The 57671-nt window shown below is 52.9% G+C and carries 52 protein-coding genes and 3 tRNA genes (1 of these 55 only partly in view); 16 read left to right on the top strand and 39 right to left on the bottom strand.

Translation table 11 applies throughout. The features are described 5' to 3' along the window. The first annotated feature begins 37 nt into the window (after window positions 1-37). Window positions 38-511 carry a GNAT family N-acetyltransferase gene (locus EC840_RS10440; protein ID WP_129638389.1) on the top strand — a complete coding sequence of 158 codons (474 nt, stop codon included), beginning with the start codon at window positions 38-40 and terminating at the stop codon, window positions 509-511. 64 nt (window positions 512-575) lie between these two features. Here the strand turns inward: EC840_RS10440 and aroG are convergent, their stop codons facing one another. Next, a complete protein-coding gene (gene aroG / locus EC840_RS10435; RefSeq protein WP_112291875.1) occupies window positions 576-1628 on the bottom strand; it encodes a 3-deoxy-7-phosphoheptulonate synthase AroG in 1053 nt (350 codons plus the stop codon). A 201-nt stretch (window positions 1629-1829) separates the two neighbouring features. On the opposite strand from aroG, the gene EC840_RS10430 reads away from it, so the two are divergent. Next, window positions 1830-2159: a protein YbgS gene (locus EC840_RS10430; RefSeq protein ID WP_112291877.1), complete on the top strand. Its 330-nt coding sequence runs from the start codon at window positions 1830-1832 to the stop codon at window positions 2157-2159. Window positions 2160-2286: 127 nt separating this feature from the next. Then, entirely contained in the window at window positions 2287-3240 is a 954-nt protein-coding gene (gene zitB, locus EC840_RS10425; RefSeq protein ID WP_132965181.1) for a CDF family zinc transporter ZitB, read from the top strand. Window positions 3241-3301: 61 nt separating this feature from the next. Here zitB and pnuC read toward each other — a convergent pair whose 3' ends face one another. The 24 genes from pnuC to sdhC all read right to left on the bottom strand — a co-directional run bounded on the left by pnuC (window position 3302) and on the right by sdhC (window position 25575). Then, complete coding sequence (gene pnuC / locus EC840_RS10420) at window positions 3302-4024, bottom strand: nicotinamide riboside transporter PnuC (RefSeq protein ID WP_113877930.1); 723 nt, start codon at window positions 4022-4024, stop codon at window positions 3302-3304. Between the two features lie 40 nt (window positions 4025-4064). Next, window positions 4065-5129 carry a quinolinate synthase NadA gene (nadA, locus tag EC840_RS10415; protein ID WP_132965179.1) on the bottom strand — a complete coding sequence of 355 codons (1065 nt, stop codon included), beginning with the start codon at window positions 5127-5129 and terminating at the stop codon, window positions 4065-4067. A gap of 368 nt (window positions 5130-5497) precedes the next feature. After that, a tRNA-Lys gene (locus EC840_RS10410) sits at window positions 5498-5573 on the bottom strand. Between the two features lie 62 nt (window positions 5574-5635). Beyond that, window positions 5636-5711 (bottom strand) — tRNA-Lys (locus tag EC840_RS10405). 73 nt (window positions 5712-5784) lie between these two features. Next, window positions 5785-5860 (bottom strand) — tRNA-Lys (locus tag EC840_RS10400). Window positions 5861-6057: 197 nt separating this feature from the next. After that, window positions 6058-6849: a cell division protein CpoB gene (cpoB, locus tag EC840_RS10395; RefSeq protein WP_112289188.1), complete on the bottom strand. Its 792-nt coding sequence runs from the start codon at window positions 6847-6849 to the stop codon at window positions 6058-6060. 9 nt (window positions 6850-6858) lie between these two features. Then, window positions 6859-7371 carry a peptidoglycan-associated lipoprotein Pal gene (gene pal / locus EC840_RS10390; protein ID WP_013576426.1) on the bottom strand — a complete coding sequence of 171 codons (513 nt, stop codon included), beginning with the start codon at window positions 7369-7371 and terminating at the stop codon, window positions 6859-6861. 47 nt (window positions 7372-7418) lie between these two features. Further along, window positions 7419-8711: a Tol-Pal system beta propeller repeat protein TolB gene (tolB, locus tag EC840_RS10385; RefSeq protein WP_112289187.1), complete on the bottom strand. Its 1293-nt coding sequence runs from the start codon at window positions 8709-8711 to the stop codon at window positions 7419-7421. 130 nt (window positions 8712-8841) lie between these two features. Then, window positions 8842-10074 carry a cell envelope integrity protein TolA gene (gene tolA / locus EC840_RS10380; RefSeq protein ID WP_120160393.1) on the bottom strand — a complete coding sequence of 411 codons (1233 nt, stop codon included), beginning with the start codon at window positions 10072-10074 and terminating at the stop codon, window positions 8842-8844. Between the two features lie 113 nt (window positions 10075-10187). Next, complete coding sequence (gene tolR / locus EC840_RS10375) at window positions 10188-10619, bottom strand: colicin uptake protein TolR (RefSeq protein ID WP_013576429.1); 432 nt, start codon at window positions 10617-10619, stop codon at window positions 10188-10190. A gap of 11 nt (window positions 10620-10630) precedes the next feature. Beyond that, the gene (gene tolQ / locus EC840_RS10370; RefSeq protein WP_056771666.1) at window positions 10631-11320 is read right to left on the bottom strand and encodes a Tol-Pal system protein TolQ; all 690 of its coding nucleotides are present in this window, start codon (window positions 11318-11320) and stop codon (window positions 10631-10633) included. Further along, window positions 11317-11721: a tol-pal system-associated acyl-CoA thioesterase gene (gene ybgC / locus EC840_RS10365; RefSeq protein WP_015698108.1), complete on the bottom strand. Its 405-nt coding sequence runs from the start codon at window positions 11719-11721 to the stop codon at window positions 11317-11319. The genes tolQ and ybgC overlap by 4 nt, the downstream gene beginning before the upstream one ends. Window positions 11722-11870: 149 nt before the next feature. Beyond that, on the bottom strand, window positions 11871-12164 hold the full coding sequence (gene ybgE, locus EC840_RS10360) for a cyd operon protein YbgE (protein WP_112289185.1): 294 nt from the start codon (window positions 12162-12164) through the stop codon (window positions 11871-11873). A gap of 2 nt (window positions 12165-12166) precedes the next feature. Beyond that, the gene (cydX, locus tag EC840_RS10355; RefSeq protein WP_013576433.1) at window positions 12167-12280 is read right to left on the bottom strand and encodes a cytochrome bd-I oxidase subunit CydX; all 114 of its coding nucleotides are present in this window, start codon (window positions 12278-12280) and stop codon (window positions 12167-12169) included. Between the two features lie 10 nt (window positions 12281-12290). Next, window positions 12291-13430, bottom strand: coding sequence for a cytochrome d ubiquinol oxidase subunit II (cydB, locus tag EC840_RS10350; protein WP_037037106.1), 1140 nt, complete (start codon window positions 13428-13430; stop codon window positions 12291-12293). Between the two features lie 14 nt (window positions 13431-13444). After that, on the bottom strand, window positions 13445-15013 hold the full coding sequence (cydA, locus tag EC840_RS10345) for a cytochrome ubiquinol oxidase subunit I (RefSeq protein ID WP_112289184.1): 1569 nt from the start codon (window positions 15011-15013) through the stop codon (window positions 13445-13447). A 699-nt stretch (window positions 15014-15712) separates the two neighbouring features. Beyond that, window positions 15713-16585 carry a succinate--CoA ligase subunit alpha gene (gene sucD, locus EC840_RS10340; protein ID WP_101077378.1) on the bottom strand — a complete coding sequence of 291 codons (873 nt, stop codon included), beginning with the start codon at window positions 16583-16585 and terminating at the stop codon, window positions 15713-15715. Next, entirely contained in the window at window positions 16585-17751 is a 1167-nt protein-coding gene (gene sucC, locus EC840_RS10335; protein WP_113876027.1) for an ADP-forming succinate--CoA ligase subunit beta, read from the bottom strand. The genes sucD and sucC overlap by 1 nt, the downstream gene beginning before the upstream one ends. 100 nt (window positions 17752-17851) lie before the next feature. After that, window positions 17852-19081: a 2-oxoglutarate dehydrogenase complex dihydrolipoyllysine-residue succinyltransferase gene (odhB, locus tag EC840_RS10330; RefSeq protein ID WP_113876028.1), complete on the bottom strand. Its 1230-nt coding sequence runs from the start codon at window positions 19079-19081 to the stop codon at window positions 17852-17854. A gap of 45 nt (window positions 19082-19126) precedes the next feature. Continuing rightward, window positions 19127-21934, bottom strand: a complete 2808-nt coding sequence (gene sucA / locus EC840_RS10325) for a 2-oxoglutarate dehydrogenase E1 component (RefSeq protein ID WP_095921204.1) — start codon at window positions 21932-21934, stop codon at window positions 19127-19129. A 404-nt stretch (window positions 21935-22338) separates the two neighbouring features. Next, a complete protein-coding gene (locus EC840_RS10320) occupies window positions 22339-23055 on the bottom strand; it encodes a succinate dehydrogenase iron-sulfur subunit (protein WP_013576440.1) in 717 nt (238 codons plus the stop codon). 19 nt (window positions 23056-23074) lie between these two features. Next, the gene (gene sdhA, locus EC840_RS10315; RefSeq protein ID WP_112289181.1) at window positions 23075-24841 is read right to left on the bottom strand and encodes a succinate dehydrogenase flavoprotein subunit; all 1767 of its coding nucleotides are present in this window, start codon (window positions 24839-24841) and stop codon (window positions 23075-23077) included. A 3-nt stretch (window positions 24842-24844) separates the two neighbouring features. Then, window positions 24845-25192 carry a succinate dehydrogenase membrane anchor subunit gene (gene sdhD, locus EC840_RS10310; protein ID WP_095921202.1) on the bottom strand — a complete coding sequence of 116 codons (348 nt, stop codon included), beginning with the start codon at window positions 25190-25192 and terminating at the stop codon, window positions 24845-24847. Continuing rightward, on the bottom strand, window positions 25186-25575 hold the full coding sequence (gene sdhC, locus EC840_RS10305) for a succinate dehydrogenase cytochrome b556 subunit (protein ID WP_015698116.1): 390 nt from the start codon (window positions 25573-25575) through the stop codon (window positions 25186-25188). Before sdhC ends, sdhD begins: the two co-directional genes overlap by 7 nt. 873 nt (window positions 25576-26448) lie before the next feature. Between sdhC and EC840_RS10300 the strand changes: the two genes are divergently transcribed. Both EC840_RS10300 and EC840_RS10295 read left to right on the top strand, forming a co-directional pair. After that, complete coding sequence (locus EC840_RS10300; protein WP_112289179.1) at window positions 26449-27732, top strand: citrate synthase; 1284 nt, start codon at window positions 26449-26451, stop codon at window positions 27730-27732. Window positions 27733-28151: 419 nt separating this feature from the next. Continuing rightward, entirely contained in the window at window positions 28152-31160 is a 3009-nt protein-coding gene (locus EC840_RS10295; RefSeq protein ID WP_243701050.1) for an autotransporter outer membrane beta-barrel domain-containing protein, read from the top strand. A 46-nt stretch (window positions 31161-31206) separates the two neighbouring features. On the opposite strand, the gene nei is transcribed toward EC840_RS10295, so the two are convergent. Genes nei through pxpB form a run of 5 tightly spaced genes read right to left on the bottom strand, consistent with a single transcriptional unit; the run spans window position 31207 to window position 34982 of the window. Beyond that, on the bottom strand, window positions 31207-32001 hold the full coding sequence (nei, locus tag EC840_RS10290; protein WP_129638384.1) for an endonuclease VIII: 795 nt from the start codon (window positions 31999-32001) through the stop codon (window positions 31207-31209). Next, a complete protein-coding gene (pcp, locus tag EC840_RS10285) occupies window positions 32001-32651 on the bottom strand; it encodes a pyroglutamyl-peptidase I (protein ID WP_132965175.1) in 651 nt (216 codons plus the stop codon). The genes nei and pcp overlap by 1 nt, the downstream gene beginning before the upstream one ends. A 15-nt stretch (window positions 32652-32666) precedes the next feature. After that, complete coding sequence (gene pxpA, locus EC840_RS10280) at window positions 32667-33404, bottom strand: 5-oxoprolinase subunit PxpA (protein WP_113876032.1); 738 nt, start codon at window positions 33402-33404, stop codon at window positions 32667-32669. Beyond that, window positions 33394-34323, bottom strand: a complete 930-nt coding sequence (gene pxpC / locus EC840_RS10275; RefSeq protein WP_113876033.1) for a 5-oxoprolinase subunit PxpC — start codon at window positions 34321-34323, stop codon at window positions 33394-33396. The genes pxpA and pxpC overlap by 11 nt, the downstream gene beginning before the upstream one ends. Next, entirely contained in the window at window positions 34317-34982 is a 666-nt protein-coding gene (gene pxpB, locus EC840_RS10270; RefSeq protein ID WP_132965172.1) for a 5-oxoprolinase subunit PxpB, read from the bottom strand. Before pxpB ends, pxpC begins: the two co-directional genes overlap by 7 nt. 225 nt (window positions 34983-35207) lie before the next feature. Here pxpB and EC840_RS10265 point away from each other — a divergent pair, with 225 nt between their 5' ends. Then, window positions 35208-36656, top strand: a complete 1449-nt coding sequence (locus tag EC840_RS10265) for an MFS transporter (protein ID WP_112289172.1) — start codon at window positions 35208-35210, stop codon at window positions 36654-36656. Between the two features lie 117 nt (window positions 36657-36773). Here the strand turns inward: EC840_RS10265 and EC840_RS10260 are convergent, their stop codons facing one another. The 5 genes from EC840_RS10260 to EC840_RS10240 form a co-directional block, all read right to left on the bottom strand. Beyond that, complete coding sequence (locus tag EC840_RS10260; protein ID WP_112289171.1) at window positions 36774-37517, bottom strand: type 2 GTP cyclohydrolase I; 744 nt, start codon at window positions 37515-37517, stop codon at window positions 36774-36776. 27 nt (window positions 37518-37544) lie between these two features. After that, window positions 37545-38528, bottom strand: a complete 984-nt coding sequence (locus tag EC840_RS10255) for an MBL fold metallo-hydrolase (protein ID WP_132965170.1) — start codon at window positions 38526-38528, stop codon at window positions 37545-37547. A 31-nt stretch (window positions 38529-38559) separates the two neighbouring features. After that, a complete protein-coding gene (gene phrB, locus EC840_RS10250; protein ID WP_132965168.1) occupies window positions 38560-39990 on the bottom strand; it encodes a deoxyribodipyrimidine photo-lyase in 1431 nt (476 codons plus the stop codon). Between the two features lie 10 nt (window positions 39991-40000). Next, the gene (locus EC840_RS10245; protein ID WP_113876038.1) at window positions 40001-40954 is read right to left on the bottom strand and encodes a DUF523 and DUF1722 domain-containing protein; all 954 of its coding nucleotides are present in this window, start codon (window positions 40952-40954) and stop codon (window positions 40001-40003) included. A gap of 287 nt (window positions 40955-41241) precedes the next feature. Then, complete coding sequence (locus tag EC840_RS10240; protein ID WP_095921190.1) at window positions 41242-41448, bottom strand: YbfA family protein; 207 nt, start codon at window positions 41446-41448, stop codon at window positions 41242-41244. A gap of 409 nt (window positions 41449-41857) precedes the next feature. On the opposite strand from EC840_RS10240, the gene EC840_RS10235 reads away from it, so the two are divergent. From EC840_RS10235 to kdpE, 6 genes are all read left to right on the top strand, one after another. After that, on the top strand, window positions 41858-41947 hold the full coding sequence (locus EC840_RS10235; RefSeq protein WP_071823630.1) for a K(+)-transporting ATPase subunit F: 90 nt from the start codon (window positions 41858-41860) through the stop codon (window positions 41945-41947). Further along, a complete protein-coding gene (gene kdpA / locus EC840_RS10230; protein WP_132965166.1) occupies window positions 41948-43636 on the top strand; it encodes a potassium-transporting ATPase subunit KdpA in 1689 nt (562 codons plus the stop codon). It begins immediately after the preceding gene. 43 nt (window positions 43637-43679) lie between these two features. Beyond that, the gene (gene kdpB / locus EC840_RS10225; RefSeq protein WP_113876040.1) at window positions 43680-45746 is read left to right on the top strand and encodes a potassium-transporting ATPase subunit KdpB; all 2067 of its coding nucleotides are present in this window, start codon (window positions 43680-43682) and stop codon (window positions 45744-45746) included. A gap of 33 nt (window positions 45747-45779) precedes the next feature. Then, window positions 45780-46358, top strand: a complete 579-nt coding sequence (kdpC, locus tag EC840_RS10220) for a potassium-transporting ATPase subunit KdpC (protein WP_181955573.1) — start codon at window positions 45780-45782, stop codon at window positions 46356-46358. A 150-nt stretch (window positions 46359-46508) separates the two neighbouring features. Continuing rightward, on the top strand, window positions 46509-49205 hold the full coding sequence (gene kdpD, locus EC840_RS10215) for a two-component system sensor histidine kinase KdpD (protein WP_132965164.1): 2697 nt from the start codon (window positions 46509-46511) through the stop codon (window positions 49203-49205). Continuing rightward, complete coding sequence (kdpE, locus tag EC840_RS10210) at window positions 49202-49891, top strand: two-component system response regulator KdpE (protein ID WP_113876042.1); 690 nt, start codon at window positions 49202-49204, stop codon at window positions 49889-49891. The genes kdpD and kdpE overlap by 4 nt, the downstream gene beginning before the upstream one ends. Here the strand turns inward: kdpE and EC840_RS10205 are convergent. From EC840_RS10205 to seqA, 3 genes are all read right to left on the bottom strand, one after another. After that, on the bottom strand, window positions 49881-50606 hold the full coding sequence (locus EC840_RS10205; RefSeq protein ID WP_132965162.1) for a PadR family transcriptional regulator: 726 nt from the start codon (window positions 50604-50606) through the stop codon (window positions 49881-49883). The two genes, kdpE and EC840_RS10205, sit on opposite strands and share 11 nt — an antisense overlap. Before the next feature lie 183 nt (window positions 50607-50789). After that, window positions 50790-52433: a phosphoglucomutase (alpha-D-glucose-1,6-bisphosphate-dependent) gene (pgm, locus tag EC840_RS10200; protein ID WP_132965160.1), complete on the bottom strand. Its 1644-nt coding sequence runs from the start codon at window positions 52431-52433 to the stop codon at window positions 50790-50792. A gap of 25 nt (window positions 52434-52458) precedes the next feature. Beyond that, on the bottom strand, window positions 52459-53013 hold the full coding sequence (gene seqA / locus EC840_RS10195; RefSeq protein ID WP_112287655.1) for a replication initiation negative regulator SeqA: 555 nt from the start codon (window positions 53011-53013) through the stop codon (window positions 52459-52461). 238 nt (window positions 53014-53251) lie between these two features. On the opposite strand from seqA, the gene ybfF reads away from it, so the two are divergent. Both ybfF and ybfE read left to right on the top strand, forming a co-directional pair. Next, window positions 53252-54034 (top strand): esterase, encoded by a 783-nt coding sequence (gene ybfF / locus EC840_RS10190; RefSeq protein ID WP_132965222.1) that lies wholly within the window; start codon window positions 53252-53254, stop codon window positions 54032-54034. Between the two features lie 262 nt (window positions 54035-54296). Continuing rightward, window positions 54297-54578, top strand: a complete 282-nt coding sequence (ybfE, locus tag EC840_RS10185; protein WP_056772022.1) for a LexA regulated protein — start codon at window positions 54297-54299, stop codon at window positions 54576-54578. A gap of 75 nt (window positions 54579-54653) precedes the next feature. Here the strand turns inward: ybfE and EC840_RS10180 are convergent, their stop codons facing one another. Next, window positions 54654-56336, bottom strand: coding sequence for a methyl-accepting chemotaxis protein (locus tag EC840_RS10180; RefSeq protein WP_113876045.1), 1683 nt, complete (start codon window positions 56334-56336; stop codon window positions 54654-54656). A gap of 408 nt (window positions 56337-56744) precedes the next feature. Here EC840_RS10180 and fldA point away from each other — a divergent pair, with 408 nt between their 5' ends. Both fldA and fur read left to right on the top strand, forming a co-directional pair. Beyond that, window positions 56745-57272 carry a flavodoxin FldA gene (fldA, locus tag EC840_RS10175; RefSeq protein ID WP_112287653.1) on the top strand — a complete coding sequence of 176 codons (528 nt, stop codon included), beginning with the start codon at window positions 56745-56747 and terminating at the stop codon, window positions 57270-57272. A 313-nt stretch (window positions 57273-57585) separates the two neighbouring features. Next, window positions 57586-57671, top strand: the beginning of a protein-coding gene (gene fur / locus EC840_RS10170; RefSeq protein WP_015698140.1) for a ferric iron uptake transcriptional regulator. It continues 370 nt past the right edge of the window; 86 of the gene's 456 nt are visible here — the first part of the coding sequence; its start codon is at window positions 57586-57588; its stop codon lies off the right edge, out of view.

Below are 57671 nucleotides of genomic sequence, written 5' to 3'. Positions count from 1 at the left end.
GCGTGCCTTTTTTGTATCTGAACCTGAGGAGAAACCGATGCCCGTCAGACTCGCCTGCCCCGATGAAGCAGAAATACTCTGGGAAATCAGAAATCAGGCTATCCGCCACGGATGTAAAAATACCTATGGCACCGACATTGTGATGGCCTGGACGCCGGATCAGATGCCGCCCGGTTACCGTAAAGCCATTGCTGAGAATCCTTTTTATGTGGCCGAAGCGCACGGTCTGGGTACACCTGCGGCAACGGGTTATCTCGACCTGAAAAATGGCAGCGTTGAGGCGATATTCACCTTGCCGGAATTCGAAGGAAAAGGACTCGCCACGCAAATTCTCAATACACTAAAAGCTGAAGCAAAATCGCGGGGGTTTAAAGAGATCATCCTGTCATCTACGCCCAATGCTTTTGAGTTTTATAAGAGGAACGGATTTAGCCTGGTAAAAGAGGGTCTGTACCGGTCAGAAATGGCGAATGCCGATTTGCGTTGCATGGAGATGCGCTGTGCACTTTGACGTATTCAGCTAATAAAAAGCCCCGCAAAAGCGGGGCTCAGAAAGATATGCTGGCGTTAAAGAATTATCCGCGACGCGCTTTAACGGCGTTCGCGAGATTACGCAGCAGCACTTCTGTGTCTTCCCAGCCGATGCAGGCATCAGTCACGCTCTGGCCGTAAACCAGCGGCTCGCCGCTATCGAGGCTCTGGTTCCCTTCCACCAGATGGCTCTCAACCATCACGCCCATAACTGCCTGTTCACCGCCAGCAATCTGCCCGCAAACGTCTTCGCAAACTTCCATCTGCTTTTTGAATTGCTTACTGCTGTTCGCATGGCTGAAGTCGATCATGATACGTGCTGGCAGACCGCCTTTTTTCAGGCCGTCTTTCACTTCGAGCACGTCCTGAGCGCTGTAGTTTGGCTTTTTGCCGCCGCGCAGAATGATATGGCAGTCGTTGTTACCGCTGGTATTCACGATGGCGGAGTGACCCCATTTGGTGACAGACAGGAAGCAATGCGGCGCGCCTGCGGCGTTAATGGCGTCGATAGCCACTTTGATGGTGCCGTCGGTACCATTTTTGAAACCGACCGGGCAGGATAAACCGGAGGAAAGCTCGCGGTGAACCTGAGATTCTGTGGTACGCGCACCGATTGCGCCCCAGCTCATTAAATCCGCCAGATATTGTGGTGTGATCATGTCCAGGAACTCGCCTGCGGCAGGCAAACCGGTGTCATTAATATCAAGTAACAATTTGCGGGCAATGCGCAAACCATCGTTAATCTGGTAGCTGTTGTTCATGTGCGGATCATTGATCAGCCCTTTCCAGCCCACCGTAGTACGCGGTTTTTCGAAATAAACGCGCATTACCACTTCCAGCTCACCCTGCAATTCTTCACGCATTTTCAGCAGGCGTGCCGCATATTCTTTGGCAGCTTTAGGATCATTGATTGAGCAAGGCCCGATAACAACCAGCAGACGATCATCGTTTCCTTTCAGGATCTTATGAATAGCATTACGAGCCTGAGAAACTGTTTTTGCCGCTTTGTCAGTGGCGGGAAATTTTTCGAGCAGGGCAACCGGAGGTAAAAGTTCTTTGATTTCTTTGATGCGTAAATCGTCGTTTTGATAATTCATAACAGTTCCATTCGGGTGTTCATAAGAGACAAAGCGAAACGCTGACCGCGTTCAATCTAGCCGTAATGGGGAGCAGTGTAAACCTGCTTTTACACTTACGATTAGTCTCATTTTGATTTAGGACATAATTTATTTAGCTAGGCTTTAAGCAGACACATGAAACACGACCACGGACCTTTCTGAAACAATGGAGATGACATTATGAAAAAGCTCGCAATCATGTTACTGACTGCCACTATGGCTCTGACAACGGGCGCGGCCTTTGCCGCCGGTGAAACCTCGGCTGGTGATAACAACGGTCAGGCCAATCAGTCCGGTTCACCTGGCTCAATTCAGAATATGGCACCTAAAAGTGTTGATAATGACCAGATTAACAACACGAACAAGCCAGCAGATGAAGTGAATACCAAAACGGATACCACCAAGCAGCATATGAGCAAGGACAAACAGCATAAGAAAGCGATGTGCAAAGATGGTCGTTGTCCTGACCAGGCACCTGGAACCACGCAATCAAAAGAAACTGGTAAATAAATACGCCGGTAGTCTCTCGCTCAGGAGGAACTTCGGTTCCTCCTTATTCCGATACTTCCCCTTCTTGCAACGTCATCTGATTACGCTATTGTGATCGTCTCTGTTCATCATCTTTGTGAATATAACTATGTCTTCTTCCCTGTTACCGCAGGATAAAAATAGCCGTCGCCTGTTACTGGCTTTCCTTGTAACCGTTGTTTTTATGGTTGCGGAAGTTATCGGCGGGCTGATTTCTGGCTCTCTGGCGTTGCTGGCAGATGCCGGTCACATGCTGACAGATGCTGCCGCGTTGCTCGTGGCGCTGATGGCCGTGCGTTTTGCAAAACGTAAGCCCAATTCCCGTCATACCTTTGGTTATCTGCGCCTGACGACAATGGCGGCTTTCGTTAACGCCGCCGCGCTGTTAGTGATTGTGGTGCTGATCGTCTGGGAAGCCATTGCCCGCTTCTTCAATCCACAGCCGGTGATGGGTACCACGATGCTGGTCATCGCTATCGCCGGGCTGTTTGCCAATATTCTGGCATTCTGGTTACTGCATCAGGGTCAGGAAAAAGCCAACATCAACGTGCGCGCTGCGGCTCTGCATGTGCTGGGTGATTTACTGGGATCGATTGGTGCGGTCGCCGCAGCACTGATCATCATGTATACCGGCTGGACGCCCATCGACCCGATTCTGTCGGTGCTTGTGTCGTGTCTGGTGCTGAACAACGCCTGGCGGCTACTGCGCGAAAGTTTTCATGAGTTGCTGGAAGGTACGCCTGAGGAAATTGATATCGATAAACTGCGCCGTGATTTGTCGCTCAGCATCCCTGAAGTTCGCAATGTCCATCACGTTCACGTCTGGCAGATTGGTGAACAGCGGCTGATGACGCTGCATGTGCAGGTGGTGCCACCGCACGATCACGATGCGCTGTTAGACCGCATTCAGCATCATTTGCTGGAGAAATGCCGTATCGGCCATGCGACGATTCAGATGGAATACGGTCGTTGTGAAACGCTGGATTGCGAGATTAATGAAATCCCGGCTGCCAGCGCAGGGCACGATCATCATGGTCACTCCCACGCACACCATCATCACTGATGTTCACCAATAGCAGAAAGCAAAACGCCTCCAGTATGGAGGCGTTTTTGTTTAAGCAGATTCAGACGGTTTGCAGTGGCTGCGAGCCATTTTGCTTCGCACTCTTGATCCACAGCCACGAACCATTGAGTGCAATCAGCGTCAGCAACACGTATTCGAGCGCCATCGCATAGACGCCCTGATAGGCAAAAATCGCCACACTTATCACGTCGATCACCACCCACAGCAACCAATTCTCGACATATTTACGCGTCATCAGCAGCATCGCCACAATCGACAGCACCATCATTGATGAATCCCAGAACGGGAAAGCATCCGGCTGCAATTCTGGCATCTGCACATTCATCCCCAGCGCCTGCATCAGATTGACCGCCACCAGAGTGAGCGCAGCAAATACGCGGTCAATGTTAAACGTCATCAGCAAAATGCCTGCGACGCACACCACGCCCCATATCAGCGCTTTCCCACGTGGCAACCAGCGGATCTGCAATTCGGCTTCCTGATCCGCTGTCTGACGGCTCCAGGCGTACCAGCCATAAATATTGGCGGCAAAGAAGAAGATTTGCAGCAGCAAACTGGCGTAGAGCTGGATCTGGAAGAAGATGATCGCAAACAAGGTGACGTTGATCAGACCGAACGCGTAATTGATCAATTTTTCTTTGCTGGCGTACCAGATACAAAGCAAACCAAAAATAGTGCCAACCGCTTCAATCCAAGACAGATCATATCCGCCTTTGCCGAGAGGAATATGAACCAGAATATTGCTGGTACTGAAAAAATCCATCATCACGTCCTTCCTTTTTCGTCAGTCACATCGCGTTTGCTTACAGGGCTTTGGCCTGTGTGCGTAATTTGAGTTGCGCGGCAAAATCCAGCATACGGTTCAGCGGAATCAATGACTTCACACGCAGCGCCTCATCCACTTCTATCGCATGTTCTGCTCCGCCGTGCTCCAGACCTTCAGCAATGGCTTTCAGGCCGTTCATCGCCATCCACGGGCAATGCGCACAGGTGCGGCAACTTGCGCCCTCACCTGCCGTTGGCGCTTCGAATAATTCTTTATCCGGGCACGCTTGCTGCATTTTGTAGAAAATCCCGCGGTCAGTAGCGACGATCAGCTGCTTCTGAGGCAAGGTTTTTGCAGCCTGAATGAGCTGACTGGTAGAACCGACCGCATCTGCCATATCCACAATCGCCTGCGGAGACTCAGGATGCACCAGAACAGCGGCGTTTGGATACAAGCCTTTCATTCGGGTCAGGGCCTGGGTTTTAAACTCGTCATGGACGATACAGGCGCCCTGCCAGCACAGCACATCAGCGCCCGTCTGCTTGCGAACATAATTGCCGAGGTGACGATCCGGTGCCCAGATTATTTTTTCGCCCAGACTATCAAGATGTTCAATCAGTTCTACCGCAATGCTCGACGTAACTACCCAGTCGGCACGGGCTTTCACCGCCGCAGAGGTATTAGCGTAGACCACAACGGTGCGATCGGGGTGCTGGTCGCAGAAATCTGAGAAAGCCTGTTCCGGGCAACCCAGATCCAGCGAGCATTCCGCATTGAGCGTCGGCATGAGCACTGTTTTTTCAGGGCTGAGAATTTTGGCCGTTTCACCCATGAAGCGTACGCCGGCCACCAGCAACGTGGAAGCCGGATGCTGACTGCCAAAGCGCGCCATTTCCAGAGAGTCTGCGACAATGCCCCCGGTTTCTTCTGCAAGCGCCTGAATTTCAGGATCAGTGTAGTAATGCGCCACCATCACGGCATCACGTTCCCTGAGCAATTTTCTGATCTTCTCTTTGTATAAAGTCTTTTCATCTGCACTCAGAACTGCGGGTTTAGGAGGAAAAGGATAAACCGTCGCATTCAGGTCCAATGTTTCGCTCATACTCGTCATCTCATTCAGTCAGGCAGCACGCCTGAAACGCCAGAAGCCGCAACAGATCCCATCCGGAAACCCGTTGGTTTTGTATGCTAAACAAAATACCGCAAAACACAGGGAAAGTCGTCCATATATTAGCCATAAAGCTAAAAATGTTTACTGCACTTAAAAGAGACGAGGATTGACAAAATTGCCGGAGAAATGGATATCGCGATGGAAGGAAGTTTCAGGCGTCAGATGCGAAAAAAGCGCCAAAAGGCGCTTTTCTCTGAATTCTGCAATTTAGATGGCTTCATAATAATGTGCGGAGCGTGCTGGAATGACTCGGTTTCACCTCATCCTGCACTGCTTCACTACATTTTCCACTTTAAAAGTGGTGGGCCGTGCTGGATTCGAACCAGCGACCAATTGATTAAAAGTCAACTGCTCTACCAACTGAGCTAACGGCCCATCTAAATGCTTTTACTATTTTACTGTTGGCTTTCAGAACTTCAGAAGGATCCACCTAAAAGTGGTGGGCCGTGCTGGATTCGAACCAGCGACCAATTGATTAAAAGTCAACTGCTCTACCAACTGAGCTAACGGCCCTTCCTGAATACTTCTGTCTGCCTGCGTGTCTTGCAGTTGGTGTGCAAGCCACATGCAATAAATGATTTAGATTTGGTGGGCCGTGCTGGATTCGAACCAGCGACCAATTGATTAAAAGTCAACTGCTCTACCAACTGAGCTAACGGCCCTTCTAAACCTACTGCATATTGCCTAAATCTCTGACAGCGTTAGCCGTTTGGAGTTGTCTGGGCAACGGCGGCATATATTACTTATTTAACTTTTCAGTGCAACTTTAATTTTCAGAAAGAGTGCTAACTGATGGCGTTTCACACACTCAAGCCCAGAAAATGCACGATATGTACATTTTCCAGACCTGAATGAGGAACTACTTTGCAGATAAACGTTTTTGAGCTTGTTTTGCCGCATCGGTATTTGGGTACTGTTTTACAACCTGCGTGAAGACGGCTTTGGCTTTATCAGCCTGACCTTTCTCCTGCATGATCACCCCAACCTTAAACATCGCGTCAGAACTTTTTGGAGACTTAGGGTAATTTTTGACCACAACTGCAAAATAATACGCAGCGTCGTCTTTTTTACCTTTGTTGTAATACAACTGTCCTAACCAGTAGTTGGCGTTAGGCTGATAAGTTGAATCAGGATATTTTTTGACGAAACTCTGAAAGGCAGCAATTGCCTCATCATACTGTTTCTTTTCCAGCGCCAGTGAAACCGCAGCATTGTAATCGCTGTTCACGTCACCGGTGCTTGCAGGCGCTTGTGCAGCACCCGCGTCCGGCGTTGCGGCAGCAGAACCGGCTGCGTCACCTGTGGCTGCTGCAGCGCCCGTACTGGCGGCTCCGGCATTGCCCTGGCTTAAGCTGTCCAGTTGATTAAAAATTTGCTTCTGGCGATCACCAAGCTGACTCAACTGATACTGGTTCTCCTGGATTTGACCACGAAGAGTATCCATATCACGTTGGGTATCAGAAAGTTGTTGCTGGAGTTGAGTTAATAGCTGGCTGTGAGCGTTAGAAATACGCTCCAGAGAGGTGACCCGATCTTCAATCGAGCCTGAGCCGACATTACTGATTGGCGCTTGGGCAGTAGCGGCCCATGGGACCGCTACGCCAACCAGTAACGACAGACTCAACAAGTGAGTTCTGAAGTTACTGCTCATACTATTCTCTTAGTATACCAGTACTGCACGACGGTTTTTAGCGTATGCCGCTTCGTCATGGCCCAGTACAGCTGGTTTTTCTTTACCGTAAGAAACGATAGAGATTTGGTCAGCAGAAACGCCTTTGCCTTGCAGGTACATTTTAACAGCAGTAGCACGACGTTCGCCCAGGGCGATGTTGTACTCTGGCGTACCACGTTCGTCAGCATGACCTTCTACAGTCACTTTGTAAGACGGGTTGCTACGCAGGAATGCTGCGTGCGCGTCTAACATCTGAGCGAATTCAGAAGACACATCGTATTTGTCCAGGCCAAAGTAAACGATGTTGTTTTTCTGCAGTTCTTGCATCTGCAGACGAGCTTGCTCTTCTGAAGACATGTTTGCGTTTTCAGTGCCTGCGCCAGAGTTCAGACCCATACCATTAGATTGGTCGTTGTCTGCGTTCTTGTGAGAACTACAAGCAGCTACAGCCAGTACAGGCAACGCCAGCATCAGCCCTTTCAGCACTTTATTCAGTTGCATCTATTCGATCCTTTTATAATTTTTTGCCATACATAGTTTTCTATGCATTACAGATACGGCGACCAGGCAGGGAATTTGACCTGTCCATCAGTTGCCGGAAGACGCGCTTTGAAGCGCCCATCAGTCGATACCAACTGCAATACGGAACCCAGGCCCTGTGAAGAGCTGTAAATTACCATGGTGCCGTTTGGTGCGAGGCTAGGCGTTTCATCCAGGAACGTGTCCGTCAATGTTTGAACGGCTCCCGTTGCCAGATCTTGTTTAGCGATGTGCTGTGTACCGCTGGCGCTGCTCACCATCACCAGGAACTTACCATCTGCACTTACGTCAGAGTCCTGGTTCTGCGAGCCTTCCCAGGTCAGACGCTGAGGCGCACCGCCATTAATATTGACTTTATAAACTTGCGGACGACCACCCTGATCCGATGTGAACGCCAGATTCTGGCTGTCCGGGAACCAGGTTGGTTCAGTGTTGTTGCTGCGTCCGTTTGTCACCTGGCTAATCTGACCAGAAGACAGATTCATTACATACAGGTTCAGGCTGCCGTCTTTAGACAGAGCGAAAGCCAGTTTGCTGCCATCAGGTGAGAACGCCGGTGCACCGTTGTGACGCGGGAATGAAGCAATCTGTTTGATCGCGCCATTAGCCAGAGTCTGAACAACCAGTGCTGAACGACCGCTTTCAAACGTGACGTACGCCAGTTTGCTGCCATCCGGCGACCAGGCCGGAGACATCAGTGGCTCTGGTGAACGGTGAACCACGAACTGGTTGTAACCGTCATAATCCGCTACGCGCAGTTCATACGGGAATTTACCGCCGTTGGTCTGCACGATATAAGCGATACGGGTACGGAATGCGCCTTTTACACCGGTCAGCTTTTCGAAAACTTCGTCACTGGCGGTATGGGCGGAATAACGTAACCACTGTTTGGTCACTTTGTACTGGTTTTGTGCCAGCACGGTACCTGGTGCGCCAGAGGTATCAACCAGCTGGTAAGACACCACGTAGCTGCCATCGGCTGCAGGCTGAACCTGACCGATAACAACCGCATCAATGCCCAGCGCAGTCCATGCAGCAGGAGTCACTTCTGCGGCAGAGGTCGGCTGTTGTGGCATACGTGATGCATCAATAGGATTGAACTTGCCGCTGTTACGTAAGTCAGCTGCAACGATACCACCCACATCTTCAGGTGGTGTACCCGGGCCAGCCCATTTGAATGGCACAACGCCAATCGGGCGAGCTGTATCTACCCCTTGGGTAATTTCAATGCGAACTTCTGCATGAACCACAGATGCCCACATCATCAAAAGGCCGAACGCTACTCGAAATGCCTGCTTCATTGTATCTCCCTTATCTGGACGTATCTGCCCGCGATAATTTAGCAGAATTTTAACAAACCAACGCATACAAAACTAGAATTACACCCTGCAATCTATCGTAAAATTCTGAAAAGAAATTATTTTCGTCTTTCTACGGTTTAAAATCTATCGGAGCATTTTTAAAGACTTCATAGACTGCTTCAGAAGGTGGTTTCGGGAACTTCGCCTGTCGGGCTGCGGCAAGCGCTGCCTGACAAAGTGCAGGATCCCCACCTTCCGCCGACACGCTGATAAGCGAGCCATCCGGGTTCATTTTAACGCGCAACGAACAAGTTTTACCCGCATACGATGACGCGTCATAGAATCTGCTCTCGATAGCTGCCTTAATCTGGCTGCCATAGTTAGCAATATCGGCACCTGATGCGCCTGCCTTTTTCTGAGTCCCCTTCCCTGCCGGAGCAGAAGCGCCGCCACCTGTTGCGCCTTTCGGTGCATTTTTGGAGTCAGCAAGACCATCAAATAAGTTATTCGCATCAGCTGCTTCTTTCGCAGCGGCGGCAGCGGCAGCTTTTTTATCGGCTGCGGCTTTCTTCGCTGCAGCTGCAGCTTCTGCTTTTTTCTCAGCGGCAGCAGCGGCTTTGGCATCAGCAGCCGCTTTCGCATCCGCTTCAGCCTGGGCTTTTGCATCTGCAGCGGCCTGCGCTTTAGCTTCTGCAGCAGCTTGTTTCTTCGCTTCTGCAGCCGCTTCTTTCTTCGCGTCAGCTTCTGCTTGTTTCTTCGCAGCGGCAGCAGCGGCGGTTGCTTCGGCCTCTGCTTTTTTCTGAGCATCAGCAGCAGCTTTTTTCTGGGCGTCTGCTTGTGCTTTAGCCGCTTCTTTCGCGGCATCCGCTTTGGCCTGTGCCGCCGCTTTTGCTGCTTCGGCTTTCGCTTGTGCAGCGGCAGCTTCAGCCTGCTTCTGTTGTTCTTTCGCCTGTTCAGCGGCTTGCTCAGCTTGTTTTTGCTGCTGAGCCTGTTCCTGAGCCTGCTGCTTCGCATCCTGCTGCGCTTGCAGACGCTCTTTTTCAAGTTCTTTCAGGCGCTGTTGTTCGGCGGCCTGTTTCTGCTGAAGCTCTTCAGCCTGTTGCTCTGATTTTTTCTGACGCGCTGCAGCAGCGCGTTGGGAATCAGCCTGTTGCTGTTGCTGACGGTTGTACTGATCGACCACGGCACTGGGATCAACCATTACGGCAGAGATATCGCTGCCGCCACCGCCACCACTCATGCTGGTATCTTCGTCCAGCGATCCCAAAATCAGCAGGCCTATAATGATGATATGCAGAACGACCGAAACAATAACGGCGCGTTTGAGCTTATCGTTTTGTTCAGTTGCAGTTGCCTTTACCAAAATAGATTTCCCAAGACAGGATTACTAAAAACCCGGTTTCCTGTATTGCCTGTCATACTTTTAACAAGCCAGAGAATGCCGGGTTTCAAATAAGTGTTACAAATTACCTATCCTCAGATAGGTTGTGTCATCAATCCGACAGACTTCACGCCAGCCTGATGCAGCATATTCAGCGCCTTAATGATCTCATCATAAGGTACATCTTTTGCGCCGCCGATCAGAAATACCGTCTTCGGATTGGCCTGGATTCGGCTGGTCGCTTCCGCGATAACCTGCTGTTCAGGCAATTGTTCCATACGCTGATGATCCACCACTATGGTGTACTGACCCACGCCGGAGACTTCCACAATCACTGGCGGGTTATCATCGCTGGATACCGTTTTGGAATCCGTCGCGTCTGGCAGATCCACTTCCACGCTCTGGGTAATGATGGGAGCTGTTGCCATAAAAATCAGTAACAGAACCAGCAGTACGTCCAGCAGCGGAACAATGTTGATCTCCGACTTACCTTCGCGACGGTTACGACGACCTCGTGAACGAGCCATACTCTCCCCCTTTAGTTACTGCTGGTTTCGCGAGAGAAAGCCTGACGGTGCAGGATGGCCGTAAATTCTTCCATGAAGTTATCGTAGTTTTGCTCAAGCTTGTTCACACGCTGGTTCAGGCGGTTATACGCCATCACCGCAGGGATAGCAGCAAACAAACCAATCGCGGTGGCGATCAGTGCTTCTGCGATACCCGGCGCAACCATTTGCAGGGTAGCTTGTTTTACAGAACCTAAGCCGATAAAGGCGTGCATGATCCCCCAGACCGTACCGAACAGGCCGATATACGGGCTGATGGAACCGACGGTACCAAGGAAAGGAATGTGCATTTCAAGAGATTCGAGTTCACGGTTAAAGGAAATACGCATCGCACGTGAAGAGCCTTCAATCACCGACTCAGGCGCATGGCTGTTGGCACGATGAAGACGCGCAAACTCTTTAAAACCGGAATGGAAGATTTGCTCTGCCCCGCTCAGGGTTTCGCGACGGCCCTGGCTTTCCTGATACAAACGGGAAAGCTCAATACCGGACCAGAATTTATCTTCAAATGCTTCTGCCTCACGGGTGGCGGCATTCAGCACTTTCGTGCGTTGAATGATGATCGCCCAGGACGCGACAGAGAAGCACACCAGGATAAGCATAATCAGCTTAACCAGGATGCTGGCCTTTAAAAATAAATCAAGCATGTTCATGTCAGTCACTGCTTAAACTCCGCGACAATAGACTTAGGAAGCGCACGTGGCTTCATTTGGTGTGGATCAATGCACGCAATCAACACTTCTGCAGAACTCAGAAGGTTTCCATGCGAATCAAGAATTCGTTGTGCAAAAGTAAGAGAAGCTCCGCGAATGGACGTAATCTCACTCTGAACATCCAGCAGGTCATCTAGGCGAGCTGGTGCAAAGTATTCGACAGTCATGCGGCGGACAGCAAAAGCGACATGTTCTCCCAGCAGTTGTTGCTGGTGAAAATTGCGTTGGCGCAACATCTCTGTGCGAGCCCTTTCATAAAAGGCGACGTATCGGGCATGGTAGACCACACCTCCCGCGTCTGTGTCTTCAAAGTAGACACGAACCGGCCATCGGAACAACGAATTACTCACTCTACATCCCGTAATGCAATTTGACGGCACTACTATACTCAAGTGAGTTGGGGTTGGGAATGGGTTGCATTGCTGGAACGAAAATAATTATGGGCCAGAGCGGCCCATAGGACGATTACTGTAAATTTGTCTTTTATTTCAGCAAAGAATCAGCTGAAAAAGTAAAAAAGTCCTGCGGCCAGCGCAATCATGGCAAGTATCGGAGAGAAGAATGCCTTCCATACCGATTTATGCGGACGAAAGCCAAGGCCGTGGATCACACCGGCACAGACTGCCCATATCAGAATGATGCCGTGCCAGACTTCCAGCTGGCTGGTTGACGAGGCAAACAGGCCCGGTTTCCAGAATACGCATCCGGCAAGCACCAGTGACATCACAAGCGAAAGGGCCCGCAAGGGGCCCTTGTCTGTGATGGCGTAGAGTTTATCCACGATCACACTCATTATTACTTCTCTTCTTTAGCCGCTTTATTGGCTTCGCTGTGTTCAAACGCCAGCGCGGTAATAATACCGAATGAGCAAGCCAGTAAGGTGCCGAGGATCCAGGCAAAATACCACATGGTGTTCTCCTTAATACAACGAATGCTTGTTGTTCTCGATGTAGTGTTTATCGAGGCGACCGAACATCTTGTAATACGCCCATGAGGTGTAAATCAGGATGATTGGTACAAAGATACAGGCAACAACGGTCATCACTCTGAGCGTCAGCAAGGTGGATGTCGCATCCCACATGGTCAGGCTGGCGTTCGGCTCAGTGATTGACGGCATCACGAACGGGAACATAGTGATACCCGCAGTCAGGATCACACAGGCGATAGTCAGTGAGTTACTGATGAATGCCAGCGCAGCTTTGTTCATGCGTGAGAACAAAATGGTCAGCAGCGGCAGAATCACACCCAGTGCAGGGATCGCCCACAGGCCCGGAGTCTTGTTGAAGTTAGCCAGCCATGCACCGGCTTCATGAGACACCGTTTTACGCAGCGGGTTAGACGGGCCGGCGTGATCCATAACAGACGTCACGGTGAAGCCATCAATCCCTTTCACTAACCAGATACCTGCCAGCAGGAAGCACACCATCATCACCAGTGCAGAAATCTGCGACGCGGTGCGGGTACGCAGGTGCAGTTCACCCACAGTACGCATTTGCAGATAGGTGGCACCTTGCGTGATAAGCATGGTCAGGCTGACCAGACCGGCCAGAATACCGTACGGGTTCAGCAGGCCAAACAGGTTACCGGTGTAGAACAGACGCAGGTCGCTGTCGATATGGAACGGAACACCCAGCAGCAGGTTACCGAACGCCACACCGAACACCAGTGCAGGGACGAAACTGCCGATAAAGATGCCCCAGTCCCACATGCCACGCCAGCGCGGGCTCTCGAGTTTTGAACGATAGTCAAAGCCCAGCGGACGGAAGAACAAGGCGCACAGCACCAGCACCATCGCGGCGTAGAAGCCGGAGAATGCCGCGGCGTAAACCATCGGCCATGCTGCAAACAATGCACCACCGGCGGTGATCAGCCAGACCTGGTTACCGTCCCAGTGCGGGGCGATGGCGTTGATCATCACGCGGCGGTCAGTATCGGTTTTACCGATAATACGCACCAGAATGCCCACGCCCATATCAAATCCATCGGTGACTGCGAAGCCGATAAACAGCACGCCAATCAGCACCCACCAGATGAACCGTAAAACTTCATAATCAAACATAAGTGGACTCCCTATTACCGAGCTTGCTCAAGTGGCGCTGAAGTTTGTTCATAATGATAACGGCCAGTTTTCAGGCTGCTTGGGCCCAGGCGCGCATATTTGAACATCAGGAACATTTCAGCGATCAGGAACAGGGTGTACAGGCCACAGATGAGGATCATCGAGGAGAGTACATCACCCACAGTCAGTGAAGAGTGCGCAACCGCAGTCGGTAACACTTCACCAATCGCCCAAGGCTGACGGCCATATTCGGCCACGAACCAGCCCGCTTCGACAGCAATCCACGGCAATGGCAGGCCGATGAATACCGCGCGGTGTAACCAGCGTTTCTGACCAATCTTTCCGCGCAATACGGTGTAGAAGGACAGCGCAATCAGCACGAACATCAGGATGCCGCAGGCAACCATGATACGGAATGCGAAGTAAAGCGGCAGAACGCGCGGGATAGAATCTTTGGTCGCTTTCTGAATTTGTGCGTCAGTCGCACCCGCCGGGTTGTCGGTATAGCGTTTCAGCAACATACCGTAGCCCAGATCCTGCTTAGCATTTTCGAAATCGCTGCGTACTTTCGGGTCAGTGTTGCCCGAACGCAGTTCTTCCAGCAGGGTGTAGGCTTTCATACCATTGCGGATACGCACTTCGTGTTGCGCCATCAGGTCTTTCAGACCGGTGACCGGCGTATCAACAGAACGCGTGGCAATCAGGCCGAGCAAATATGGGATCTGAATAGAATATTCGTTCTCCATTTTGTCCTGGTTAGGCATACCAAACAGCGTGAAGCTGGCCGGTGCAGGTTGGGTATCCCACTCTGCTTCGATAGCTGCCAGTTTGGTTTTCTGCACGTCACCCATTTCATAACCGGATTCATCACCCAGCACGATAACGGAAAGTACGGCAGCCAGACCAAAGCTTGCAGCAATCGCAAATGAGCGTTTCGCGAAACCGATGTCACGACCTTTAAGCAGGTAGTAAGAGCTGATAGCCAGGATGAACATCGCGCCAGTCACATAACCAGACGCTACGGTGTGAACGAATTTAACCTGCGCAACCGGGTTCAGGACCAGCTCAGAGAAGCTGACCATTTCCATACGCATAGTTTCGTAGTTGAAGGTGGACGCAATCGGGTTTTGCATCCAGCCGTTCGCCACCAGGATCCACAAGGCGGACAAGTTTGAGCCAAGCGCCACAAACCAGGTCACTGTCATGTGTTGAACTTTAGAGAGACGATCCCAACCGAAGAAGAACAGGCCGACTAAAGTGGATTCCAGGAAGAACGCCATCAAACCTTCGATCGCCAGAGGCGCCCCGAAGATATCACCGACGTAATGTGAGAAATATGACCAGTTAGTACCGAACTGGAATTCCATGGTTAAACCGGTTGCAACGCCCAGTGCAAAGTTAATTGCAAAGAGTTTGCCCCAGAATTTGGTCATATCTTTATAGATTTGTTTGCCGGAAAGCACATAAACCGTTTCCATAATTGCCAGTAAAAACGCCATACCCAGCGTTAATGGGACAAATAGGAAATGGTACATGGCTGTTAAAGCAAACTGTAAACGCGACAGTTCAACGATATCAAACATCTTGACCCCTTGCTCCTCGGAGGAAGACCCCAAATTGCGATCTTTGACGAACCGGTTGCCGGAACGCCTCTTGACTACCAATATTCAAATGTGTGTAGAACAGAAATGCCCGCGGCAGGCACTCTGAACCCGGAAAGCGCACGGTCAGTAAGCCTCTAAGAGGCTGATGAGCAGGCGAAATCACGGGGAAAAGTGAACATACAAAAAACTGATGTTACAGGACCAATATGTTACGCCAGTAATCCCACACATTAAATAGGTTTTTTAGTGACCCAAAGCGGATTTCCGTGTACAGGTCAATTTAAGAACAAAACAGTGAAAATCGCTGTAATTGATCTGCCGCAATTTAAGCCTATCTCCTTGTTTATTTCTATATTACCCACATCAATTTCTGAAAAAATATTTCAGGATGTTAATCATTGGTTTCATTGGGCTTTAAGGGTGGACTTAATGTTAATTAATTGTACTTATATGGTTGTCATTAATATCTATTTTGCTACCTGTTGAAACCTAATTATTAACCTTTTATTTCCAATGAACCTATCGTGCTGTGTTAATAAATATAGCTCAATTCAGCGAATGTTAAATATTTCGCTTAAAATAAAAAAGGCCACCCGAAGGCGGCCAACATGTCGAATCAGTTTCTTAAATAAATCGACTTACATCGCACCGGATTTTTTCCGGCGCGACGGGTATTACTTATTGCGGCAGGACAGATTTCACGGCTTCGCCGATATCAGCCAGGCTGCGAACGGTTTTAACGCCGGCCGCTTCCAGTGCTGCAAATTTCTCGTCTGCAGTGCCTTTACCACCGGCAATGATGGCACCTGCGTGGCCCATACGCTTGCCTTTAGGCGCAGTCACACCGGCGATGTAGCCCACAACCGGTTTAGTCACGTGTGCTTTGATGTACGCAGCAGCTTCTTCTTCTGCGTTACCACCGATTTCACCGATCATGACGATCACTTCAGTCTGTGGATCTTCCTGGAACAGCTTCAGAATATCAATGAAGTTAGAGCCTGGGATCGGGTCACCGCCGATGCCGACGCAGGTAGACTGGCCGTAACCGTAATCAGTCGTCTGTTTAACCGCTTCATAGGTCAGTGTACCGGAGCGGGAAACGATGCCCACTTTGCCTGGCAGGTGAATATGGCCAGGCATGATGCCGATTTTGCATTCGCCAGGAGTGATAACGCCCGGGCAGTTTGGTCCGATCATCACGGCATCGCTCTGATCCAGTTTCACTTTAACCACCAGCATATCCAGCGTCGGGATGCCTTCAGTGATACAGATGATCAGTTTGATACCTGCATCCAGCGCTTCCAGAATGGAGTCTTTGCAGAACGGAGCCGGAACATAAATTACAGACGCCGTTGCGCCGGTAGTTTCTACCGCTTCACGCACGGTGTTGAACACGGGCAGACCCAGGTGCTCGGTGCCGCCTTTGCCTGGCGTAACGCCGCCAACCATTTTGGTGCCGTAAGCGATGGCTTGTTCGGAGTGGAAAGTCCCCTGGCTACCGGTGAAACCCTGGCAGATAACTTTGGTATTCTTGTTGATTAAAATCGACATTATTTCCCCTCCACTGCCGCGACAACTTGTTGAGCCGCATTCGTCAGGCTGGTCGCTGCAATGATGTTCAAACCGCTGTCTGCCAGTTTTTTGGCACCCAGCTCTGCATTGTTACCTTCAAGACGTACCACAACCGGTACGCTGACGCCCACTTCTTCCACCGCGCCGATGATACCGTCGGCGATCAGGTCGCAACGTACGATACCGCCGAAGATGTTAACGAAGACGGCTTTCACTTTTTCATCAGACAGAATGATTTTGAAGGCTTCAGTCACGCGTTCTTTGGTTGCACCACCGCCAACATCCAGGAAGTTAGCCGGTTCGCCACCGTGCAGTTTCACGATGTCCATGGTACCCATTGCCAGACCGGCACCGTTCACCATGCAACCGATGTTGCCGTCGAGGGCAACGTAGTTCAGTTCCCACTGCGCTGCCTGTGATTCACGGGCATCTTCCTGGCTGTAATCGCGCATTTCGCGCAATTCTGGCTGACGGAACAAGGCGTTGCCGTCCGCACCCAGTTTGCCGTCGAGGCAGATCAGGTCGCCAGCGGTAGTCACCACCAGCGGGTTGATTTCGATCAGCGCAAGGTCGCGCTCAAGGAAGATGTTCGCCAGACCCATGAAGATCTTAGTGAACTGCTGAACCTGCTTACCGGTCAGACCCAGTTTGAAAGCCAGTTCGCGACCCTGGTAAGGCTGCGGACCTGCCAGCGGATCCAGTGCCACTTTATGGATCAGGTGTGGCGTTTCTTCTGCCACTTTCTCAATTTCCACGCCGCCTTCGGTAGAGGCCATGAACACCACACGACGGGAGCTGCGATCAACTACCGCACCGAGGTACAGTTCCTGATCGATATCCGTTGCCGCTTCAACCAGGATCTGGTTAACCGGCTGACCGCTGGCGTCTGTCTGGTAAGTCACCAGACGTTTACCCAGCCAGTGCTCAGCAAAAGCGCGAATTTCTTCTTTGCTTTTAACCACTTTCACGCCGCCCGCTTTACCGCGGCCACCGGCATGAACTTGACATTTCACCACCCACGGACCGGCACCGATTTTCGATGCAGCCTCTTCCGCTTCACGCGGGGTGGAACAGGCGAAGCCTGATGGTGCTGGCAGGCCGTAGCGCAGGAACAGCTGTTTCGCCTGATACTCGTGTAAATTCATGATGTTCTATCCATTCTTATTCGGTAAGTAGGAAGGCTTATCAGGGCACAGCGAACTGTGCCGCAGATTTTTCGATCTCTAATCTTTCGCTGCGCCGGGACTAGACGTCCAGCAGCAGACGAGCCGGATCTTCCAGCATTTCTTTGATGGTCACCAGGAAGCCGACCGATTCACGGCCATCCACCAGGCGGTGATCATAGGACAGTGCCAGATACATCATTGGCAGAATCACTACCTGACCATTAACCGCCATAGGACGATCTTTAATGGCATGCATGCCGAGGATCGCACTCTGTGGTGGGTTGATGATTGGCGTGGACATCAGGGAGCCGAAGACGCCGCCGTTGGTCACGGTAAAGTTACCGCCGGTCAGTTCTTCCACTTTCAGTTTGCCGTCACGACCTTTGATCGCCAGCTCTTTGATTTGCTTCTCGATATCAGCCATGCCCAGCGTATCTACGTCACGCAGAACTGGCGTGACCAGACCACGTGGAGTCGATACTGCAATGCTGACGTCGAAATAGTTGTGGTAAACCACATCTTCGCCATCAATAGACGCGTTCACTTCCGGATAGCGTTTCAGCGCTTCAACCACGGCTTTCAGATAGAAAGACATGAAGCCCAGACGCACGCCGTGACGTTTTTCGAAACCATCACCGTACTGCTTACGCAGATCCATGATTGGCTTCATGTTGATTTCGTTGAAGGTGGTCAGCATCGCAGTGCTGTTTTTCGCTTCAAGCAGACGCTCAGCCACGCGCTTACGCAGACGGGTCATCGGCACACGTTTTTCGCTACGTGAACCCAGAGCAGGAGCGGCGCTGGAAGCTGCCGGAGCGGCGGCTGGCGCGGCTGCCGGTTTAGCGTCTTTGGCTTTCGCCAGATGCTGTTCGATATCTTCACGAGTCAGACGACCGCCGACACCGCTGCCTTTGATGGCGCTGGCATCCAGAGAATGTTCAGCAATCAGGCGGCGGATAGCCGGGCTGAGTGCGTCATTGTTCTCTTCTTCCAGTGCTGCTGTGTGGCGTGCCGCAGGAGTCGCTTCTTTTTCGGAGCTTTTCTCAGTGCTTGGCTTACCGGAGCTGTTGCCCGGACGGATACGCGCCAGGATCTGGCGGGAAATCACGGTAGCGCCTTCGTCTTCGATGATGCTGTCCAGAATACCGGCTTCACTTGCTGGCACTTCCAGAACCACTTTATCGGTTTCAATTTCTACCAGTACATCGTCACGCTCAACACTGTCGCCCGGTTTTTTGTGCCAGGTGGCAACCGTCGCATCCGCAACGGATTCAGGAAGGTCAGGGACCAGAATATCTACGCTACTCATTATAAATCCTTCTTATGTTCCATAGTGTTAACTCACGCCAACGCGTTATTTAACGTTAAGCGCATCGTTAACCAGATCTTGCTGTTGCTTCTGGTGAACGGACATGTAGCCGACTGCCGGGGAAGCAGAGGCCGGACGTCCTGCGTAACGTAAAGAAGCCCCGAAAGGAATCACTTCACGGAAATTGTGCTGGCTGCAATACCACGCGCCCTGGTTCAGCGGCTCTTCCTGACACCAGACGAAGTCATGAACGTGTGAGAATTTCTCAAGCACTTCCTGAATCGCTTTGTGCGGGAACGGATACAGCTGCTCGATGCGGACAATCGCCACATCGGTTTGCTCGTTTTTGCGACGTTGTTCCAGCAGGTCGTAGTAAACCTTACCGGAGCACATCACCACGCGCTTAACCTGTTTTGGATCCAGTTCGTCAACTTCACCAATCGCTGGCAGGAAGCTGCCGTCGGCCAGTTCTTCCAGCGTAGAAACCGCCAGAGGATGACGCAACAGTGACTTCGGTGACATCACGATCAGGGGACGACGCATACCACGCAGTGCCTGACGACGGATCATGTGGTAAACCTGCGCCGGGGTAGACGGGATACACACCTGCATGTTTTGCTCAGCGCAAAGTTGCAGATAGCGTTCCAGACGCGCGGAGGAGTGCTCCGGCCCCTGCCCTTCGTAGCCGTGCGGCAGCAGCATCACCAGACCACACATGCGGCCCCATTTCTGTTCGCCGGAACTGATGAACTGGTCGATAACTACCTGCGCACCGTTGGCGAAGTCACCGAACTGCGCTTCCCAGATGGTCAGGGTGCGCGGTTCTGCAGTCGCATAACCGTATTCAAACGCCAGTACCGCTTCTTCGGAAAGCACGGAATCCCAGACGTTGAACTCGCCCTGGCTGTTATGAATATTGGCCAGCGGCACGTACACGGAACCGTTTTTCTGATTGTGGATCACAGCATGACGGTGGAAGAAGGTGCCACGACCGGTATCTTCACCGGAAAGACGAATCGGAATGCCTTCGTCCACCAGCGTAGCGTACGCCAGATTTTCTGCGCCGCCCCAGTCGAATTTCTTATTACCCTCAGCCATCTCGTTACGGTCGCCGTAAATCTTGGCAACGCGTGACTGCATCTCAATCGCATCCGGCACATGGCTGACGCGACGCGCCAGTTCCTGCAGACGTTTCAGCTCAACCTTATTCGGGTATGGCTCGTCCCACTCATGATTCAGATACGGCGACCAGGTGAAAGTGTGCATGTCATTCTGACGCCACTCTTCCACTACGCACTCACCGGCATCCAGCGCATCACGGTACAGATTGACCATTTCCGTCGCATCTTCGAGGCTGGCAACATTCTGCTCAGTCAGGACATCTGCGTAGATTTTGCGTGGCGTCGGGTGTTTCTTGATCTTTGTGTACATCAGCGGCTGGGTTGCGCTAGGTTCGTCGGCCTCGTTATGGCCGTGGCGACGGTAGCAAACCAGGTCGATCATGACGTCACGTTTAAAGGTGTTACGGAAATCCAGTGCCAGACGGGTCACGAAAGCAACCGCTTCAGGATCATCTGCATTAACGTGGAAAATCGGTGCCTGCACCATTTTCGCGATATCAGTACAGTAATCGGTAGAACGCGCATCTTTCGGATTCGAGGTGGTGAAGCCCACCTGGTTATTGATGACGATACGCACGGTACCGCCCACTTCATAACCGCGTGCCAGCGACATGTTCAGGGTTTCCTGAACCACACCCTGACCGGTAATTGCCGCGTCACCGTGAATAGTGATTGGCAGAACCATGTTGCTGCGCGCTTCGTCCAGACGGTCACGACGGGCACGAACAGAACCGATGACAACCGGACTGACGATTTCCAGGTGCGACGGGTTAAACGCAAGCGCCAGGTGAACCATACCGCCTTCGGTTTCCACATCAGACGAATAGCCCATGTGGTATTTCACGTCACCGGTACCCAGGTGTTCTTTATGCTTACCGGAGAATTCGTCGAACAGATCCTGAGGTTTTTTCCCCAGCACGTTGATCAGCACGTTCAGACGACCGCGGTGCGCCATACCCAGCACCACTTCGCGGGTTCCGTTTTTGCCGGCATGACGGATCATGTCTTTGAGCATCGGAACCAGCGCATCGCCACCTTCGAGAGAGAAACGTTTTGCACCCGGGAATTTCGCACCCAGATAACGTTCCAGACCTTCAGCTGCGGTCAGTTCTTTCAGGAAGGTTTTCTTTTCATCATTGGTGAAATTCGCACGACCCGCCACGGATTCGATACGCTGCTGGATCCAGCGTTTCTCTTCGGTGTTGGTGATGTGCATGTATTCCGCACCAATGGATCCGCAATAGGTTTGCTTCAGGGCTTTATACAGCTCGCCGAGCTGCATGGTTTCCTTGCCAATGGCAAATGAACCGACGTTGAAGGTCTCCTGGAAATCAGCTTCTGTCAGATGATGGAACGCAGGATCCAGATCAGGTACATCGTCCAGTTTCCACAGGCCGAGGGGATCAAGGTTCGCGTTCTGATGGCCACGGAAGCGGAAGGCGTTGATTAACTGCAACACCTTGACTTGCTTGGCATCCGTTTCCGGATCGCTGATGGAGGAGTTATAACGTGACGCGTCTTTCGCCAGTCGGCGGAAGTAGTCTCGTGTTTGAGAATGGAGTTGCTCTGGTTTCACACCCACTGTTGGTAGCTGTTTAAAAATCGAACGCCAGCTATCGTCAACGGAACCAGGATCGGTTAAGTAGTCTTCATAGAGTTGTTCTATGTAAGACTGGTTCGCACCCGCCAGATAGGAGGAATCCAGCCAGGCCTTCATTGCGCCGTTCTGCATCGTGATCCCTTAAGCTTTGAAGCTTTAGTTTTCGCCGTGGTTAATAATATTGACCGTGATACACCGCGGTAAAACGGTTTTCCTTACTAAAACAGTTCGCTGGTTGAGCGTTTGGCTCTTCAAGGAACCTTCAAAAATCATCCATCTGGCTGAGTGATTTTTGAAGTTGCCCTGCTTTTACTTCCCGACTCTTTACTGCCCTTTTATCCCCTGATATTGACCCGGCTATCTTACTCCAGTCAGGCGCAACTTTGTTGCACTTGTTGCTACTTTGTTATTAAAAAATTACTTATTTGCTATCGTCGCCTCAGTTACCGCATTTGTAACTAAAGAAAGTGCAAAACCGGTGGTAACTAAATAACAGCGGGAACCTGAGTTCCCGCTGATTGCGTCACCTAAACCACTCAGGCACCACGCTGCAGAAGCATGGATTTGATGTGGCCGATCGCCTTGGTCGGGTTCAGCCCTTTCGGACACACACTCACACAGTTCATGATGCTGTGGCAGCGGAATACGCTGAAAGCATCGTTCAGATCGTCAAGACGCGATTGTGTTTCGGTATCGCGGCTGTCGATCAGGAAGCGGTAAGCGGCCAGAAGGCCAGCCGGACCGACAAATTTGTCCGGATTCCACCAGAACGAAGGACAGGATGTTGAGCAGCAGGCGCAGAGAATACATTCGTACAATCCGTCCAGCTTTTCACGGTCATCCGGCATCTGTAAATGTTCACGCGCCGGAGGATTCTTCCCATCATTCAACAGGTAAGGCTTAATCTTCTCATACTGCTTATAGAATTGTCCCATGTCCACAACAAGGTCGCGCACAACAGGCAAACCAGGTAACGGACGGATAACAATTTTCTTGCTTCCGTTACGCAACGTCGATACCGGCGTGATACACGCCAGACCGTTTTTACCGTTCATGTTCACGCCATCTGACCCGCAAACACCTTCACGGCATGAGCGGCGGAAAGCCAGCGTCGGATCCTGTTCTTTCAGCAAAATCAGCGCGTCAAGCAACATCATGTCGCGCCCTTCTTTAGCTTCCAGAACGTAATCCTTCATGTACGGAACGTCATCAACGTCCGGGTTGTAGCGATAAATCGAAAATTCAATTTTCATAATCTGTCTCCGCTCCGCCCTAGTAAGTACGCGCTTTCGGCGGGAACGCCGCGCGAAGCTTAGGCTGCATGTTCACCTCACGGCGGGTCATGCTTTCTGTTTCCGGCTGATACAGCGTATGGCACAACCAGTTCGCATCATCACGCTCAGGGAAGTCGAAGCGGCTGTGTGCGCCACGGCTTTCGGTGCGGTAGTTTGCGGAGACGGCAGTAGAGAACGCAGTTTCCATCAGGTTATCCAGCTCCAGACACTCGACGCGCTGGGTGTTGAATTCTGAGGAGGTATCATCCAGACGCGCTGATTTCAGACGCTCGCGGATCACTTTCAGTTCTTCCAGACCTTTCGCCATCGCATCACCTTCACGGAATACCGAGAAGTTGTTCTGCATGCACGATTGCAGGTCTTTACGGATTGCCACCGGATCTTCACCTGAACGGGTGTTGTTCCAGCGGTTCAGACGTTCCAGAGACACATCGATATCATCCTGAGACGCATCGCGGCTGTCGCCCTGCTCGGCAATGGATTCCTGCAGATGCATACCCGCTGCACGACCAAACACCACCAGATCCAGCAGTGAGTTACCACCAAGGCGGTTAGCGCCGTGAACCGATACGCAGGCGATTTCGCCGACCGCAAACAGCCCCGGGATCACTTCATCCTGACCCTGTGCATTCACTCGCAGCGCCTGACCGGTCACTTTGGTCGGAATACCGCCCATCATGTAGTGGCAGGTTGGGATAACAGGAATTGGCTCTTTCACCGGATCGACGTGTGCGAAGGTACGCGACAGTTCGAGAATACCCGGCAGGCGGGATTCCAGAACGTCTTTACCCAGATGATCAAGTTTCAGTTTGGCGTGCGGGCCCCACGGACCTTCACAGCCACGGCCTTCACGGATTTCGATCATGATGGAACGCGCCACCACGTCACGACCCGCCAGGTCTTTCGCATTCGGCGCATAACGTTCCATGAAACGCTCGCCGTCTTTATTAAGCAGATAACCGCCTTCACCACGACAGCCTTCTGTTACCAGAACCCCTGCACCGGCAATACCGGTCGGGTGGAACTGCCACATTTCCATATCCTGCACCGGCACGCCTGCACGCAGCGCCATGCCGACACCGTCACCGGTATTAATGTGGGCGTTGGTGGTGGACTGATAAATACGCCCTGCACCGCCGGTTGCCAGCACGGTAGCTTTGGCTTTGAAGTACACCACTTCACCGGTTTCGATACAGATAGCCGTACAGCCGACGATGGCGCCGTCCTGGTTTTTCACTAAATCCAGTGAATACCATTCGGAGAAAATCGTGGTGCCGTTCTTCAGGTTTTGCTGATACAGCGTGTGCAGCAAGGCGTGACCGGTACGGTCAGCGGCTGCTGCAGTACGTGCCGCCTGTTCGCCGCCGAAGTTCTTCGACTGGCCACCAAACGGACGCTGATAAATACGACCGTCTTCAAGACGGGAGAAAGGCAGCCCCATGTGCTCCAGTTCCAGAATCGCTTCCGGGCCGGTTTTACACATATATTCAATGGCGTCCTGGTCACCGATATAGTCGGAACCTTTTACGGTGTCGTACATGTGCCATTCCCAGTCATCCTCATGGGTGTTACCCAGCGCGACGGTGATACCGCCCTGCGCTGACACCGTATGGGAGCGGGTCGGGAAGACTTTTGAAATCAGGGCGCAAGACAGCCCCATTTGTGAAATTTGTAACGCGGCACGCATACCGGCGCCACCTGCACCGATAACGACAGCATCAAACTCTCTGACTGGCAGATTCATTTACTACGCTCCCCAAACAACAATTGTTCCGTAAAGTAGGTAAACCACTAATGTCACGACAATGGCCAGTTGCAGCACAAGCCGGACAGCTACCGGTTTCACATAGTCCGTTAACACCTGCCACATGCCGATCCACGCGTGGATCAGAATCGACAGCAGCGCCAGCAGTGTGAATACTTTGGTGATGGAGGAAGAGAAGAAGCCATGCCAGACATCAAATGTCAGTTCCTGAGCCAGAACCACGAAGCCCAGAATATAGAGGATGTACAGGGTGAGGATAATTGCGGAAGCACGCAGTAACAGCCAGTCGTGCACACCATTGCGCCCTAACGCAGAAACGTTGCTTACCATACGAGGACTCCAGCCAGAATTGACAGCACGACGGTCAGACCGATTGCCACCTGGGCAGAACGGGTACCGGCAGCCAAACTCTCTTCGATATAGCCAAAATCCATCAGCAAATGGCGGATGCCACCGCAAACGTGATAGGCCAGTGCAGTGAGTATTCCCCAAAAGATGAATTTGACGAAGAAGCTATTCATGATGGCGGCAGCATGTGCAAACCCTTCAGGAGAAGAGAGAGACAGGCCTAAAAGCCAGAGGAGGATACCGACGGCGACGAAGGTAATTACGCCAGAGACTCGGTGTAAGATGGACGCTATCGCAGTAACAGGAAACCGGATCGTTTGCAGATCCAGATTGACAGGTCTTTGTTTTTTCACGGTTTTGCCCACACAGCTCTTATTATTTTCCCTCCGGCCCGGAGCAGTATGTCAGACAGCACCCTTTCCTTCGTTCTTGTCGCTGTGGGTGCGTTGGCTGCGCGCGCTCACCCTAATCACTGACCTATGTCAGCTCATAGGGATTCGGTTGCTTGCCGTCTTCCCACAACACCAATAACTTTGGAAAGCTGAGCTAAAAGCTCATCAGTTTTCGCGCTCAAAGGACGACATCCAGTGTGCTTAAAAGGCGCGATAAACGTATTTTCGTAGCCGTAACGTAAAGGGCGAAGAAAATGGTGCTGGGTGCTCCTACTTCGGATTGTCCGGAGACCTTGTAGGAGTATAGGTTGATCACATTCTTATTACAATTGCCCTACAAATGCTTTATTCACATTTCTCTGAAACAGTGAGTTAGCTCTCACTTTTCATAAAAGACACAAAATAAATTATCTGGTTTGACAATTGATCAACATTTCCATTACAAATGAGCTATCTCTATAGGACTGTGATACTGAGCACATACCGGCTTTCGCCTGATGCACCAATAGGGTGAAAGTTTCTGAAGAATCAGTGGATCACACAATCGCAAATACGGGTCTTCCCTGATGGCTCAAGTTATGCAAAAGTGGTGATTGTGTAAATCCTCATGCTTCTCACAGGTACTGAGTGACAGAACAGTAATGATTTACCGAATCTTTAACAACGATGAAACGCCGCTTGTTTGTCACAGAGCAGTCTGAGACTGCAATTCGACTCAGCTCTACGTTCCCTTTTTCATTCGATCGAAGAGCTAAGGCTGACAATAATAATGACCTTACAAGGCGTCGCTTCCAGGCATTTCTGTTGTTAGGGATTTTTAAAAATAAGGCGCTAAGGAGACTGTAAATGGCTGATAAGAAAGCGACACTTACCCTACAAGGTCACGACCCGATCGAACTAAACGTGCTATCCGGCACACTGGGCCAGGATGAAATTGATATCCGCCCGTTAGGCGCGAAAGGTTTTTTCACCTATGACCCCGGTTTTACGTCTACCGCATCTTGCGAATCTAAAATCACCTTTATCGACGGTGACGAAGGGATCCTGTTACATCGCGGCTTCCCGATTGATCAACTGGCGCAAGAATCTACTTTCCTGGAAGTGAGTTATCTGCTGCTCAACGGCGAAACCCCGACGCCAGAACAGTATGAAGAATTCAAAACCAATGTGACCCGTCACACGATGGTTCACGAGCAAATCACCCGCCTGTTCCACGGTTTCCGTCGTGACTCTCACCCGATGGCTGTGCTGTGTGGTGTGACCGGCGCACTGGCGGCGTTTTATCACGACTCGATTGACGTCGAAAATGAACGTCACCGTGAAATCGCCGCTTACCGCCTGCTGTCCAAAATGCCGACCGTGGCAGCCATGTGTTACAAATATTCCATCGGCCAGCCGTTTGTATATCCGCGCAACGACCTGTCGTATGCCGGTAACTTCCTGCACATGATGTTCTCCACGCCGTGCGAAGAATACAAAGTGAACCCGATTCTGGAACGCGCCATGGATCGTATTCTGATCCTGCACGCTGACCACGAACAAAACGCCTCCACGTCTACCGTGCGTACCGCCGGTTCTTCAGGCGCTAACCCGTTTGCCTGTATCGCTGCGGGCATCGCATCCCTGTGGGGACCGGCTCACGGTGGCGCCAACGAAGCTGCGCTGAAAATGCTGGAAGAGATCAGCAGCGTTGATCACATTCCGGAATTCGTTAAGCGTGCGAAAGACAAAAATGATTCCTTCCGCCTGATGGGCTTCGGTCACCGTGTTTACAAAAACTATGACCCGCGCGCTACCGTAATGCGTGAAACCTGTCATGAAGTGCTGAAAGAGCTGGATCTGAAAGACAACCTGCTGGAAGTGGCGATGGAACTTGAGCACATTGCGCTCAACGACCCGTACTTCATCGAGAAGAAACTGTACCCGAACGTCGATTTCTACTCCGGCATCATTCTGAAAGCGATGGGTATTCCGTCTTCCATGTTTACCGTTATCTTCGCGATGGCGCGTACTGTTGGCTGGATTGCTCACTGGAGCGAAATGCATCAGGAAGGCATTAAAATCGCCCGTCCTCGCCAGCTGTATACCGGCTACGATAAACGCGATTTCCATTCTCAGCTGAAGAAATAACTCACCTTCAATATATAAGGCCGATGAATAACTCATCGGCCTTTTTTTATTTATTAATTCACATGACAACTTAATTATATATTAAGATTTTTGAAAGCATATAAAAACCAATACCAATGTTTGACGATTACCCCTCTGTGATATACCATCCCCCGAAATTCACCCGGCTACAAAAGCCATAGTCACCATTAACACGATTCATTGCAATCCGGTAATTAAAAGAACGGGTAAATGAAACATGTAATATAAACATGCCATTATTAAACCAAGGACATTCTGACATGGAAGAATATCGGAACGGCTCACGATCGTTTAAAAGAACATTATTATCGAGTGCCATTTTTAGCCTTTTATTACCGTCATCGGTTGTACTTGCAACAACTACATTTTCTGGCGGGAATTCATCACCTTTTGACTATATGATCTCTTCAACTACAGCTGACGAGGAACATGCCTATGTCATCACTGACGCGAATACAATAGTGACCGTCGATGGTGAAATTACGCTTGGCGAGATGACGGCGCCTTACCAATCTGTAGTCTCCACGACCGGCAACGAAGCCTATGCTTTCAATATTATTAATGAAGGTAAACTGGTACTTAATTATGCTGACGTCAGCACAACTAATTCCGGAAAAACATTTAACATTACTACCGGTGCTTCGGCTGAAATTAATAACGCCGATATAAGTTCAGGCAAACAAGATAGCAGTGTTATTTATGTCTCCGATAAAGGATCGGCTTTAACAGGCAATGATATTCGTATCACCAGTGATGCAGCTCAGGCCCGGGGAATTAATATCCGCTCAGGTGCGTCAGCTGATCTGAGCAATATTGATATTACCTTAACCAATGGCCGAAACGCGATCACGGTATCGGACTCAACCGCGATCATTGAAAACCTCACCATTAGTCAAAAATCTGAAAGTACTCAATCAGCTGTTTATGTATCAGGTTCGAGCGACACCAAGAAAGCCACCGCTGAGATAATAAACGGCAACGTCGAAATGACCGGAACTGGCGATACTATGGTGAACACAAACATTTACAGCGATGTCACGCTCAATGGCGGGACATATACAGCGGTAGGTGATAATAACACCGGATTCTTTACAGCGAGTAAAGGCGCGAAGTTAACCGCCAGTGATCTGGCGCTCACCACCAATGGCATACATTCCAATGCGGTGGATGCCCGGGGGGAGACAGAATTAAATAACGTCAGCATCACGACTCTGGGTGATCAGTCCTATGGCCTTTATGTCGATTCCAATGAAGCGACAAACGCGGGATTGCCCCTCGCCACACTGACTGCCAAAGATATGAAGATCAACACCACAGGTTCCAACTCCGCTGCAGTCGTCGCTGCCCGCGCAGGGATTATGGATCTTGATGGCGCTGAGATCACAACTCAGGGAGCAAACAGTAATCTGCTGGTAGCAATGAATGATTCTACCCTGAGTGCCAACGCAGTTAAGGGGAATTCGACCGGTAATGGTGCTTCTGCTGTCCGTTCCTACGCCAACAGCCAGATGACCATCAGCAACAGCGAATTATCGGCCACCGGTGCATTAGCAAATGGCATCTATACGCAGGGTTTTGATGCAGACCATCAGGCCGTCGTAACGCTGGATAACAGCCTTGTTAGCAGCGCCACCAGCGAGGGAATACTGGCTGCAGGTGCCAATACCCGGATTAACGTGAACAACGGGTCAACCGTGCAAAGCGGAAACGGTATTCTGCTGAGAGCCAAAAGTTATACAGATACGGGCGTGACCGCGCAAAGTCAGGTGAACTTATCTGCAAGTAACTCGCACATGGAAGGCGAAATAATTGTCGATACCGGCAGTGTTGTGGATGTGTATCTTAACAGTGGCTCTGAATGGCAAGGCATTACCGCAAGTACCAACAGCGTCAACATCGACGATTCCAGCCTGTGGACGCTGACCGGTGATTCGACGATTTCGCAGATGAATTCCAGCGGCACCACACACTTCACTCACAGCGGTAGTGAATATTCTGAGCTGACCGTGAATGGCAATATGACCGGCGACGGTACATACCGTATCAATACTTATCTGGATGACAGTAATTCGCCGACAGATAAGATCCACGTAACGGGCGACATTACCGGTCAAAATACCCTGTTTGTCACCAGCACTGGCGGCAACGGTAATAATACGCTGGGTAACGGGATTGAAGTGGTTACCGTGGAGGGAACGAATACCCAGGGAACCGATGCTCTCACGCTGGGGAATTCTGTTTCTGCCGGCGCTTTCAACTACGGTCTGCGTAAAGGCGATATCACCACCGGTGAGGGCGAAAACTGGTATCTGAGCACGTGCGCCAGTTACGATTGTTCAACGCCTATCCCGGATCCAGATCCTATTCCGGACCCAACGCCAGATGATAATCCGGACGACAATCCTGATGCTAATCCTGATAACATCCCTGACGATATTCCAGACAACAATCCGGATGTGAACCCTACCCCGACACCATCCGACGACATTCAGCCATGGCGTGAGGAAGTGCCGGGATATATCGCGGCGCCGGTGCTGAATATGCAGTATGGCTTTGATGCCATCGGCACTTATCACCAGCGTACCGGCGGTGATGTGCTGCATAAAGACGGAGCCTGGGGTCGGATTGTCGGTACTCACACTGAAAATGATGCAGGTCGTTACAGCTATGACACCGATACCTGGTATGCGCAGTTGGGTATGGATCTGATGTGGGATAAAAACGAAGAAAACACCGAACGCAGTGCCGGTATTCTCGTGACACTCGGACGTCAGAATACTGATGCGGAAGACAGCCTTCGCAGCAATAATCCGTTGTATTCCGTACAAACCGGCAGTGTAGACAGCGACATCTACAGCTTTGGCGGTTATTACACGCTTAAAGCGCAAGATGGCGGATACATTGACGCGGTGGGCATGGGCAGCTGGTATAAAAACAGCTATGACAGCACGCATGATGCCGATCAGGACGGTTATGGCGTCGCGTTATCAGTAGAAGCTGGCAAGCCATTTACCCTGCATGAAAATCTGAAAATTGAACCACAGGCGCAGGTGATCTATCAGTATCTGAATCTGGATGATTTCAACGATGACATCAGCCATGTCTCCGGCGTATCAACCAGTAACGCGCAGGCACGCGGCGGTGTGCGCCTGTTCCTGGATAATCCAACCTGGACGCCTTATCTGACGCTGGATGCTGTCACTACTATCGGCGATGAACCTGATGTACAAATCGCGGATCAGCGATTGAAAGCAGAATTCAGCGACAGCTGGTGGCAGACAGGCGCAGGTCTGGCGGGCAAACTCAGTGAAAACACCACGATTTATACTGACGTCCGCTACCAGAAAGGCTTTGATTCAGATCTGGAAGGCTACAGCGGCAATCTGGGTATCAAAATGAATTTCTGATCCTAATTAGACAGAGCAAGGGCACTCCGGTGCCCTTTTTTATCACTCATACCTGACACACCGGACACCAGAAAAACGGTCGCGATGACACGCTGGTTTTCGCGATCGGATCACCGCAGCGCTCACAAGGCTGACCCGTGCGGCCAAACACCTTGAAGCGAAACAGCGCGCCGTGATGCACATTTTCATCCATCGTGCCGCGTGTGGCATAAGATAACCGCGCAACAGACAAACAGGCATCCGCCAGCGCATCCAGCTCCTCGTCGTTCAGTTCTTTCGGTTTATGATCTGGCAATAGTTTCGCCAGCCAGAGAATTTCCGCCCGCAGATAATTACCCAGCCCGGCCAGAAAAGCCTGATCCAGCAACATTCCGCCTAACTGCCGGTTGCAGAATTTAGGTGAGAGTAACCGCTCACGTACCTGTGCGACCGTCAACGTCTCATCCAGCACGTCGGGGCCGATACGTTGCAGGAACGGATGATTCTCGATTTCCGCCGTATCGTAAATACTGATCTCCGATGCGCTGTACAGCAGGATCGCCGCGTCGGTGGTCTGCAATTTTACCCGCAGCGAGCGTTTGGTTTCTTTCGCCACTTCACCGGCATTCACCACCCGCCAGACACCATAGAGCTGATTGTGGCTGTAGAGCGTCAGTCCGTTAGAAAAGTGCGTCAGCAGCGCTTTGCCACGCGTTTCAATCGAGGTGATTTTCGTTCCGCGCAGTGCAGACTGATAAGGTTTTAATGAGGGAAACGCAAACCACGCTTCCGTAAGCGGTTTATTGACCACCGCTTCTGCCAGTAAATCGGCAGCGCGGCGGATTTCAGGACCTTCTGGCATCAGTGAGTCGCACCCTCAGCAATTTTCAAATCTTGTTCCGTGTGCAGCGCGATAGCGATAGTCAGCTCAAGGGCGTTCAGGACAGTGTGTACTGACATACTCGGCGCGCCAGGATGCTTCGCCGCCTGTTCCGGCAGATAAGGAATATGGATAAAACCGCCCTTCACCACCTTGCATGACGGCTGAGCCAGACGGTGCATCAGCCCGTACATCACGTGATTACAGACATAGGTTCCGGCGGTTTGTGATACGCACGCCGGAATACCGGATTCGCGTAATCCGCTGACAATCGTTTTGATCGGCAGTGAGGAAAAATAGGCCGCAGGTCCGTCGGCGACAATGGTTTCGTCCACCGGCTGATTGCCTTCGTTATCAGGAATACGCGCATCGTCGACGTTGATCGCCACACGTTCGAGACTGAAATCGACGCGCCCGCCCGCCTGTCCGACGCAAATCACCATTTCCGGCAGGATTTCATCAATTGCCGCATTCAGCGCATCAATAGCTTTACCGAACACACAAGGCAACTGACGCACCACAATCTGCGCGCCGGATAACTCCAGATCGCCGAGCTGTTTGACCACTTCCCATGACGGATTCACACGCTCGCCGCCAAAAGGCTCAAAACCGGTTACCAGAACTTTACGCATTGAGATTCCCTAAGATCAGCCCGCGCTGATCTGAATGTTTTGCTCACCAAACGCTTCCCGCAACCGGCGGGCGAAAGTCAGTGCGTGCTCACCGTCGCCGTGAAGGCAGACAGTATCGGCGCTGACCGGCACCCAGAGTCCTTCGCGGCTGAGAACTTTGCCTTGTTGCACCATTGCCAGCGTCTGGTCCAGCGCCAGTTCGTCGCTTTCAATCATGGCATCCGGCTGACTGCGCGGCACCAGCGTGCCGTCACTTTGATACCGGCGGTCAGCAAACACTTCCTGACGCGTTTTCAGCCCAAGCCGCTCACCCGCGCGGATCAATTCACTGCCCGCCAGTCCGACCAGACGCAGCCCCGGGTTGATGGTATGCACCGCACGGGCAATCGCATCAGCCAGAATAGCGTCGGTCGCAGCCTGATTGTAAAGCATGCCGTGCGGCTTCACGTGAACCATTTCCCCGCCTTCCGCACGGGTGATGGCGGCCAGTGCACCGAGCTGATACACCACCTGTGCGTACACCGTTTCAGGAGGCAACCGCATCGCAGTACGGCCAAAGTTTTCCCGGTCGGGAAACGACGGATGCGCGCCAATCGCCACGCCGTATTTCAGCGCCCAGCGCACAGACTGACGCATGGTCTGCGCGTCACCGGCATGGAATCCGCAGGCAATATTGGCGGAACTGACCAGTTGCAACAGTGCCTCATCGTTGGCACAGCCTTCGCCTAAATCCGCGTTGAGATCAACGACCATGCAGCCCTCGTTTTACCTGCTCAATAAACAGCGATTGCTCACGCAGCGCTTTCTGCGCCTCTTCTGGCGTACATTTCACAAAGTGAACGGGTTCGCCAAGGCGGATTTGCGCCAGATTGTATAAATCGGCTTCGATGACACAGGCGATACGCGGATAACCGCCGGTAGTCTGGGCATCGGCCATCAGCACAATCGGTTGTCCGCCGTGCGGCACCTGTACCACGCCCGGTAACAGGCCGTGCGACAACATTTCGCGGTCAGTTTCGCGCTTCAGGACATGCCCGTGCAGACGATAGCCCATACGGTTACTTTGCGGACTAAGCTGCCACGAGGCACGCCAGAATTCTTCACGCGACTGCGCGCTGAATTCCTGATATTCCGGTCCCGGCAAGGCGCGGATACGGTTGCCGAACAGCAACTGTTTAATGCCGCCGGAATGCTTCGGCTGCTGGTATGAGTCGCCGGTGGGAAGCTGATCGCCATCCTGCAACTGACGCCCCTGAAAACCGCCAAACCTGGCTTTCAGATCCGTACTGCGCGACCCCATGACTTGCGGCACATCAATCCCGCCGGAAATCGCCAGATAACTGCGCATACCGCGCGTCGGCATTTTCATGGTCAGAATTTGCCCCGGCTTCACCGGATAGTTCCAGCCGGTCCAGAGATCTTTGCCATCGAGTTGCGCGTGGCAGCCCGCACCGGTCAGCGCAATCCAACCTTCGCGGTGGAGCTCTGCGCTGAACTGACCGAGCGTGATTTCCAGACCGGCGGCATTCTCATCATTCCCGACCAGCAGATTAGCAATCCGCAACGCCGGCGCATCCAGCGCACCGGACTGGCTGACGCCCTGCTGGCGATAACCGTTACGGCCTAAATCCTGCACGGTGGTCAACATCCCTGCGCGTAAAACCTTCAGCATACGCCCTCCTTTTGTGGCACGAAGCGCACGCTGTCACCCGGCAGGAGTAATGTCGGGATCTCGCGCAGCGGATCAAACATTGCCACCGACGTTTGCCCGATCAACTGCCAGCCGCCCGGCGTGGCCAGCGGATAAATACCCGTCTGGCTGCCGCCGATACCGACCGAGCCTGCGGGTACAGAAAGACGCGGTTCACCATGACGCGGTGTGCTCAGTTTCTCCGGCATGCCGCCCAGATAAGGGAAGCCGGGCTGGAAACCGAGGAAGTAGACGGTGTAATCAATGCCACTGTGGCATTCGACCACCTGACGCGGCGTCATGCCGGTATGCTGCGCCACATGCTCTAAATCCGGGCCCTGTGCGCCACCGTAAATCACCGGAATTTCAATCAGCCGTGATGCCGGCTCAATCGCTTCACTCTCTTCCCACCAGGTTTGCAGGCGTTCAATCGCATCCAGCGCCGAACTTTGTGCGTCGGTGAGTAACACCGTCAGATTATTCATACCGGGTATGACTTCGCGGACACCGGGATAGGTCGCCCGATCCTGTAAACGCTGAGCCAGTCCCCAGATACGCTGCTGGCTCGCCAGCGAAACCGGAGGTTCCAGTTCCAGCACTACTGCGCGTTCACCCAGCAGGTAACATCGTGCTCGTTGCACTCAGGCACTCCTCAAAGAAAGGTTGTGGATCATCAGGTTATTCACTAAATCAATAGTGTGAGATTTGTTATCAGTTATGCGTGAAATCGAGTGGTGATGTCAACTCATCTGCCCGTTTGCGCAGGACACTGAGGTTTCGCCCGCCGTCCGCAACTGGTACTCTCATAAAAGTTGCTGTTTTTTTAGCGTTTGGATAACGCCTTCGTTACACAATAGGGATGGCCTGTGAGAAAACCGTTAGCACTCTTCTTTCCGCTGTACACCACGACATTACTGATGCTGCTGGGCTCCGGCCTGCTGACTACCTACATTTCCCTGCGTTTGTCCGCTGTCCACGTCAGCGGCGCGATGATTGGGGCAATCATCGCGGCCAACTACATCGGGCTGGTGATCGGCGGTAAAGTCGGTCACATTCTGATCGCCCGCGTCGGGCATATTCGCGCTTACGTTTCCTGTTCCGGCATCATTACCGCCGCCGTGTTGGGTCATGGCCTGACCGACATTATCCCGATCTGGGTAGTGCTGCGCCTGATCATCGGCTTGTGCATGATGGTGCAATATATGGTGCTGGAAAGCTGGCTTAACGACCAGGCCGAAGCCAGTCAGCGCGGCGTGGTATTCGGCTTTTATATGGTGGCGTCTTATCTCGGGATGGCACTTGGTCAGGTGGTGCTGATGCTCAACAGCGATTTAGGCGTCAGTACGCTTATCGTTATCGCGCTGTGTTTCGCCCTGTGTCTGGTGCCGATTGCCCTGACGACGCGCACCAACGTCGGACATATGTCTCCGGCGCCGATGGAGCTGAAATTCTTTATCGGCGCGATCCCCAAAGTGCTGGCTATCACGTTGCTGATTGGCATGGTCGTCGGGTCGTTCTACGGGCTGGCACCTATTTACACCAGCCAGCAATCGCTGAGCACACAACAAACCGGTCTGTTTATGGCGCTGGCGATTTTCGCCGGATTACTGGCGCAGTTCCCGCTGAGCTGGCTTTCGGATCGGTATAACCGCAACATGCTGATGCGCATTAACGCGATTCTGCTGGCCGTGGCGGCATTGCCGCTGGCACTGCTCACGCATATCTCCTTCCCGCTGCTGCTTGGCATTGGTTTTATCGTCAGCCTGATGCAGTTCACGTTGTACCCGCTGGTCGTCGCGCTGGCCAATGACATGATCGAGCCGGAAAGGCGTGTTTCGCTGTCCGCCTGTCTGCTGATGGCGTTCGGCGTCGGTGCCTGTATCGGTCCGCTGGCGGTGGGCGCGTTGATCGAGCCACTGGGTGGCAATATTTTGTACGCATTTTTTGCTATTTGCGGCGGCGGCATTGTGGCGCTGAGCCGGACATCGAAAAAAGAAGAAGAGACGCAGATGGCGGTCGATGCACCGGTTCCGCACATCGCCATGCCGGACAGCCTCAGCAGTTCCCCGCTCTCTCCTGCACTGAATCCGGCGTTTGATGAGCAGATGATTCAGGACACCATGCCCGCGCCGGAAAATGTGGTTGAACCGCTGGTTGAGGAAAGCGAAGCCGCAGAGGTAGAAGAGGAAGAAGAGGAAAGCAAGTATCCACCGCAGGGCGCAGACCCCGAAGTGGATACCGGATTACAGCGGGCGTTTACCCTGCTGGAAGACAGCGTTTCTGAAGAGACAACTGATAAAACGATACATAAGTAAGGGGCGTAATCGTTGCAGGCAGTTTGGATTCGGCCAGCGCGCAGGGACAGGAGCGTACAATGAGTACGTGACTGTCACGAGCACTGCCCGGATTCAGAATGGCAAATAAGATAGCCCCTAGGCAGGGTTATCAATGTCGATAAACATGACGTCTAACCCATGTTCCGCTGCCAGCCATTCACCCAGCGCTTTCACGCCATAACGTTCTGTGGCGTGATGGCCGGCGGCGTAGAAATGCAGTCCCATTTCGCGGGCAATATGTATCGTCTGTTCGGACACTTCGCCGCTGATAAAGGCATCGACGCCATATTCCGCCGCTTTCTGAATGTAGCCCTGACCACCACCGGAACACCACGCCACACGGCGGATTTCAGCCGGTGCATTCTGTGAACTGTGAAGGACGTTGCGATCCAGCGTCACTTCGATGCGCTGGCGAAACTCTTCACCGGTCAGCGGTTTTTCCAGCTCGCCCCACGGCAACAGCACGGCAATTTCGCCCTGCACATTAATTCCGAACAGCTTTGCCAGTTGCGCGTTATTGCCCAGTTCAGGATGGCCGTCAAGCGGCAGATGATAGGCGTACATGTTGGTATCGGTCGCCAGCAACGTCTTGAGACGGTTGCGTTTCATGCCACGAATTTCAGCCGGTTCGTCTTTCCAGAAGTAACCGTGATGCACCAGCACCGCATCGGCTTCCACCGCAATCGCGGCATCCAGCAAATCTTGCGACGCCGTCACACCGGTCACCACGCGCTGTACTTCGCGACGGCCTTCAACCTGTAATCCGTTCGGCGCGTAATCTTTGTAGTTGCTGATGTCCAGTTTCTGATTAATCAGGCGTTCAAGCTGGAGATTATTCATGGCGTTTCTCGTTATTAAATGAATGGTCTATTTGACCTCTAATTTATCACCCTGCGCCATTCTGACAAACTTCACGCCAAATTTATTGCCTTTCTCCAGCTGTGCCATGATCTCTTTTTCAGGATCCGCACCCGCTTTCAGGCCCGGTTTGACGTGGCTGATGATCACCGTCATATCTTTCAGCGAACCCTCGCCCCCTGCGTATTGCTGCAAAATCCCCAGTTCTTTGAGCAACCAGTCCGGTGTCAGGTGCCCGAACAGTTTGCTGTCAGGCACACCATCAGGATAAGAGGTCTCGATGATGATGCCTTTCAGCCGTTTGGCTTTCACCTCATCACCCAGCACGCGCCAGACGGTATCCAGGTTCTTCGATTTTTCGACTTCATCCGGGCCGGTATCGCCGAAGAAGGCAAACGACTCGTTATTGCGGCTCACCAGAATCATGCTCGATGGTGTGCCGCCATGGCTGAGCGGATAAATATTGCCGTCCAGACCGGTCAGCCCGAGGGAGAAACGTTGTGCCGGACGCTGCTGATTCAGGCGATAAGTGCCGATGCGCAAACCGCTGCCGGAATCGGTGAAGTTAGGCCAGACGCGGCCATTGAAATAATGCTGACGCAGCGTACCGATGGTATCCGCCGTGCCGTAAATCGGTTTTTTGCTGTCTTCCGGCGAGCTGATAATCAACCCTGCAAGATGGTCGAGATGACTGTGACTGATAAAGTATCCGCCAATCAGATTGCGGAAAACCGCGCCCTGCGGGGTCAGTGGCGCAGCATTTTCAGCGGTCACCTGCGGAAAACTGCCCTTATCCAGCGCCTTGCGGATGCCCGGCAAAACAGAACCGGCATCCAGCCCGAGATAGAGTTTTTGATCATCACTTCTGATCAGGTACGAGGTGAGATTGCCTTCTTCGACGCCGCCGTTCACGCCCAGCGCCACCACATCAAATCCTGCGGTGGCCTGTCCCGCCCAGCATGCCAGCATCAGCGCCAGCAGGTGCTTTTTCATCACATCGCTCCTTGTCGTGGTGAGAGTAAGGTCAGTCAGACCGGTTTTTTGCCGCCTCAAACGCCGCGAGCGTGTCTTTTCTCGCCCGCGCATGATCAATAACCGGCAGCGGGTAGTCTAGCACGCGATGTTGTTTTTCCGCCCAGCGATGGGGTTGATGAATGTCTCTTTCTGGCACATCCGCCAGTTCAGGCACCCAGGCTTTGATAAAGCGTCCTGCTTTGTCAAAACGTTCCCCCTGCGTGGTCGGGTTGAAAATACGGAAATACGGTGCGGCGTCGGTGCCGGTAGAAGCGCCCCACTGCCAGCCGCCATTGTTGGCCGCCAGATCGCCGTCGAGCAGTTGCGACATGAAATAACGCTCGCCTTCGCGCCAGTTGATCAGCAAATCTTTCACCAGAAAACTGGCGACAATCATACGCAGGCGGTTATGCATCCAGCCTGTCGAATTCAGCTGACGCATTGCCGCATCCACAATCGGATAACCGGTTTTACCGTCTTTCCACGCCTGTAACTCTTCCGGTGCATGACGCCAGCGTACATTGTCGGTCCATTCCACAAACGGCTGATGCTTGCAAAGCTTCGGCCAGGCAACAATCAGATGACGGTAAAACTCACGCCACACCAGCTCATTCAGCCAGCCGAACGCGCCGCCGTCGGTTTTCTCCAGCACATCCGGGCATTCGGTGCGCAGACGGTTAAGACACTGACGCGGCGACAGCACACCAATCGCCAGATACGGCGACAGCGAACTGGTGCCGTCGACCGCCGGTAGATCGCGTTGTTCGAGATAATCCTGAACCTGTTCCCGGCAGAAACTGCGCAGCTGATGACGCGCAGCTTCTTCGCCAATCGCAAAGTCGTCACCAATATCCGCCAGCGGATAATCGAAGGGCATCAGCCGGTGCATCACCACTTTTCCGGCATTTTCCCGGGCTTGTGGCGCAGGCAGGGAACGGCTGTCGGACTCGGTCAGGCGGGATAAAAACGCGCGGCGAAAAGGCGTATACACCTTGTACATTTCATTATTGCCGGTCGTGACCGAACCCGGCGGCAGCAGCAGGCTGTCGTCAAACGCGTGGCAGATGACCGATTCACTGACCGCTTTTTCAACTGCTGCATCGCGCTGACGTTCATTGAATTCATACTGTTTGTTGTAAAACAGCGCATCCACTTTTTCGGCTTTACAGAAATCCTTCAGCCAGTCCACGCTGTCAGCAAAATCATCACACTGATGGTAATGCAGTCCGATACCGCGCTCAGCCAGTGAATGTTGCAGTGCCTGAAGATGCTGATAAATAAACATCGCCTGCCGTGGTGCCATCTGATGCTGTTTCCACTGTTCCGGCGTGGCGATAAAAAGGGCAATCACTCGCGCCTGCGGGTCTTCACAGGCAGCATGCAACGCGCGGTTATCGGTTATCCGCAGATCATTACGGAACCAGACTAAATGCGTGGTCATAACACTCCTTTTAATGTCCGTATCGAAGTTTTAGTGCTTCCGGGTAAGGCTCGAAATAACGCTGGTCAGCCAGATAAGCGTCCGGATATTCCGACATGTAATGCTTGAGCAACGTGATTGGCGCCAGCAGCGGCTGCATGCCCTGACGGTAACGGTCGATCAGCCCGGCCAGTTCCTGACGTTGCGGCGAACTCAGCTGTTTACGGAAATATCCCTGCACGTGCATCAGCACGTTGGTGTGATTACGACGCGTGGCCTTATGACTCAGCAGATTCATTAACCGCAGGCGATATTCTTTAAAGTATTCTTCAAGGGAATCCCATTCGGCCATTGCGGCAACAAAGCGCCCCAGCTCGCGGTATTCCGGCTGCGAGTGGGCCAGCAGAATGAGTTTATAACGGCTGTGGAAAGCCATCAGTTTGCCGCGCGTCAGACCGCTTTCCCGCAGCTGATTCAGTTCAAACAGCGTAAAAATGCGCTCGACAAAATTCTCACGTAACACCGGATCATTGAGACGCCCGTCCTCTTCTACCGGCAGCCAGGGATGCTGTTTCATCAGCTCGGCGGTATAAATTCCGACGCCGGATTTTTTGGCATCTTTACCGTTGGCGCTGTACACCCGCACCCGCTCCATTCCGCAGCTGGGAGATTTTGCACAAACGATATAGCCGCAAAGGTGATCGAGCGGTGCAACGCGTTTTTCCGCGTAGGCCTGCATCTTCTCAGTGATATCGGTCGTGTCATCGTTGCTGAAACGCATGATCACGCCGTCATCGTGTTTAATCAGACGCAGTGCGGCACGAGGTGCCGGCAAGCCGATGGCCATTTCCGGACAGATCGACTCAAAGCGCACATAAGGCGATAACTGCTCGACGGCAAACGCCAGGCGTTTATGACCGCCATCAAAACGCACGTTGTCGCCCAACAGACATGCACTGATGCCCACTGGAATTGTTTTCGCCATGGTCAGCTCCCGGTATTGAGAAAAAAGAGGGGTGCCTTAACTTCATCACCTGCATGTATAACCTTAGCACAAGTTATACATAAAAATAATGTTGTACAGGTTTATCGACAAGCAATAAAAAACCCCGCAGGGAAACGGGGTTTCTTAAACTTCTCAGGTTAGTCCCGAGTCATTGGCGTTGCAGCAAGACGGCGAATGAGCAAATCCCGATGAGCTGACTGAGGTCAGTGATTCGGGTGAGCGAATGTAGCCAACGCAGCTGCGGCGTCAAGGACGACGGGAATAAATCAGTAAAAATCTTGTGTCGCCATCTCAGCATGACTCAGCCACACCGGCTTATCGCTGGTTTTCATCCAGACGCGGTGTAAATAGCTGTAAAAACGGGCGCGGTCAGCGCGGAACAGCATGACCGGCAGGGCCAGAACACCGGCTGCGATAACAAAAGCGCGGCGGGCCAGTATGCGGGTCATTGTATATGGCGTGTATTCATTCATCGCGTTGCTCCTGTGAAATTTGGAAAGTTTTCGGAAACTGTAAGTTGCGAAAAATATACTGCAATTGATGAAATTTTACTACTCATCTGACCACTTAAAAGTGTAAATATTCGCCAATTTCGCCCTGGCGCTGTAATTTAGTTACAGAATGGTTAAATAAATACGCAATTAAAGTTAATCACTAATTCCTAAGTCATTGGAGTCACAGCAAGGCACCCAGCGAAAGAATCCCGATGAGCTGACTCAGGTCAGTGATTCGGGTTATTGAGCGCAGGTAACGCCGCTGTGGTTTCCAGGACGAAGGAATTTTTATACTTTTTTTACACTGCGGTTATGTTTCTTTTCAGGATCTTTTCCCGCCTTTCCTTATTCTCGCCACAACATAAAAACACACCTGTGGAGGTGGATTGTGAGTGTTGGCGTAATCTGCGGCGCATTACTGGTTCTTCTGCTGCTCGGCTATCTGGTTTATGCCCTGCTGAATGCGGAGGATTTTTAAATGGCCGCAACCGGATTCTTACTGATTGCCAGTTTTATGCTGGTGCTTTTGCTGCTGGCAAAACCACTGGGTAACTTTATTGCTCAACTGATCGAAGGACAGCCCGGCGCATTTATTCAGCGCATAGAAAACGGTGTTTTACGCACGTCTGGCAGCAGCCATGCTGAAATGAACTGGTGGCAGTACGCGCTGGCGATCATGGTATTCAACATTCTGGGCATTATTGTGCTGACGGCGATGCTGATGGCACAGGGCGCGTTGCCGATGAATCCGCAGCACTATGGCGGACTGTCATGGGATCTGGCCTTTAACACCGCGGTGAGTTTCGTCACCAACACTAACTGGCAGGCTTACAGCGGCGAAAGTACGCTGAGCTATCTCAGTCAGATGGTCGGACTGACCGTGCAAAACTTCCTCTCTGCTGCCACCGGTATCGCCGTAGCGTTCGCTCTGATCCGCGCTTTTGCGCGTCCTTCAGCGCAGACCATCGGTAATGCCTGGATAGATTTATGGCGCATCACGCTGTATCTGCTTCTGCCGGTATCTTTCCTGCTGGCGCTGTTTTTCGTCAGTCAGGGCGTACTGCAAAACTTCGAAGCGTATCAGCACATCACTACGCTGGAAGGCCTGCAACAGACGTTGCCGATGGGGCCGGTGGCTTCTCAGGAAGCGATCAAAATGCTCGGCACCAACGGCGGTGGCTTCTTTGGCGCTAACTCCGCGCATCCATTTGAGAACCCGACGGCGCTGACCAACATGGTGCAGATGCTGGCAATTTTCATTATCCCTTGTGCGCTGTGCTTCGCGTTTGGCCGGGTGGTCGGCGACAACCGTCAGGGACACGCGCTGGTCTGGGCGATGTCGGTGATTTTCGTCGTCTCTGTGGTGGTGGTGATGTACGCCGAACTCAAGGGCAATCCGCACTTCACGATGCTCGGCGCTGACAGCAACTTCAATATGGAAGGGAAGGAAAGCCGCTTCGGCATTCTGGCTTCCAGCCTGTATGCGGTGGTCACCACGGCGGCATCGTGCGGTGCGGTCAACGCCATGCACGATTCCTTCACCGCGCTCGGCGGCATGGTACCGATGTGGCTGATGCAGATCGGTGAAGTGGTGTTCGGCGGCGTGGGTTCCGGCCTGTACGGCATGCTGTTGTTCGTGCTGCTGACGGTGTTTATCGCCGGGCTGATGATAGGCCGCACACCGGAATATCTCGGTAAGAAAATCGACGTTTACGACATGAAGATGACCGCACTGGCGATCCTGGTTACACCGACGCTGGTGCTGCTTGGCACTGCGCTGGCACTGGTCACCGACGCAGGTCGCGCTGGGATTTTAAACCCCGGCGCACATGGTTTCAGTGAAGTGCTGTACGCGGTGTCCTCCGCCGCCAACAACAACGGCAGCGCATTTGCCGGGCTGAGTGTGAACACACCGTTCTACAACCTGTTGCTGGCCGCGTGCATGTTCTTTGGCCGCTTCGGGGTGATCATTCCGGTGCTGGCGATTGCCGGTTCACTGGTGGCGAAAAAGCGCCAGCAGGCAGGCAACGGCACCCTGCCGACGTCCGGCCCGCTGTTTATCGGCCTGCTGGTCGGCACCGTGTTGTTAGTCGGCGCGCTGACCTTTATTCCGGCACTGGCGCTGGGACCGGTCGCGGAACATTTGCAGGTCTGGTCAGCACAGTAATGCTGCGTAACTCGTTGAACTGATGAATATAGAGACTAAAAAGATGAGTCGTAAACAACGTGCGTTATTTGAACCCCGCCTGATCCGCACTGCCCTGCTGGATTCGGTGAAAAAGCTGGATCCCCGCGTTCAGTGGCGCAATCCGGTGATGTTCGTGGTGTATCTGGGCAGCATCCTGACCACCCTTATCTGGCTGGCGATCTTGCTGCACCGTACCGACGGCAGCGCGGCTTTTACCGGCAGCGTGTCGCTGTGGCTATGGTTCACCGTGCTGTTTGCCAACTTCGCCGAAGCGCTGGCGGAAGGCCGCAGCAAGGCGCAGGCGCAGAGCCTGAAAGGCGTGCAGAAAACCAGCTGGGCGAAAAAAATCTACGAACCGCGCCCTGAATCGCCGGTGATCAAAGTCGCTGCCGATACGTTGCGCAAAGGCGATTACGTGCTGATCGAAGCGGGCGATACCGTGCCGTGCGACGGCGAAGTGCTGATCGGCGGTGCATCTGTGGATGAAAGCGCGATTACCGGTGAGTCCGCGCCAGTGATCCGCGAATCCGGCGGTGATTTCTCCTCGGTTACCGGCGGGACGCGCGTGTTGTCCGACTGGCTGGTTGTGGAGTGTTCGGCCAACCCCGGCGATACCTTCCTCGACCGCATGATTGCGATGGTCGAAGGCGCGAAACGCCGCAAGACCCCGAACGAAGTGGCGCTGACCATTTTGCTGGTGGCGCTGACGCTGGTGTTCGTGCTGGCAACGGCCACGCTGTATCCGTTCTCACTGTTCAGCGTGGGCGCAAGCCACGCCGGTATTCCGGTGACTGTCACCGTGCTGGTCGCGCTGCTGGTGTGTCTGATCCCGACCACCATCGGCGGTTTGCTGTCGGCTATCGGCGTGGCGGGGATGAGCCGTATGCTGGAAGCCAACGTGATTGCCACCAGCGGTCGTGCGGTAGAAGCCGCTGGTGACGTGGATGTGCTGCTGCTGGATAAAACCGGCACCATCACGCTCGGTAACCGTCAGGCCTCGCAGTTCCTGCCCGCCCCTCAGGTGACGGAACAGGAACTGGCCGATGCCGCGCAGTTATCGTCTCTGGCGGATGAAACACCGGAAGGCCGCAGTATCGTAGTGCTGGCGAAGCAGCGCTTTAACCTGCGCGAACGCGATATTCATTCACTGAATGCGACCTTCGTGCCCTTCTCCGCGCAAACCCGCATGAGCGGCGTAAACGTCGGCGAGCGCAGCATCCGTAAAGGTGCGGTGGATGCGATCCGTCGTCATGTGGAATCCAACGGCGGCACCTTCCCGAAAGCCGTCGATGGTCTGGTGGAAAACGTAGCGCGCAAAGGCGGCACGCCACTGGTGGTGGCCGAAGGCGCGAAAGTGCTGGGCGTGGTCGAACTGAAAGATATCGTCAAAGGCGGCATCAAGGAACGTTTCGCCGAACTGCGCAAAATGGGCATAAAAACGGTGATGATCACCGGGGATAACCGTCTGACAGCCGCTGCGATTGCCGCCGAAGCAGGTGTGGATGATTTTCTGGCGGAAGCCACGCCGGAAGCCAAACTGGCGTTGATCCGTCAGTATCAGTCGGAAGGCCGTTTAGTGGCGATGACCGGCGACGGTACCAACGACGCCCCGGCTCTGGCGCAGGCAGATGTCGCGGTGGCGATGAACTCCGGTACACAGGCGGCGAAAGAAGCGGGGAACATGGTCGATCTCGATTCCAACCCGACCAAGCTGATTGAAGTGGTGCATATCGGTAAACAGATGCTGATGACGCGCGGCTCACTGACCACCTTCAGTATCGCCAACGACGTGGCGAAGTATTTCGCCATTATTCCGGCGGCATTCGCGGCGACCTATCCGCAACTGAATGCGCTGAACGTCATGCACCTGACGTCGCCGTCTTCAGCCATCATGTCGGCGGTTATTTTCAACGCCCTGGTGATTGTGTTCCTGATCCCGCTGGCGCTGAAAGGCGTGAGCTATAAAGCCATGAGTGCCGCCGCCCTGCTGCGCCGTAACCTGTGGATTTATGGCGTCGGCGGACTGCTGGTGCCGTTTGCAGGTATCAAACTGATTGACGTGATCCTGACCGTTTTACATCTGAGCTGATTTTTGAGGAAGACCATTATGTCCGTTAAAAGAATGTCCTATGTCCGCCCGGCTCTGGTGATGACGGTTCTGCTGACGCTGGCGACCGGCGTCGTTTATCCGCTGCTGACCACCGGGGTTTCCGAGCTGGTGTTCCGTACTCAGGCCATGGGTTCGCTGGTAAAAGACAGCGGCAATAAAGTGATTGGCTCAGAACTGATCGGGCAGAATTTTACCCGTAATGATTATTTCTGGGGACGTCCTTCTGTCACCTCCGACTCGCCATATAACCCGATGGCGTCCGCTGGCAGCAATCTGGCGGCCAGTAATCCGGCGCTGGATCAGGCGGTGAAAGACCGTGTGGCTGCGCTGCGCAAGGCCAACCCGCAAAGTCCGGCGGCGGTGCCGGTGGATCTGGTCACCGCCAGTGGCAGTGGTTTAGACCCGCAGATTTCGGTCGCCGCCGCCCAATGGCAGGCACCGCGCATTGCTGCCGCGCGTGGTCTGCCACTGGCGCAAGTGAATAAATTGATTGATGATAATACATCATCGCCGCTGATTGGTTTCCTCGGCCCCGACGTGGTTAACGTGCTCGGGCTGAATCAGGCGCTGGATGAACTGAAAACCAATTAACCAATTAACCAATTAACCAATTAACCAACCAAAATAATTCGGGTTGCAGAAAGGCGACAAGTGAAGGAGTCCCGATGAGCTTACATAAGTAAGTGATTCGGGTGACTGAGTGAAGCCAACGCACCTGCAGCTCGAAGTATGAAGGGTGATATGACAGAAGAAAGACCCGATCCTGACAGCCTGCTGGCACTCGCCAATGAGAAGCCACGCGGGCAACTGAAAGTCTTTTTCGGCGCCTGTGCGGGCGTCGGGAAAACTTTTGCCATGTTGCAGGAAGCGCAGCGTCTGCGTGCCACCGGTCTCGACGTGCTGGTTGGCGTGGTGGAAACCCACGGAAGGGAGGAAACGCAGGCGCTGCTGCCGGGGCTTTCTCTGTTACCACCGAAACGCATAAACCACCGCGGTCGTCAGGTGCAGGAATTTGACCTCGATGCCGCGCTGGCCCGCCGCCCTGCCCTGATCCTGATGGACGAACTGGCGCACAGTAACGCCGCCGGTTCGCGCCATCCGAAGCGCTGGCAGGATGTCGAAGAGTTACTCGATGCCGGAATCGACGTGTTTACCACCGTCAACGTGCAGCATCTCGAAAGCCTGAACGATGTGGTCAGCGGCGTCACCGGCATTATTATTCGCGAAACCGTTCCCGACCGTCTGTTTGATGACGCCAGCGAAGTGGTGCTGGTGGATTTGCCGCCAGACTCCCTGCGCCAGCGCCTGAAAGAAGGCAAAGTTTATATTCCCGGTCAGGCCGAACGCGCCATCGAACACTTCTTTCGTAAAGGCAATCTGATTGCCCTGCGCGAGCTTTCCCTGCGCCGCACCGCCGATCGCGTTGACGATCAGATGCGCGAATATCGCGACGATCAGGGCGTTAATCGTGTCTGGCATACCCGCGACGCGCTGTTGCTGTGCATTGGTCACGGCGGCGGTAATGAAAAACTGGTGCGTGTTGCGTCGCGCATGGCCGCACGTCTCGGCTGCGTCTGGCACGCCGTGTATGTAGAAACGCCTCGTCTGCATCGTCTGCCGGAAGGCCAGCGACGCGCCATTTTGCATTCCCTGAAACTGGCGCAGGAGCTGGGCGCAGAAACCGCCACCCTCTCCGATCCGCAGGAAGAACAGGCGATTTTGCGCTACGCCCGCGAGCATCGTCTGGGCAAAATCGTGACCGGCCGCCGCCGCGAAAAACGCTGGAAGTTCAGTGCCAGTTTTGCCGATAAACTGGCAGATATCGCGCCGGATCTCGATCTCATCGTGGTCGGACTGGAAGATTCTCCGCCCAATCCGGCACGCAAAGAACAGGACTCACGCACATTCGCTGACCGCTTCAGCCGCCAGCTCTGGGGCTGCTCACTGGCAGTGGCGCTGTGTGCGGTGATCACCGTGATGTCGCAATGGCTGGTGCCGACCTTCGATCAGGCCAACCTGGTGATGGTGTATCTGCTCGGCGTGGTGATTGTCGCGCTGTTTTATGGCCGCTGGCCGTCGGTGCTGGCGGCAGTAATCAATGTCGTCAGCTTCGATCTGTTTTTCGTCCAGCCGCGCGGCTCGCTGGCGGTCACTGATGCACAGTATCTGGTGACGTTCGGCGTCATGCTGATTGTCGGTATTCTGATCGGGAATCTGACCGCCGGTGTGCGTTATCAGGCGCGCATCGCCCGTCACCGTGAAAAACGCGCGCAGCATCTGTATGAAATGTCCAAAGGGCTGAGCCAGTCGCTGACGCCGGAAGCCATTGCGCAAACCAGCCGCCACTTTATTTCGTCCAGCCTGAATGCCAAAACCGCCATTTTGCTGCCGCAGGAGAATGGCGAACTGGCACAACCTGCCGGTGAAACCACCTCGATTGTGGTGGATGACGCCATCGCCCGCTGGAGTTTCGATAAAAAACTGCCTGCCGGTGCGGGCACCGATACCCTGCCCGGCGTGCCGTATCAGCTTCTGCCGCTGATTGCTTCCGGGGAATCGCGCGGTCTGCTGGCGGTCGAACCGCCGAATATCCGTCAGCTACTGGTGCCGGAACAGCAACGTCTGCTACAAACTTTCACCGTGCTGATTGCTAATGCCCTGGAACGTCTGCATCTGGCCGCCAGCGCGGAAACAGCAAGACTGGAAACTGAACGCGAGCAACTGCGCAACTCACTGCTTTCAGCGCTTTCCCATGACCTGCGCACACCGCTGACGGTGCTTTTCGGGCAGGCGGAAATCCTGACGCTGGATCTGGCGTCGGAAGGTTCGAAGCACGCCCCGCAGGCCAGCCAGATCCGCCAGCAGGTACTGAGCACCACACGGCTGGTGAATAATCTGCTGGATATGGCGCGCATTCAGTCCGGCGGATTTAATCTGCGCAAAGAGTGGCAGTCAGTGGAAGAAATCACCGGCAGCGCGCTGCGGATGCTTGAACCGGTGCTGGCTCACGACCACATCGAGATAGATTTGCCGAAGGAAATGGTGCTGGTGAACTGCGACGCCAGCCTGATTGAACGGGTGCTGATCAATCTCCTGGAAAACGCCCATAAATATGCCGGAATTGGCGCGACGATTGGCATAAAAGCCACACCACTGGATGAGTGGCTGGAGATCGAAGTCTGGGATAACGGTCCGGGAATTCCGGCCGGTGCCGAACACGCTATTTTCGAAAAATTCGCCAGGGGAAATAAAGAGTCAGCTATTCCCGGCGTGGGGTTGGGATTAGCGATTTGCCGTGCCATTATTGAGGTGCACGACGGACGTATTTGGGCGGAGAATGGCCCTGACGGCGGCGCGCGTTTTCGTTTCAGGCTGCCGCTGGAAGCCCTGCCTGAGATGGAAGCGGATATGGACACTGACATCGACGAGGCAACGTGAGCGCATCCCCGGTAAATATTTTAATTGTTGAAGACGAAAAAGAGATCCGCCGCTTTGTGCGCACGGCGCTCGAGGCGGAAGGCTTACGGGTATTTGAAAGTGAGACGCTGCAACGCGGGCTGATTGAGGCCGGCACGCGTAAACCGGATCTGATTATTCTCGATCTCGGTTTACCGGACGGTGACGGCCTGACTTATATCCGCGATTTACGCCACTGGAGCGCGATCCCGATTATTGTGTTGTCAGCACGCACGAGCGAAGAAGACAAAATTGCTGCGCTGGATGCCGGTGCTGATGATTTTCTGACCAAGCCGTTTGGCGTTGGTGAACTGCTGGCGAGGGTTCGCGTTGCGTTGCGCCGCCATGCGGGCAGCTCACAGGAAAGCCCGCTGGTCACGTTTGCGGATGTGACGGTAGATTTGATCAACCGCCGCGTACAGCGAAACGGGGAAGACTGTCATCTGACGCCGATTGAGTTTCGCCTGCTGGCCGAACTGCTGGCAAACAGCGGCAAAGTGATTACTCAGCGTCAGTTACTGAGCCACGTGTGGGGCCCGAATTACGTCGAACACAGCCATTATCTGCGCATCTACATGGGGCATTTGCGCCAGAAACTGGAGGCCGACGCCACCCGGCCGCGTCATTTACTGACTGAAACCGGCGTGGGCTATCGTTTTATGCCTTAGGTTCGTCAGTTTCCGGTTTGGCTTCGCCAAATTCAGCTTCCAGACTTTCCGCAGCCTGCTGCAAAATGGCACTCACCCGCACCACCTGCTCCGGCGTTAAATCCGAACGCATCATGTTGCCGCGCAGCGCGTGACGCAGGCGGTGCATCGATTCATGAATACCTTCTGCCAGATTGTTTTCGCGCGGACGCTGAGCGCCAGCCAGACGGGCAAAAATCACATCCACCGCCGCCTGATGCTGCGCCAGTTCGACTTTTCCGGCTTCAGTTATCTGATAGCTTTTACGACCATTACCGGTGGCGACAGGCTCGAGAAAATCCTGCTCCTCCAGCAGCGTCAGCGTCGGGTAAATGACGCCCGGGCTTGGCACATACAGACCGGAAGACGCTTCTTCGATGGCTTTGATCAACTCATAACCGTGGCTCGGTTTCTTCGCCACCAGCGCCAGCAGCACGCGGCGCAAATCACCGTGTTCAAACAGACGATGCACACCGCGCTCGCCACGGCCACCGCGACGGCCTTCGCCACGTCCGCGACGTTCGCGCCCTTCTTCACCACGTTCTTCACCACGATGGCGGCCATCCCGGCGCAACATGTGACGCTCGCTGTGATCGCTGCGATCGCTGCGATCTGATTCATGACGGCAATGACCACGATGCCCTTCTTCCCGGCAACCGTGACCGCGGTGGCGGCCTTCAAACATTTTGCTAAACATAGTTTACGTCCTATTTAGATATATCGAATCATTTCGATATATCTAAACTAGATCGATTTTCAGAAACTGGCAAGCCGAAAAGCGCATTTAGATATATCTTTTTCGTCTCTGAACTGACGGCAAGAAAAGCGCAAAAAAAAAGCGCTGAATAATCAGCGCCTTTGATGAGAAGCAGAGAACGGCTTATTTAGCGTCGGCAAGAACCTTGCTGACGATTTCTACCGCTTCTTTCTCGATTTGCTCACGGTGTTCAGCACCGAGGAAGCTTTCACAATAAATTTTGTAGGCTTCTTCTGTACCCGACGGACGTGCCGCGAACCAGCCGTTTTTGGTCATCACTTTCAGGCCGCCGATTGACGCGCCGTTACCCGGAGCGTTGGTCAGACGGGCAGTGATCGGGTCACCGGCCAGCGTGTCGGCTTTCACCTGTTCAGGAGAAAGTTTAGACAGCGCGGCTTTCTGCGCGTGAGTTGCAGGTGCCTGAATACGGTTGTAGCTTGGCGCGCCAAAGCGGGCAGCCAGCTCGTTGTAATGTTCCTGCGGATTCTTGCCGGTGACGGCGGTGATTTCCGCGGCCAGCAGGCACATGATGATACCGTCTTTGTCGGTAGACCACGGGGTGCCGTTGAAACGCAGGAAAGAAGCCCCTGCACTTTCTTCGCCACCAAAACCGAAGCTGCCGTCAAACAGACCATCAACGAACCATTTAAAGCCTACCGGTACTTCTACCAGTTTACGGCCTAAATCTTCCACTACGCGGTCGATCATCGCGCTGGATACCAGCGTTTTCCCGACGGCAACCTCTTTGCCCCACTGCGGACGGTGCTGGAACAGGTACTGAATCGCCACCGCCAGATAATGGTTCGGGTTCATCAGACCGGCTGGCGTCACGATGCCGTGGCGGTCGTAGTCAGGGTCATTGGCAAAGGCCAGATCGAATTTATCCCGCAGCGCCAGCAAACCGGCCATGGCGGATTCAGACGAGCAGTCCATGCGGATCACACCATCGTGATCGAGATGCATGAAACGGAAAGTCTGATCGACTTCATCGTTCACCAGCGTCAGATCCAGTTTGTAATGCTCAGCGATGCGCTTCCAGTATTCGATACCGGAACCACCGAGAGGATCCACACCCAGTTTCAGGCCTGCTTTCTGAATCGCGGCCATATCAACGATATCGGTCAGGCCTTCGATAAACGGCTGAACCAGATCCTGCGCCACCAGATGACCACTTTTCCACGCCTGATCCAGAGACTGACGTTTCACACCCGCAAGCTTGGCAGCCAGCAGTGCGTTAGCGCGTTTCTCAATCACGGAGGTCAGATTGGTATCTGCCGGGCCACCGTTGGTCGGATTGTATTTTATGCCGCCATCTTCCGGCGGGTTGTGCGAAGGGGTGATGACGATGCCATCAGCCAGCGCGCCGCCGTTGCGGTTGTGGGTCAGGATAGCGTGAGACACCGCAGGCGTCGGCGTGAAGCCGTTGTCGTCCTGAACGATGACATCTACGCCATTCGCCGTCAGCACTTCCAGCACAGAGATAAACGCCGGTTCGGACAACGCATGTGTGTCTTTACCCACGTAGCACGGGCCGGTGGTGCCCTGCTCTTTACGCACTTCAGCAATTGCCTGAGCAATGGCCAGGATGTGCGCTTCATTAAAGCTGTGACGCAACGAACTACCGCGATGACCGGACGTGCCGAATTTCACAGCGTGTGCTGTGTTAGCCGGATCCGGTTGCAGAACGTAATACTGTGACGTTAACTGCGCCACATTAATCAAATCGCTTTGCTGAGCAGGTTGCCCTGCACGGGGGTGATTAGCCACTGGCGCTTCTCCCTTACGCTGAAATTTAGAGGGTGCCGCACACTTTGTCAGTCAGTTCCGCCGGGAACTGCATGAGTTGCATGATGTGTTCGATCATGCTGCGTTTGCGACCTGTGTTGGTGTTCGTAATAACCCAATACGGCGTTCCGGGAACGTGTTTAGGCTTGGTATGAATGCCGTTTTGCAGCAGGGTTTGCTGGTCACCGGCAAAATAGGTACGCGTGCGGCCCGTTAATGACTCGGTCGCAACGGCAAATTCTTTCGGGTTCAGGCCATACAAGGTCGAAAGGATCAACATAAAGCGGTTCACCGCTTTGGTCTGCTCTGCGTATTCGTCAGACAACAACAGTTCACGGACGGCGCGGACTTTATCACGCGACGTCGGTGCTGCAGCGGCGACAGGTTTTTCCTGTGCAACGGTGCCGGCAATAATGGAAGCATTCACTGTCGCGGCAGGAGCGGTCTGTCCGGCAGTAAACTTCAACATACGGCGTAAAATATCAGACGCACTTTCACCGATAGCCTGCGTGTGGCTGGCAATGTAGCGGTAGAGTTCTTCGTCAACCTCAATAGTTTTCATCTTTATCCAGTACTGTTTTTCTACTTAATTCAAAAGGATTATACAAATTTCTACACAGTAACAAACAGGGGAATTGTGCCGCGAAGCAAAAACCAGACTACTTCCCGTTTTTGCTGCATGCAGGCTCCGGCCTGTTCTTGCTTCTGGTAGTCAAATCCCGCTCAGGCATCTGGCAGAAACTTTCTGTTTTAAAAAATCATCCGCAACTCATGATAACCTAATGGAATCGTTTATCAGTATGAACTTCGCCATGAAATTACATTATCGCCTGCAAGAACCTGAAGTCGCTGGCAGCCATGCCCTGCCGGTTTTGTTAATCCACGGCTTGTTCGGAACCCTTGATAATCTGGGCGTTCTGGGCCGCGACCTGAAACAACAGCATAGAGTGTTACAGGTCGATTTGCGTAACCACGGCCAGTCCGGGCGTTCTGATGAGATGTCATACGCCGCGATGGCGCAGGATTTAGCAGAAACGCTGGATGAAGTGGGTTTCCAAAAAATCATTGTTATCGGCCACTCGATGGGCGGCAAAGCAGCGATGGCGCTGACCGCGCTGATCCCTGACCGTATCGAGAAGCTGATCGCCATTGATGTCGCGCCGGTCGATTACCGCGTGCGCCGTCACGATGAGATTTTTGCGGCGATTAACGCCGTCACCGCTGCCGGATTACGTGACCGCACGTCGGCTGCCGCCTGTATGCGCGAGTATATAAAGGAAGATGGCGTGATTCAGTTTCTGCTGAAATCTTTCCAGCAGGGAGAATGGCGCTTCAACGTTCCGGTGCTGCTCAGTGAATATGAAACCATCACCGGCTGGGAAGACGTACCGGCGTGGGATCACCCGGCGTTATTTATCCGCGGCGGATTGTCGCCGTATGTGCAGGACGCTTACCGCGAAGATATTGCCCGTCAGTTCCCGCAGGCCAAAGCCTATGTCGTCGCCGGAACCGGACATTGGGTTCACGCGGAAAAACCTGAGGCCGTGCTGCGTGCTGTTCACCGTTTCATCGATGTGGACTAAGGTTTAACATCCTGGGGATAAATTGTGCAAAAAGCCTGCACAACTTAGAAAGTTATCATGAAATCAGGGCAATCAGGCGTTGTGAACCCCAGGGGCGCCAGTGTATGATTGCGCGCTATAATTTTGCCGCCCCGTTTCACTCAGGCTGAGTCGCGGGGGGTAAATTGGGTCAGGGTTTCTTAGCCCGAAATGTGTGAAACGCTCGTCAGGAATCGGCTTGCCGTTTTCCGATGTAAAAACTTCCCTGGTTGTACCGCTACCTATGGCAAAAGAACAACTGGATCGCACGACGATTGATCTGTTCGCAGATGACCGCCGTCCGGGGCGTCCAAAAACAAATCCGCTATCCCGTGATGAACAGCTCAGGATCAACAAGCGCAATCAGTTACGCCGCGATAAAGCGAGCGGTCTGCGTCGCGTGGAGCTGAAAATGAATGCCGATGCTGTTGATACGCTCAATAAGCTGGCTGAAGAACGTAACATCAGTCGTAGTGAACTGATTGAAGAGATGCTGCTGGCGCATCTTAACGGTCATGAAGGCTGATTGAAAACGGGTAACCTTTCCTGGCTACCCGTTTGTTTTTTCTTACTTATTCAACGCTAACTCTCTTCGCCCTTCTCAAAACGTTTCCCAGTTCTCAGCACTTTTCGCGCTATTCGCCGAAAGCAACCCGCCCATCCCGGTATCCGGACGCAGCAACGGAGCGGAAACCGCTTTCGCTGGACGTCCCTTCACGTTGGTCACGCTGTCTTTGAGTTTGAACGTGGCCACAGCGTTGTTGAGTAATGCAGCCTGTTCTTCCAGAGAAACCGCAGCCTGCGATGCCTCTTCAACCAGCGAGGCGTTCTGCTGCGTCACACTGTCCATCTGAGTGATCGCCACCGCCACCTGACCGATGCCTTTGCTTTGCTCATCAGATGCCGAAGCGATTTCTGCCATGATATCGGTGACATGCGTAATTGAGCGCACCACTTCATTCATCGTCAGACCGGCGTTTTCAACCAGTTTTGAACCGCTGTCGACGCGGGAAACCGATTCACTGATCAGGGATTCGATTTCTTTCGCCGCCTGGGCGCTGCGCTGTGCCAGATTGCGCACTTCGCTGGCGACCACCGCAAATCCACGCCCCTGTTCGCCCGCACGTGCGGCTTCAACCGCGGCGTTCAGCGCCAGAATGTTGGTCTGGAAAGCAATGCTGTTGATGACCGACGTAATTTCAGCAATTTTCTTTGAGCTGCCGGAAATGTCTTTCATGGTACTGACCACGTCCGCCACAATATTACCGCCCTTCTGCGCCGTGCCGGAAGCTTCAATCACCAGCTGGCTGGCGTGATGTGCGTTATCGGCATTGTGTTTCACCGTCGCTGTCAGTTCTTCCATGCTGGCTGCGGTTTCTTCCAGAGCAGAAGCCTGTTCTTCGGTACGCGAAGACAAGTCATTATTGCCCGCTGAAATTTCCGATGCGCCCTGATAGATATGGTTAGTACAGTTACGGATCGTCTGCACCGTATTCACCAGACTCGCCTGCATCACATTCAGCAGCGGGATCAGTTTACCGGCGCAGTTTTTACCGAACTCTTCCATATACTGCGTCAGGTCACCGCTGGCGATCACCGCGAACTGATCGCGGATTTTATCCAGCGGTTTCACCAGCGCCATCACCAGATAACGATCGGTCAGCAGCAACAGGATCAAACCAATACCAAATGCGCTCAGCTGGATCACTTTGCTCATGTAGGTCAGATGATTGGATTCATTTTGTGCGGCCTGAAAATCAACTGCAATCTGGCTGCTGACCTTTTCCATTGATAAACCAAAAGTACGGCTCAGCGCCGGAACCGTGGTGTTGGCTAACTGGTTATAGGTGTCGGTATTCTTACTGCTGGCAGCATTGAATAACGGCGTAACGCCCTGTGTCAGCAGGTTTTCCCAACTGGTCTGCAGTTCCTGAATGGCTGATTCTTCCAGGCCCGGATGGGGTACTGATTTAAAACCAGCCAGCGCCTGAGTCAGTCCATCAAGAGATTGTTTGGCGCTGTCAAAAATTTCGGGGCCTTTTGACGGGTCAGCCTGAAGCTGTGCAACCGCACGACTCAGACGCGTCACGGTACGGAAATACTGATCATTGCCTTTGCTGATCAGCGTCATGTTGTTGACCAGTTCGGTACTGTTCCTGGTATTTTGCGTTAATGTGCCAAGTGATGTGACGGTATAAAGGGAAACACCAGCCCACATCACGCAGAAGATGCCAAGAATGGTTAATAAAGCGGCCCTGATGGTAATATTTTTTAAAAACTGCACGATATGCCTATCTCGAAACAGGACTGTTTCTGGTCTGAGGATTGACGGGGATGCGGAGAATCAAAACAGGTAACCAGCAGGCTTACGCCCCCGGACATGTTTGAACACCTCTCCGGGCATCGATTTCTTTATTATGTTGAGATTGCTCTCGCATCATCTATCGGCGGGACATGCATAAACTTAAGGAATGAGCCGGTATATTTCTTCACTTTGCTTATGACCTCAGGAACCCTGTGGTTGATAAGCACACGATGGCGATAACACTTTAAAATATTGCCCGATAAACTTATTCCCCAGTTAAGAAGGCGAGCAGAAGCATATTCTCCGCCTCGCGAGTTTGGTATCATCTTCGCTATTATTGCCTGCAATGCAGGGCACTTCATTTAGAACAAGAGGTTAGATAATCTTATGGCCGTTGTAGGTATCTTCTTTGGATCCGATACAGGTAACACCGAAAACATCGCTAAAATGATCCAGAAACAATTGGGTAAAGATGTGGCTGAGGTGCATGACATTGCGAAGAGCAGCAAAGAGGATCTGGAAAAATTCGATATTTTGCTGATCGGAATTCCAACCTGGTATTACGGTGAAGCGCAGTGTGACTGGGATGACTTTTTCCCGTCGCTCGAAGAGATAGATTTCGAAGGTAAGCTGGTTGCCCTGTTTGGCTGCGGCGATCAGGAAGACTATGCCGAGTATTTCTGCGATGCACTGGGTACCGTGCGCGATATCATTGAGCCACGCGGCGCAGTGATTGTCGGACACTGGCCAACTGAAGGTTACCACTTTGAAGCATCCAAAGGCCTGGCAGATGATAAGCACTTCATCGGACTGGCAATTGACGAAGACCGTCAGCCGGAACTGACCGCTGAACGTGTTGATGCGTGGGTGAAACAGATCACAGAAGAACTCAGCCTTTCAGAAATTATCGGCTAAAACCCTGTTGGCCCTGAGGATTTATTCTACAATTGAAGGGCCAAACTATTACTGAAATTAACAATTTAACCGCTACAAAATTGTAACTTTTGGTCGTATCAAGGTACACTGAGTTCATCTGTTTTTTCTATCGATCAAGTCGTTGCATTATTAATGTGACAGGCAATTTGTGATCTTTATTAACAGGCTGTCGTTTACGAGAATGGGCACACTTCCCTTAAACGAAGAACAGTAAACGAACAATTTTGTGCCGCCGATGCCACAGGCTGCATGCCTCAACTTGATTAGCACATAGTAACAGGACTGAATCCGCATGACTGACAACAACACCGCACTGAAGAAAGCCGGCTTAAAAGTCACGCTTCCGCGCCTCAAAATCCTGGAAGTGCTGCAAGCGCC

Origin of the sequence: Rahnella sp. JUb53 (assembly GCF_004346065.1) — a bacterium.
GTDB lineage: Bacteria > Pseudomonadota > Gammaproteobacteria > Enterobacterales > Enterobacteriaceae > Rahnella > Rahnella variigena.
This window is presented reverse-complemented; position numbering and strand designations above follow the sequence as displayed.

Bases quoted from the DNA above. Each gene is read 5' to 3' on its own strand.
- EC840_RS10440 (WP_129638389.1), top strand. From the start codon at position 38: ATGCCCGTCAGACTCGCCTGCCCCGATGAAGCAGAAATACTCTGGGAA.
- aroG (WP_112291875.1), bottom strand. From the start codon at position 1,628: ATGAATTATCAAAACGACGATTTACGCATCAAAGAAATCAAAGAACTT.
- EC840_RS10430 (WP_112291877.1), top strand. From the start codon at position 1,830: ATGAAAAAGCTCGCAATCATGTTACTGACTGCCACTATGGCTCTGACA.
- zitB (WP_132965181.1), top strand. From the start codon at position 2,287: ATGTCTTCTTCCCTGTTACCGCAGGATAAAAATAGCCGTCGCCTGTTA.
- pnuC (WP_113877930.1), bottom strand. From the start codon at position 4,024: ATGGATTTTTTCAGTACCAGCAATATTCTGGTTCATATTCCTCTCGGC.
- nadA (WP_132965179.1), bottom strand. From the start codon at position 5,129: ATGAGCGAAACATTGGACCTGAATGCGACGGTTTATCCTTTTCCTCCT.
- cpoB (WP_112289188.1), bottom strand. From the start codon at position 6,849: ATGAGCAGTAACTTCAGAACTCACTTGTTGAGTCTGTCGTTACTGGTT.
- pal (WP_013576426.1), bottom strand. From the start codon at position 7,371: ATGCAACTGAATAAAGTGCTGAAAGGGCTGATGCTGGCGTTGCCTGTA.
- tolB (WP_112289187.1), bottom strand. From the start codon at position 8,711: ATGAAGCAGGCATTTCGAGTAGCGTTCGGCCTTTTGATGATGTGGGCA.
- tolR (WP_013576429.1), bottom strand. From the start codon at position 10,619: ATGGCTCGTTCACGAGGTCGTCGTAACCGTCGCGAAGGTAAGTCGGAG.
- ybgE (WP_112289185.1), bottom strand. From the start codon at position 12,164: ATGAGTGTGATCGTGGATAAACTCTACGCCATCACAGACAAGGGCCCC.
- cydX (WP_013576433.1), bottom strand. From the start codon at position 12,280: ATGTGGTATTTTGCCTGGATCCTCGGCACCTTACTGGCTTGCTCATTC.
- cydB (WP_037037106.1), bottom strand. From the start codon at position 13,430: ATGTTTGATTATGAAGTTTTACGGTTCATCTGGTGGGTGCTGATTGGC.
- cydA (WP_112289184.1), bottom strand. From the start codon at position 15,013: ATGTTTGATATCGTTGAACTGTCGCGTTTACAGTTTGCTTTAACAGCC.
- sucD (WP_101077378.1), bottom strand. From the start codon at position 16,585: ATGTCGATTTTAATCAACAAGAATACCAAAGTTATCTGCCAGGGTTTC.
- sucC (WP_113876027.1), bottom strand. From the start codon at position 17,751: ATGAATTTACACGAGTATCAGGCGAAACAGCTGTTCCTGCGCTACGGC.
- odhB (WP_113876028.1), bottom strand. From the start codon at position 19,081: ATGAGTAGCGTAGATATTCTGGTCCCTGACCTTCCTGAATCCGTTGCG.
- sucA (WP_095921204.1), bottom strand. From the start codon at position 21,934: ATGCAGAACGGCGCAATGAAGGCCTGGCTGGATTCCTCCTATCTGGCG.
- EC840_RS10320 (WP_013576440.1), bottom strand. From the start codon at position 23,055: ATGAAAATTGAATTTTCGATTTATCGCTACAACCCGGACGTTGATGAC.
- sdhA (WP_112289181.1), bottom strand. From the start codon at position 24,841: ATGAATCTGCCAGTCAGAGAGTTTGATGCTGTCGTTATCGGTGCAGGT.
- sdhD (WP_095921202.1), bottom strand. From the start codon at position 25,192: ATGGTAAGCAACGTTTCTGCGTTAGGGCGCAATGGTGTGCACGACTGG.
- EC840_RS10300 (WP_112289179.1), top strand. From the start codon at position 26,449: ATGGCTGATAAGAAAGCGACACTTACCCTACAAGGTCACGACCCGATC.
- EC840_RS10295 (WP_243701050.1), top strand. From the start codon at position 28,152: ATGATCTCTTCAACTACAGCTGACGAGGAACATGCCTATGTCATCACT.
- nei (WP_129638384.1), bottom strand. From the start codon at position 32,001: ATGCCAGAAGGTCCTGAAATCCGCCGCGCTGCCGATTTACTGGCAGAA.
- pcp (WP_132965175.1), bottom strand. From the start codon at position 32,651: ATGCGTAAAGTTCTGGTAACCGGTTTTGAGCCTTTTGGCGGCGAGCGT.
- pxpA (WP_113876032.1), bottom strand. From the start codon at position 33,404: ATGGTCGTTGATCTCAACGCGGATTTAGGCGAAGGCTGTGCCAACGAT.
- pxpC (WP_113876033.1), bottom strand. From the start codon at position 34,323: ATGCTGAAGGTTTTACGCGCAGGGATGTTGACCACCGTGCAGGATTTA.
- EC840_RS10260 (WP_112289171.1), bottom strand. From the start codon at position 37,517: ATGAATAATCTCCAGCTTGAACGCCTGATTAATCAGAAACTGGACATC.
- EC840_RS10255 (WP_132965170.1), bottom strand. From the start codon at position 38,528: ATGAAAAAGCACCTGCTGGCGCTGATGCTGGCATGCTGGGCGGGACAG.
- phrB (WP_132965168.1), bottom strand. From the start codon at position 39,990: ATGACCACGCATTTAGTCTGGTTCCGTAATGATCTGCGGATAACCGAT.
- EC840_RS10245 (WP_113876038.1), bottom strand. From the start codon at position 40,954: ATGGCGAAAACAATTCCAGTGGGCATCAGTGCATGTCTGTTGGGCGAC.
- EC840_RS10240 (WP_095921190.1), bottom strand. From the start codon at position 41,448: ATGAATGAATACACGCCATATACAATGACCCGCATACTGGCCCGCCGC.
- kdpA (WP_132965166.1), top strand. From the start codon at position 41,948: ATGGCCGCAACCGGATTCTTACTGATTGCCAGTTTTATGCTGGTGCTT.
- kdpB (WP_113876040.1), top strand. From the start codon at position 43,680: ATGAGTCGTAAACAACGTGCGTTATTTGAACCCCGCCTGATCCGCACT.
- kdpC (WP_181955573.1), top strand. From the start codon at position 45,780: ATGTCCTATGTCCGCCCGGCTCTGGTGATGACGGTTCTGCTGACGCTG.
- kdpD (WP_132965164.1), top strand. From the start codon at position 46,509: ATGACAGAAGAAAGACCCGATCCTGACAGCCTGCTGGCACTCGCCAAT.
- EC840_RS10205 (WP_132965162.1), bottom strand. From the start codon at position 50,606: ATGTTTAGCAAAATGTTTGAAGGCCGCCACCGCGGTCACGGTTGCCGG.
- seqA (WP_112287655.1), bottom strand. From the start codon at position 53,013: ATGAAAACTATTGAGGTTGACGAAGAACTCTACCGCTACATTGCCAGC.
- ybfF (WP_132965222.1), top strand. From the start codon at position 53,252: ATGAACTTCGCCATGAAATTACATTATCGCCTGCAAGAACCTGAAGTC.
- ybfE (WP_056772022.1), top strand. From the start codon at position 54,297: ATGGCAAAAGAACAACTGGATCGCACGACGATTGATCTGTTCGCAGAT.
- fldA (WP_112287653.1), top strand. From the start codon at position 56,745: ATGGCCGTTGTAGGTATCTTCTTTGGATCCGATACAGGTAACACCGAA.